This window comes from uncultured Coprobacter sp. (assembly GCF_947855755.1).
GTDB lineage: Bacteria > Bacteroidota > Bacteroidia > Bacteroidales > Coprobacteraceae > Coprobacter.
This window is the reverse complement of sequence record NZ_CANUAR010000014.1, coordinates 1-57,671: the sequence shown is the minus strand read 5'-3', so window position 1 is coordinate 57,671 and position 57,671 is coordinate 1. Positions and strand designations below refer to the sequence as shown.

44 protein-coding genes, 1 tRNA gene and 2 pseudogenes (1 of these 47 running past the window's edge) are annotated in these 57,671 nt (G+C 39.8%); 29 read left to right on the top strand and 18 right to left on the bottom strand.

The features are described from left to right. The 12 genes from Q0093_RS08855 to porQ form a co-directional block, all read right to left on the bottom strand. Positions 1–2,007: the 5' portion of an alpha-galactosidase gene (locus tag Q0093_RS08855; RefSeq protein WP_294178566.1), read on the bottom strand. 150 nt of this gene lie to the left of the window's left edge; only the first 2,007 of its 2,157 coding nucleotides appear in the window; its start codon is at positions 2,005–2,007; its stop codon lies beyond the left edge, outside the window. A gap of 151 nt (positions 2,008–2,158) precedes the next feature. Further along, a complete protein-coding gene (locus Q0093_RS08850; protein WP_297929775.1) occupies positions 2,159–2,722 on the bottom strand; it encodes a DUF4251 domain-containing protein in 564 nt (187 codons plus the stop codon). A gap of 181 nt (positions 2,723–2,903) precedes the next feature. Then, complete coding sequence (thrC, locus tag Q0093_RS08845; protein WP_297929774.1) at positions 2,904–4,208, bottom strand: threonine synthase; 1,305 nt, start codon at positions 4,206–4,208, stop codon at positions 2,904–2,906. 4 nt (positions 4,209–4,212) lie between these two features. Continuing rightward, positions 4,213–5,424 carry a cofactor-independent phosphoglycerate mutase gene (locus Q0093_RS08840; protein WP_297929772.1) on the bottom strand — a complete coding sequence of 404 codons (1,212 nt, stop codon included), beginning with the start codon at positions 5,422–5,424 and terminating at the stop codon, positions 4,213–4,215. 16 nt (positions 5,425–5,440) lie between these two features. Beyond that, on the bottom strand, positions 5,441–7,876 hold the full coding sequence (gene thrA / locus Q0093_RS08835) for a bifunctional aspartate kinase/homoserine dehydrogenase I (RefSeq protein ID WP_297929771.1): 2,436 nt from the start codon (positions 7,874–7,876) through the stop codon (positions 5,441–5,443). A 407-nt stretch (positions 7,877–8,283) separates the two neighbouring features. Then, positions 8,284–10,365 (bottom strand): HDIG domain-containing metalloprotein, encoded by a 2,082-nt coding sequence (locus Q0093_RS08830; RefSeq protein ID WP_297929769.1) that lies wholly within the window; start codon positions 10,363–10,365, stop codon positions 8,284–8,286. A gap of 12 nt (positions 10,366–10,377) precedes the next feature. Beyond that, positions 10,378–12,636 carry a RelA/SpoT family protein gene (locus Q0093_RS08825; RefSeq protein WP_297929767.1) on the bottom strand — a complete coding sequence of 753 codons (2,259 nt, stop codon included), beginning with the start codon at positions 12,634–12,636 and terminating at the stop codon, positions 10,378–10,380. Positions 12,637–12,811: 175 nt separating this feature from the next. Continuing rightward, complete coding sequence (locus Q0093_RS08820) at positions 12,812–15,691, bottom strand: endonuclease (RefSeq protein ID WP_297929764.1); 2,880 nt, start codon at positions 15,689–15,691, stop codon at positions 12,812–12,814. Between the two features lie 210 nt (positions 15,692–15,901). Next, positions 15,902–16,882, bottom strand: a complete 981-nt coding sequence (pfkA, locus tag Q0093_RS08815; protein ID WP_294178549.1) for a 6-phosphofructokinase — start codon at positions 16,880–16,882, stop codon at positions 15,902–15,904. Between the two features lie 247 nt (positions 16,883–17,129). Continuing rightward, positions 17,130–17,993, bottom strand: a complete 864-nt coding sequence (locus Q0093_RS08810) for a 4-hydroxy-3-methylbut-2-enyl diphosphate reductase (RefSeq protein ID WP_294178548.1) — start codon at positions 17,991–17,993, stop codon at positions 17,130–17,132. 8 nt (positions 17,994–18,001) lie between these two features. After that, positions 18,002–18,697 carry a (d)CMP kinase gene (gene cmk / locus Q0093_RS08805; protein WP_297929762.1) on the bottom strand — a complete coding sequence of 232 codons (696 nt, stop codon included), beginning with the start codon at positions 18,695–18,697 and terminating at the stop codon, positions 18,002–18,004. 7 nt (positions 18,698–18,704) lie between these two features. After that, entirely contained in the window at positions 18,705–19,733 is a 1,029-nt protein-coding gene (porQ, locus tag Q0093_RS08800) for a type IX secretion system protein PorQ (protein ID WP_294178545.1), read from the bottom strand. 240 nt (positions 19,734–19,973) lie between these two features. Between porQ and Q0093_RS08795 the strand changes: the two genes are divergently transcribed. The 4 genes from Q0093_RS08795 to Q0093_RS08780 all read left to right on the top strand — a co-directional run bounded on the left by Q0093_RS08795 (position 19,974) and on the right by Q0093_RS08780 (position 23,082). Next, positions 19,974–20,933, top strand: coding sequence for an alpha/beta fold hydrolase (locus tag Q0093_RS08795; RefSeq protein WP_297929759.1), 960 nt, complete (start codon positions 19,974–19,976; stop codon positions 20,931–20,933). Between the two features lie 193 nt (positions 20,934–21,126). Beyond that, on the top strand, positions 21,127–22,101 hold the full coding sequence (locus tag Q0093_RS08790; protein WP_297929757.1) for a polyprenyl synthetase family protein: 975 nt from the start codon (positions 21,127–21,129) through the stop codon (positions 22,099–22,101). 4 nt (positions 22,102–22,105) lie between these two features. Continuing rightward, a complete protein-coding gene (locus tag Q0093_RS08785) occupies positions 22,106–22,870 on the top strand; it encodes a TatD family hydrolase (protein WP_297929755.1) in 765 nt (254 codons plus the stop codon). 124 nt (positions 22,871–22,994) lie between these two features. Next, positions 22,995–23,082: transfer RNA gene (locus tag Q0093_RS08780), tRNA-Ser, on the top strand. Positions 23,083–23,173: 91 nt separating this feature from the next. On the opposite strand, the gene Q0093_RS08775 is transcribed toward Q0093_RS08780, so the two are convergent. Next, the gene (locus Q0093_RS08775) at positions 23,174–23,566 is read right to left on the bottom strand and encodes a VOC family protein (RefSeq protein WP_009318661.1); all 393 of its coding nucleotides are present in this window, start codon (positions 23,564–23,566) and stop codon (positions 23,174–23,176) included. 411 nt (positions 23,567–23,977) lie between these two features. On the opposite strand from Q0093_RS08775, the gene Q0093_RS08770 reads away from it, so the two are divergent. Then, complete coding sequence (locus Q0093_RS08770) at positions 23,978–26,185, top strand: GH92 family glycosyl hydrolase (RefSeq protein WP_297929753.1); 2,208 nt, start codon at positions 23,978–23,980, stop codon at positions 26,183–26,185. Positions 26,186–26,275: 90 nt separating this feature from the next. After that, positions 26,276–26,718, top strand: a pseudogene (locus Q0093_RS08765) (DUF5131 family protein). Between the two features lie 41 nt (positions 26,719–26,759). On the opposite strand, the gene Q0093_RS08760 reads toward Q0093_RS08765, so the two are convergent. Next, positions 26,760–29,168 carry a transglycosylase domain-containing protein gene (locus Q0093_RS08760; RefSeq protein ID WP_294178533.1) on the bottom strand — a complete coding sequence of 803 codons (2,409 nt, stop codon included), beginning with the start codon at positions 29,166–29,168 and terminating at the stop codon, positions 26,760–26,762. A 263-nt stretch (positions 29,169–29,431) separates the two neighbouring features. Here Q0093_RS08760 and Q0093_RS08755 point away from each other — a divergent pair, with 263 nt between their 5' ends. From Q0093_RS08755 to asnB, 17 genes and pseudogenes are all read left to right on the top strand, one after another. Further along, a complete protein-coding gene (locus tag Q0093_RS08755; RefSeq protein WP_294178531.1) occupies positions 29,432–30,532 on the top strand; it encodes a glycosyl hydrolase 108 family protein in 1,101 nt (366 codons plus the stop codon). 1 nt (position 30,533) lies between these two features. Next, positions 30,534–31,046 carry a hypothetical protein gene (locus Q0093_RS08750; RefSeq protein ID WP_297929751.1) on the top strand — a complete coding sequence of 171 codons (513 nt, stop codon included), beginning with the start codon at positions 30,534–30,536 and terminating at the stop codon, positions 31,044–31,046. 35 nt (positions 31,047–31,081) lie between these two features. Then, positions 31,082–31,600: a hypothetical protein gene (locus Q0093_RS08745; RefSeq protein ID WP_297929749.1), complete on the top strand. Its 519-nt coding sequence runs from the start codon at positions 31,082–31,084 to the stop codon at positions 31,598–31,600. A gap of 35 nt (positions 31,601–31,635) precedes the next feature. Continuing rightward, on the top strand, positions 31,636–32,181 hold the full coding sequence (locus Q0093_RS08740) for a hypothetical protein (protein ID WP_297929747.1): 546 nt from the start codon (positions 31,636–31,638) through the stop codon (positions 32,179–32,181). Between the two features lie 94 nt (positions 32,182–32,275). Next, on the top strand, positions 32,276–33,592 hold the full coding sequence (locus Q0093_RS08735) for a SpoIID/LytB domain-containing protein (protein WP_297929745.1): 1,317 nt from the start codon (positions 32,276–32,278) through the stop codon (positions 33,590–33,592). Between the two features lie 91 nt (positions 33,593–33,683). Beyond that, positions 33,684–34,523, top strand: coding sequence for an ATPase (locus Q0093_RS08730; RefSeq protein ID WP_294178679.1), 840 nt, complete (start codon positions 33,684–33,686; stop codon positions 34,521–34,523). A 6-nt stretch (positions 34,524–34,529) separates the two neighbouring features. Then, complete coding sequence (gene murQ, locus Q0093_RS08725) at positions 34,530–35,348, top strand: N-acetylmuramic acid 6-phosphate etherase (protein ID WP_297929743.1); 819 nt, start codon at positions 34,530–34,532, stop codon at positions 35,346–35,348. An 8-nt stretch (positions 35,349–35,356) separates the two neighbouring features. Continuing rightward, a complete protein-coding gene (locus Q0093_RS08720) occupies positions 35,357–36,826 on the top strand; it encodes a glycosyltransferase family A protein (protein ID WP_294178683.1) in 1,470 nt (489 codons plus the stop codon). Continuing rightward, a complete protein-coding gene (locus Q0093_RS08715; RefSeq protein WP_294178685.1) occupies positions 36,823–37,779 on the top strand; it encodes a DUF4922 domain-containing protein in 957 nt (318 codons plus the stop codon). The genes Q0093_RS08720 and Q0093_RS08715 overlap by 4 nt, the downstream gene beginning before the upstream one ends. A gap of 8 nt (positions 37,780–37,787) precedes the next feature. Then, positions 37,788–38,321: pseudogene (locus Q0093_RS14875) on the top strand (MFS transporter); the annotation flags it as partial. Between the two features lie 1,413 nt (positions 38,322–39,734). Continuing rightward, on the top strand, positions 39,735–41,021 hold the full coding sequence (gene murF, locus Q0093_RS08705; RefSeq protein WP_297929738.1) for a UDP-N-acetylmuramoyl-tripeptide--D-alanyl-D-alanine ligase: 1,287 nt from the start codon (positions 39,735–39,737) through the stop codon (positions 41,019–41,021). After that, entirely contained in the window at positions 41,018–41,659 is a 642-nt protein-coding gene (locus Q0093_RS08700) for an HAD family hydrolase (protein WP_297929736.1), read from the top strand. The genes murF and Q0093_RS08700 overlap by 4 nt, the downstream gene beginning before the upstream one ends. Positions 41,660–41,666: 7 nt before the next feature. Continuing rightward, complete coding sequence (locus Q0093_RS08695) at positions 41,667–42,842, top strand: Xaa-Pro peptidase family protein (RefSeq protein ID WP_294178692.1); 1,176 nt, start codon at positions 41,667–41,669, stop codon at positions 42,840–42,842. A 314-nt stretch (positions 42,843–43,156) separates the two neighbouring features. After that, entirely contained in the window at positions 43,157–44,470 is a 1,314-nt protein-coding gene (locus Q0093_RS08690) for a pyridoxal phosphate-dependent aminotransferase (RefSeq protein WP_297929734.1), read from the top strand. A 425-nt stretch (positions 44,471–44,895) separates the two neighbouring features. Continuing rightward, positions 44,896–45,141 carry an acyl carrier protein gene (locus tag Q0093_RS08685; protein ID WP_297929732.1) on the top strand — a complete coding sequence of 82 codons (246 nt, stop codon included), beginning with the start codon at positions 44,896–44,898 and terminating at the stop codon, positions 45,139–45,141. Positions 45,142–45,321: 180 nt separating this feature from the next. Continuing rightward, positions 45,322–46,002, top strand: coding sequence for a glycosyltransferase family 2 protein (locus Q0093_RS08680; protein ID WP_297929730.1), 681 nt, complete (start codon positions 45,322–45,324; stop codon positions 46,000–46,002). Positions 46,003–46,173: 171 nt separating this feature from the next. Then, positions 46,174–47,871 carry an asparagine synthase (glutamine-hydrolyzing) gene (gene asnB / locus Q0093_RS08675; protein ID WP_297929728.1) on the top strand — a complete coding sequence of 566 codons (1,698 nt, stop codon included), beginning with the start codon at positions 46,174–46,176 and terminating at the stop codon, positions 47,869–47,871. A 65-nt stretch (positions 47,872–47,936) separates the two neighbouring features. Here asnB and Q0093_RS08670 read toward each other — a convergent pair whose 3' ends face one another. After that, complete coding sequence (locus Q0093_RS08670) at positions 47,937–48,896, bottom strand: DUF3089 domain-containing protein (RefSeq protein WP_297929726.1); 960 nt, start codon at positions 48,894–48,896, stop codon at positions 47,937–47,939. A gap of 427 nt (positions 48,897–49,323) precedes the next feature. Between Q0093_RS08670 and rfbC the strand changes: the two genes are divergently transcribed. Next, on the top strand, positions 49,324–49,872 hold the full coding sequence (gene rfbC / locus Q0093_RS08665; protein WP_297929724.1) for a dTDP-4-dehydrorhamnose 3,5-epimerase: 549 nt from the start codon (positions 49,324–49,326) through the stop codon (positions 49,870–49,872). A gap of 81 nt (positions 49,873–49,953) precedes the next feature. Here the strand turns inward: rfbC and Q0093_RS08660 are convergent, their stop codons facing one another. Further along, positions 49,954–50,913: an ROK family protein gene (locus Q0093_RS08660; protein WP_297929793.1), complete on the bottom strand. Its 960-nt coding sequence runs from the start codon at positions 50,911–50,913 to the stop codon at positions 49,954–49,956. 301 nt (positions 50,914–51,214) lie between these two features. Between Q0093_RS08660 and Q0093_RS08655 the strand changes: the two genes are divergently transcribed. Continuing rightward, positions 51,215–52,072 carry an enoyl-ACP reductase gene (locus Q0093_RS08655; protein ID WP_009318687.1) on the top strand — a complete coding sequence of 286 codons (858 nt, stop codon included), beginning with the start codon at positions 51,215–51,217 and terminating at the stop codon, positions 52,070–52,072. Positions 52,073–52,149: 77 nt separating this feature from the next. On the opposite strand, the gene Q0093_RS08650 is transcribed toward Q0093_RS08655, so the two are convergent. Next, a complete protein-coding gene (locus tag Q0093_RS08650) occupies positions 52,150–54,522 on the bottom strand; it encodes a TonB-dependent receptor (RefSeq protein WP_297929722.1) in 2,373 nt (790 codons plus the stop codon). A gap of 210 nt (positions 54,523–54,732) precedes the next feature. Here Q0093_RS08650 and Q0093_RS08645 point away from each other — a divergent pair, with 210 nt between their 5' ends. From Q0093_RS08645 to Q0093_RS08630, 4 genes are all read left to right on the top strand, one after another. Further along, positions 54,733–55,284 (top strand): sigma-70 family RNA polymerase sigma factor, encoded by a 552-nt coding sequence (locus Q0093_RS08645; protein WP_294178709.1) that lies wholly within the window; start codon positions 54,733–54,735, stop codon positions 55,282–55,284. 39 nt (positions 55,285–55,323) lie between these two features. After that, positions 55,324–55,674 carry a hypothetical protein gene (locus tag Q0093_RS08640; RefSeq protein ID WP_294178711.1) on the top strand — a complete coding sequence of 117 codons (351 nt, stop codon included), beginning with the start codon at positions 55,324–55,326 and terminating at the stop codon, positions 55,672–55,674. Between the two features lie 30 nt (positions 55,675–55,704). Next, positions 55,705–56,157: a hypothetical protein gene (locus Q0093_RS08635; protein WP_297929720.1), complete on the top strand. Its 453-nt coding sequence runs from the start codon at positions 55,705–55,707 to the stop codon at positions 56,155–56,157. A 281-nt stretch (positions 56,158–56,438) separates the two neighbouring features. Further along, positions 56,439–56,918: an SPOR domain-containing protein gene (locus tag Q0093_RS08630; protein ID WP_294178714.1), complete on the top strand. Its 480-nt coding sequence runs from the start codon at positions 56,439–56,441 to the stop codon at positions 56,916–56,918. A gap of 572 nt (positions 56,919–57,490) precedes the next feature. On the opposite strand, the gene Q0093_RS08625 is transcribed toward Q0093_RS08630, so the two are convergent. Further along, on the bottom strand, positions 57,491–57,671 hold a 181-nt coding region (locus tag Q0093_RS08625), incomplete at its 5' end, for a hypothetical protein (RefSeq protein WP_297929717.1).

Here is a 57,671-nt window from a genome sequence, read left to right as displayed (position 1 = left end):
ACGGTACATTTTATTCGGATCTAATCCTTGCAGGCGTACGGGCAATGTTTTTTCGGCATAGCGGGGATGTATATCGAATGCAAAGATTACGGCGTTATTGTTATCTTTGCTGGCATACATGGTCGAGGTATGATTCCCGTCGTAAGGAGATACCAAGCGATACATGTCTCCATCTAAAATAACGGGTTTTAATCGATTATAGTTCTTTACTGCCGATTGGCAATAGGATTTTTCGTTTTCGTTCATATCCGTTAATTTTATGTCGAAGCCGAGTTTACACATCATAGCGACATCTGTCCGGAATTTTATGCTGCTATTTTTATTCCATGTAGTAACGTGTGCACACATGACTTTGGATGGAAAAATTTGAGAGAATCCCCATTGGATAAATAGCCTTTCTATCGGGTCGGTATTGTCACTTGCCCAAAATTCCGTAAAATATTGTAAGGCTTCGTAATCCGAGCGTCCTCCTCCTCCGGAACAGAGCATCATCGGCAGATCGGGATATTTGTTTTTTATTCGATCCAGTACGTTATAGAGTCCCCGAACATAATCGATATATAAATGAGATTGCTTATCTTTAAGATAAATTGAATAAATGTTGGTAATCGGGCTGTTGCAATCCCATTTGAAGAAAGCAATATCCGGGTATTTGGTCATTAAATTGTCGACTACATTAAAAACATGATCTTGTACTTTCGGATTGCTTAAATCCAATACTAACTGATTACGGAAATAATATTCATCCCGGTTAGGTAAATGGATGACCCAGTCTTTATGTTTTTCATACAATTCGCTTTTGGGATTCACCATTTCCGGCTCGATCCATAAACCGAATTTAATGCCTTTTTTCTTTGCTGTTTCTGTCAAGTATCCGATACCGTTAGGAAGTTTATTTGATGTTTCTTTCCAGTCTCCCAGTCCTTGATGATCGCTGCTACGCGGATATTTGTTCGCAAACCAACCATCGTCGAGCAAAAACATATCTACGCCCAATTCTACGGCATCATCCATTAATTCTACGAGTTTTTCTTCATTGAAATCGAAATATGTAGCTTCCCAATTGTTCAATAAAGTCATGCGGCTTTTATTCCCGTCTTTTACTTGATACTTACGAGCCCAGTCGTGAAAGTTCCGGCTGGCTTGACCTTTACCTGAAAAACTATAGGTGAAATAAAAATCCGGAGTACGGAAAACTTCGTTCGGTTTCAAGCTATATTCTGATGCGTACGGATTGATTCCCGATATGACACGTAATTCATTTTTATTATCTATTTCGAATGTAAAGCGAAAATTTCCGGTCCATCCTAATGTTCCGACTAGTATTTCTCCTTGGTTTTCTTCTGCTTTTCCGTCTAAAGAGAGTTGGAAGAAAGGTGAACAAAACATGTTGGAACGAGACCCTAATTTAGAATCGAGTATTTTTTTTCCGAATTCCAGAGGTTGTTCTTTCATGTGTACTTCACTTGCCCAATCTCCTGAAAATTCAGTCAGGAAATATCGATTCCGATTCAAGTGTAGCATTGAAGATGCATATTTGTGTAGCTCTACCGGTTTCTTTTCTTGATGACTGATCTCTGTGAATGTTTTGATCAGGTTCTCTTTTTGATAGGTTATATAGTGTAGTTTTACCGTGACGGGATATTTATCGTCTTGCAAGGTAATAATTGTTTCATTTACACCCGGTGAAAGTTGTTTTTCGGTGTGGGATATATATTTTAATAGTAAGGACGGATTTCCGTCATTGTGAACTATATGAATTGCCGGCTCGAAGTAGTCTTCCATGCCGTGTGTAAGATAAGCTTCTGTGCCTTGTGGCAAATAGGCAATATCGGACGTATGGAGCAACTTCTTTCCCAAATAACTTTGGTAAAGGCGATTGTTCTCTCCGACTTTGTAAATTAAGTCTATGTCGTCCGTACTGATTTTAATTACTTGTTTGCTTTCGGCTTTTACCATACATGATATGCATAGAAAGCATATCAAAAAAATTACTTTCTCTTTCATCGTATTTTTTAGGAGGTTAAAGTTTATATCATCACAAAAATACTGAAAGAATAGCGTACACTAAGGTGTAAATGTGTCATAAAATAAGAAATTTGGAGCGTATTTCTCATTTTAATTGTTCTGGAAGGAAATTGTTCCGAAGTTTTTACGATTATAAAGTCGTTCCTTTATAAATATAAGCTTTGTTCAAAGGGGATATACTTCCACTCAAATTTAATTGTTTGCTGTTGAAGTTCGGAGAAATGATCGCTGTCGCAGAATTGTTTGTCGGATGTAAAGTCAGTTCGACTCTGGCTGAGATACCTGTTCCGTTCGCATAAAATTCATAACGGGTGAAACCCTTTTTGTCCGTTCTCATTTTAACGGTCGAGATGTGTCCCTCTACGGTAATTCCTCCTAAACCGTTATATCCTATATATGGAGTGTCGAAAGCTATTTGTACAACTACCCGGTTTTTATTTAAGGAAATAAAATTGGTTACGGAACTTACAGAAGTGCTGATTCCGTTATTAAAAATGATTTGGTGGGTATTGAAAACAAAAGAACTGTCTTTTAATGCTGCAAGAGCTTGTGCATGATATTTCATGTCAGTGGAATCAGGAACGTTGTGTTTCGAGATTTTCTTTTGAGATATTTTTTCACTCGAATGCAATTGGGATACCATTCCGATTCCTATTAGAAAGCAAACTATGATTATTATAGTATTATTTTTCATATCGATAGAATTGACGGTTTTTATTAAAAGAACAGGTTTTTATATATGAATGTTTGCTATCCAATAGTTTATTTTATATAGATAATGATTAGAGAGAAAGGTTTAATGACATGATGGAAAAGATAAATAAACAGGTTATCAACAATTTGAAAATAGTATGTTGATAACCTGTTTATTTAAATTATTTTGTATTGAGTAACAATCGTTTAAATGGTATAAATGAGGCGGGTATTTCGATACTTTTTTTCTTCCCGTGCATGAATTTTAAAAGGGTATCCGGGATATTAACAGGGGTGTTGATAACATCTTCTACTGTTTCCAGAAATTTAGCAGGATGTGCCGTTTCCAAGAAAATACCGGTTTCTCCATTTTCTAACTTTTCTGTTAAAGCACGATAGCCGCAAGTTCCATGAGGATCGAGTAAATAATTATATTTTTTATATACTTCACCAAGTGTTTCGCGTATTTGATCATCTGTATAGCTGACTCCGCTTATTTCCTTACGGATAGCTTCATGAGAGTTTTCGTATAGATCCAGTATTCTGGCGAAGTTACTGGGATTACCGACATCCATAGCATTAGCTATGGTCGGTATAGAAGGGCGAGGTTCATATTTACCGGTGTTGAGATATTGCAAAAATATATCGTTTCGGTTATTTGCTGCGATAAACCGCTTAACCGGAAGACCCATTTTTTTTGCAAATAGTCCGGCTGTTATGTTTCCGAAGTTTCCGCTGGGGACACAAAAGACTACATCTTTGTTTTTCCCCATACGGGCTAATTGAGCATAAGCGTAAAAATAATAAAAAGATTGTGGCAAGAAACGGGCAACATTGATAGAATTGGCCGATGTCAATAGCATGGCTTTATTCAGTTCCTTGTCTATAAATGCCGCTTTTACGAGGGCTTGACAATCATCGAAAGTTCCATCGACTTCTAAAGCCGTGATATTCTGTCCGAGTGTCGTAAACTGTTTTTCTTGTATTTCACTAACTTTTCCTTTGGGATACAAGACAAATACTCGTATGCCGGGTACTCCTAAGAATCCGTTTGCTACGGCGCTACCCGTATCTCCGGATGTTGCGACTAAAACATTTACTTCTTTTTCTCCTTTCTTGCGAATGAAATGACCTAATAGGCGTGCCATAAAGCGTCCTCCGACATCTTTAAATGCCAATGTCGGCCCATGAAATAATTCTAAACTGTATATATTGTCATGAACAGGAACAAGAGGAGTGTCGAAACTCAGTGTATCATAAACGATTTCTTTCAATATATCGGCTTCGACATCTTCTCCGAAAAAAGCTTCTGCTACGATAAATGACATTTCTTGAAATGTCATCTCTCCGATATTATGATAAAAAGCATCAGGCAACCTTTTTATAGTTTCTGGCATAAAAAGACCTTTGTCGGAGGCGAGTCCTTTGATTACCGCTTCCTCTAAAGTAACTTTAGAGGCCTGTTTGTTTGTACTGTAATAATACATTTGATCAATCTTTTTTGAATAATTCTTTAATAAATTCATCTTGACTCAGTAGCCCGTAATATCCTTTTTCGACACTGAATTCATCGTAAGTCTGTACATTGTCGGGTTCTTTTCCCGGTTTATAGATTATAAAAGGAACTGGGGCTGCGGTGTGGGTGCGAATGCGACATGGGGTAGGATGGTCTGGCAATAGAGCGATAGTCAAGGGTTCATCCATTTCTTGAGAAACTTCTACCAGTCGCTTTAAAACCCGATGATCTAAGAATTCTACGGTCTTTTTCTTTAGTAAGGCGTTTCCCTCATGGCCGGCTTCGTCACTGGCTTCGATATGCAGATATACAAAATCATTGTCTTTCAGAGCTTCTATGGCAGCTTCGGTTTTTCCCTCATAGTTTGTATCATATAATCCGGTAGCCCCTTCTACGTCAATAGATTTTAATCCGGCGTAAATACCTATGCCTTTGATCAGATCAACTGCTGAAATAACCACTCCATTGCGTAAGCCGTATTGTTGTGTTATAGGTTTCATCTGTGGTTTGTAACCCGGTGACCACGGCCATATACTATTAGCCATATCTTTACCTTCGGCTTTTCTTTTCAAATTTACCGGATGATTGCATAATAGTTTCTGGGATTTGACGATAAGTTCGTTCAGCCGGTCTGCTGTTTTCTGAGCTTCCGGGACAAGAGCTTTTATCATTACTTCGTTTGCCGGAGTTCCGGGAACATCATGCGGGGGTGTACATTTTAATCGTTTGTCTCCGCCTTTTAATTTAAGAAGATGTCGGTACGAAACTCCCGGAAAGAAATTCACATCATTTCCTCCCAGTTCTTTTTGTAAGTAATCGATCAATTCGGCTGCCTCTTCATTGGAAATATGTCCGGCCGAATGATTTTTTATAATTCCGTTTTCTATACAGATCAGGTTACAGCGCATAGCCATCTCTCCCGGTTCGATGTCTACTCCCATACTGGCTGCCTCTAAAGAACCTCTTCCTTCAAAGACTTTATATAAGTCATATCCGAGAACCGACATGTTTGCGATTTCACTTCCCGGTTCGAATCCTTCGGGGACAGTATTTAAGCGGCCGCATCTTCCATGTGAGGCGAGCCAGTCCATAATAGGAGTGTCGGCAGCCTGAAGAGGAGTTTTATTTCCCAATTCAGCGATTGGCTCATCTGCCATTCCATCACCTAATACAATTATATACTTCATAATGACATTTATTTTACTAACGAATATTTGCGATGCTGATGATATCGGCGAATACGCCGGCTGCCGTTACCATAGCTCCTGCTCCATATCCTTTGATAACCATCGGATATTCTTTGTAGCGATCTGTCGTGATTAATATTACATTATTGCTTCCTTCTAATTGATAAAAGGGGTGTTTGCTATCGACTTCCTGTAATCCGACTTCGACTTTACCTCCATCTAAAGTTGCGACAAAACGGTATCTCTTATTTTCTGCTACCAGCTTTTTACGTCGTTCTTCAAATTCTTTGTCAAGCTTGGGAATCTGTTTCCAAAATTCTTCCAGAGAACCTTGAAAATATTCTTCGGGGATGAACAGTTTTTTTACAACATCGCTTTGTTCTACCCGATATCCTGCTTCTCTTGCCAAAATGACAAGCTTTCGTACCACATCCTGTCCGTTTAAGTCGAGTCGGGGATCAGGTTCACTGTAACCTGATTCCTGAGCCAAACGAATCGCTTTACTTAGGGGAATATCTTCGCTTAAAACATTGAAGATAAAATTTAATGTTCCGGAAACGACTGCTTCGATTTTCAGAATTTTATCCCCACTATTGATCAGGTTATTGATTGTGTTGATAATCGGCAATCCTGCTCCGACATTTGTTTCGAACAAAAACTTGACATCCCGTTTTCGTGCTATTCTTTTCAGTTCGGCATAGTTGTCATAAGCTGATGAAGCCGCAATTTTGTTAGCGGCGACGACAGAAACGTTATGATTAAGAAGGTCTTTATAAATTCCAGCGATTTCATTGCTTGCGGTACAATCGACAAAAACCGAGTTGAATATATTCATCTGAATGATACCATCTCGTATAGCTGCCGGACTGGCCGGCAGTGGAGATGCCTTGAGTTCTTCTTCATAGTGGTCGAGAGAAATCCCTTCCCGGCGGAACAGACATTTTTTTGAATTTGCCAATCCTACGATATTCAATCGGAGCGATTTGTCTTTGAGTAGGTTAGGTTGTTGTTTGCGTATTTGTTCTAACAAGTCTTTTCCTACTAATCCTATACCAGTAATAAATACGTTGAGAACCTGTACATTAGACAAGAAAAACGAGTCATGAATTACGTTGAGAGCTTTTCTCAAACTGTTTAATTCTATTACGAAAGAGATATTTGTTTCCGAAGCACCTTGCGCACATGCAATAACATTGATACCGTTGCGTCCTAAAGTATTGAAAAGTTTTCCGGCAATACCCGGAGTGTGTTTCATATTTTCACCTACGATGGCTACTGTAGCCAGATCTTTCTCTGCACTGATTTCACTGATCTCGCCCATTTCGATTTCTTGGGAAAATTCTTCTGTAAGAACTTTTACCGCCAAATCTGCATCTGCATTCTTTACTGCGAAAGAAGTGTTATTCTCAGAGGATGCCTGAGATACGAGGAATACGCTTACTCCCGATTTGGCAAGGGCCTTGAATATACGGTAATTTATACCAATAACACCTACCATTCCAAGTCCGGTAACGGTAATTAAGCAAGTATCGTTGATCGACGATATTCCTTTAATTGCCTTTCCTTCGCCTGATGCAGAATCTTGAGTTATTAATGTTCCCTGAGCTTCCGGGTTGAAAGTGTTTTTAATAACGATAGGTATATTTTTATGGTAAACCGGATAAATGGTCGGGGGATAAATTACTTTTGCCCCGAAATTACATAATTCCATCGCTTCGATAAACGATAGGTGTTCTATAACATAAGTGTTGCTGATGACTCGAGGGTCGGCGGTCATGAACCCGTCGACATCTGTCCATATTTCCAGACGCGATGCTCCCAATGCCGCTGCGAGGATCGCCGCAGTGTAATCCGAACCGCCTCTGCCGAGGTTGGTCACATCATTATTTTTTTTATCAGAAGAGATAAACCCCGGAACTAAGGCGACTTTCGGTAGTTCTTTGAATGTTTTCCTAACCAGTTCGTTTGTTAGATCGAAATCAACTATATTTTTGTTGAACTGGACTTCTGTTTTAATAAATTCTCGTGAATCATAATGTACGGCATCGTTAATCACTCGGCTGACAATCACGGATGATATCCGTTCCCCATAACTGACTATGGTATTTTGGGTTTTAGTAGATAGGTCTTTGATAAGTGATACCCCTCGAAATATATTGCCAAGCTCGTCTAATAATTCGTTTACAATTTGCAGCACTTCTTTTTTACGCTCTTCCGGAACGATTCCGTCGATAACATTATGATGCCTGCAGATAATTTCTTTAAAATGAGTCAGATATTCTGTGTCTCCAGTTCCTGCTAAACGAGCGGTTTCTATTAGTTTATCGGTAATACCTCCTAAAGCGGACACTACTACTATCGCCGGTTCATCACAGGCTTCTACTATTTTCTTTACGTTTTTGATGCTTTCTACGGAACCTACGGATGTTCCTCCGAATTTTAATACTTTCATCAGTTGTAAATATATCTTTTTTATTTTTTGTCCGGCACAATATTTCTTTCCCGGTTTTATACAGGTAAGCGATATCGATTAAAGGGACAAGAACAAATTTATAAATTTATTTTCAGTGGAATCGGTTCATATATCTGTATTTATGAACCCAAAGGATGGATATGACAACTTGAACCCCCTAAGGGGTGGTTGTTGTAATAGTAGTATATATAAAATAATATTGCAGGAACTGTTTCATTATCTCTCTGCTTCAATTTATTTTGACAGTGCAATATTACACAAATTTTCTTTATCTACCTACATATTTTTTATTTTTATTCTATCAAGATAGAAATTTGATATGGAATATGTTTTTGAAATTACAAGTTATTATTTTTACTTCGATCTCTTGGCGAATTGCGATATTGTTATTTAGCTTGATCCGGCTGTCGATGTGGATCTTCTTTTAATTCGGGATAGCTGATGCGTGTATGATACATTGTTTTCAGCTTTTCGATGAATACGTTTTTTATAGTTTCTACATCTCTGAAACTTAAAGGGGTATTTTTGAAAAGGCCGTCAGCTGTCTGGCTGTCTATAATATTGTTTACCAATTTTGAAATAGACTCTTCTGTGTATTCTTTCAAACTGCGGGAAGCCGCTTCGACTGCATCTGCCATCATCAATATTCCTGTTTCTTTGGTAAAAGGATTCGGTCCGGGATAGGTAAACGAGTCTTCGTTGATTTTGAAGTCCGGAAATTCGTTTTTATATGAATTATAAAAATATTTGGCTTTACTTTTTCCGTGATGTGTACTGATAAAGTCTTTGATCGCTTGAGGGAGCATCAATTTATCAGCCATCTTGAGTCCATCTTTTACGTGTTGTATGATAATTTGAGCGCTTTGTTCGTATGAAAGATTTTGATGAGGATTTACTCCAGATTGGTTTTCTGTAAAAAATGCCGGATTTGCGAGTTTCCCTATATCATGATATAGAGCTCCGGTTCTTACCAATTGAGCATTTGCTCCTATTTTGTTCGCTGCTTCGGCCGCTAAGTTTGAAATCTGCATGGAATGTTGGAATGTTCCGGGACAAATTTCAGAAAGTTGCCTGAGTACCGGAGAATTAATGTCGGACAGTTCTACTAAAGTAACGTTAGAAATGAAACCGAATGTCTTTTCGAGCAAATAAATCAGAAGATATGCAAATAACAACAATACGCCATTTATACCGAAATAAAGGAACATGTTCGGATTGAGCTTGCTCCAATCTCCTTCGGTAAGTAATGTATAACCTACATAACTTACACAGTAAGCTATGAATACGAGTATAGCACAACGCACCAGTTGAGATCTTTTTACTAATTCGCTGAGACTGTCTATTGCTGTCATACCCACTATGATTTGCAAGAATATGAATTCTAATGGAAACGGTGCGGCAAATGCGCATAACAGGACAGTGACCAGATGCGCATATAAAGCCGTTCGCGAATCGAGGAATGTAACGACAGTGAGCGGTAACATGGCGAAAGGAACGAGATATATACCTTGTAATCTGGTTTGTGTCATCATGTATGCTGCCAATGTTACACATACGATCATCAGCATCAGGAATCCCAAACTTCTTATATCTTTAAAAATCCGGGAACGGAAAAGAGCTAAAAATAGATAAAAGAAAGTAAACAGACAGGTAATAACGATCGCTTGTCCGATCAGAGTCGTTTCTCTCCTGTCCATGTTGATTTTTTTCTTGAGGGTTACTGTTTCCAATGATTTTAAAATCAGATAGGTATGAGGAGAGACGATCTCGCCCCGGTCAATAATTCTTTCACCGGCTTGTACGATACCGGAGGATGCCGATATCCGTTGTAAAAGTTCATATCTTATTTTTTTTGTCGTAGTACTGTCGAAAACCATGTTCTCGACTAAGTAGGTATTGAGATTGCAGGTGCGTAAAAGGTCTTTGCTTGCCTCATCCGGAAGGCTATTTATAATCTGCTCGTAAGCGGTACGAGGTGAGCGTAACTGACTGACCTGATATTCACGGGCAATATTGTTATTGAGTATGCGGATATTTTCGATGTGTTCTTTTTGCAGTTTGTCATATTCTCCGGATGAGATGATTCCCTGTTTGTATATATTGTCTAAAGCGGTTAGCGTATAGTTATAAAGATGGTGAGGTAATCGGTCTTTCAAGTCATTTTTGTACGCTTGTTGAAATTTTGCTATTTGCTGTTTCCCGATCGATGCGTTTTCGACATAGAAAGGTTGAAATTGGTGTAGAATGCTGTCTTGTTCTTTTTTTATCTGTTCTTGACTTTTGTAAATAGGAAAGTCGAAAGATGCGGTTAGCAGCCCGTATTTCCATGGTTTTCCTTCTTGAAAATGATATCGGAATTTTTCTTCGCGAGGGAAGAAATATATTGTCAGAAAAAGCGCTGCAACAAAGAACAAGATTTGAAATATAAGCGTTTTACCCAAAAATGATTTTACAGTTTCCCGTTTCATATTCTACAATGATTATATGTTTTTAACTCGAACGGCCGACTTGACTTCTTTGATTTTTTTTATATTGTTACATAGTTTCTCTATATCTTGCACGTCATGTACCATGATGCCTAATTTCCCGGTAAACAGTCCGTCGTTACTTTCGATAGACAAGTTTCGGATATTGATTGCCAGATCTTCCGAAATAATTTTAGTAATATGATTAAGAACCCCGACTCCGTCGATTCCTTTAATTTCGATTGTTGCGGGGAAAGATTCATCAATGCGTTCGTCCCATTGTGTAGAAACAAGTCGCGGACCGAAACTGCTTTTTAGCTTCATGGCGATAGGGCAGGAACGTTTGTGTACGATAACCGTTTCGTCTTCATTGACATACCCCAATACGTCGTCTCCGGGAATAGGACAGCAACAAGGGGCGATGGTATAGTTCTTTTCTTTTCCGTTGTCTCGTAAAATATAAGTTGCTTTCCGGTCTATTTTTTTGTCTGGAGTTGCAATCGATTCTGGTTTTACGGAAACGGGTGCAGATTTATTATTCCCCCCGAACGGCATTTTCAAATATTTCATGAATACGTTTTGACTCTTGTTTTTAAAGAGTTTCTTAACCGATTCGTCTAAGATGATATTGTTGCTTCCGAGTTGATAAAACAATTCTTCTTTTTTGTCTATACCGAAGTGGTTCAATATTTTATCGATTATACTTAAGTCGTTTTTGGCTAACCCGTTTTCTTCAAGAAAATTATTGAAAATGTTTTCTCCTTTAGATGCGATTTGTTTTTTGTCTTTTCGTAAAGCTGCTTGTAATCGAGTTTTTGCTTTTGCCGTAGTAATGAAATGTATCCACTCTTCTTTTGGAGTTTGAGTTTTGGACGTCAATATTTCTACCTGATCTCCGCTTTGGAGTTTTTGGGATAGGGGTACTAATTTATGATTGACCTTTGCCGCAATACAATGGTAACCCATATCAGAGTGCAATGTAAATGCAAAATCGAGAGCTGTGGCATCTTTAGGAAGAGTTTTTAATTCCCCCTTGGGGGTGAATACGAAAATTTCCGACGCAAACAAGTTTAGTTTTATCGTGTCCAAAAAATCGAGAGCGTTCGGTTCTGGGTTTTCAAGAATCTCTTTAATCGTTTTTAGCCAGATATCCAGTTCCGATTCTTCATCTGTATTTCCTACCTTATATTTCCAATGTGCAGCGAATCCTCTTTCTGCTATTTCGTCCATTTTTCGGCTTCGTATCTGTACTTCTGTCCAATTTCCGTCAGGACCCATGACTGTGACGTGCAATGCCCGATAGCCATTTGCTTTGGGACGACTTACCCAGTCGCGAATACGTTCCGGATGTACTTTGTAAATATCGGTTATGATGGAATATATGTTCCAACACTCTTTTTTTTCGTCCTCTTCCCGTTCCGGATCGAAAATAATACGTACGGCAAAGAGATCATATACCTCTTCGAATGGGATATTCTTGGTTTGCATTTTATTCCAGATAGAATAGACCGATTTTACACGAGCTTTCATCTCGAATTTTACACCCATTTCGTGCAATTTTTCTGTAATAGGAGCTGAAAAATCTTCGTAAGCAGCTTGGCGTTTTATTTCGCTGTCTGCGATTTTCTGGCTGATCTCTTTATATGCGTCCGGATGTTCATATTTAAAACTGAGATCTTCCAGTTCTGTTTTGATTGCAAATAACCCTAACCGATGTGCGAGCGGTGCGTAAATATAGAGTGTTTCTCCGGCAATTTTATATTGTTTACTGGGTGCCATAGATCCTAATGTCCGCATATTGTGCAAACGGTCTGCCATTTTTATCAAAATGACTCGGATGTCTTCGGACATTGTTAATAACAATTTTCTGAAATTCTCGGCTTGGGCAGAGGCTTGATCGCCGAAAATCCCTCCGGAAATCTTTGTCAGTCCTGCTACGATCATGGCTATTTTTTTCCCGAACAAATTTTCTATATCCTCTACCGTGTATTCTGTGTCTTCTACGACATCGTGAAGGAGGGCCGAACAAATGGAGGTAGAGCCTAATCCTATTTCCTGACATACAATACGTGCTACGGCAATCGGATGCAGGATGTATGGTTCGCCTGAACGTCTTCGAATACCTTGATGAGCATCTTTGGCAAATCGAAACGCCCGTTCGATAATATCCACCTTTTTCCGGTGGTTAGAATGCAGATAGTCTGTCAATAATGCCTGAAATTCCTGCTCTATTAAGTTGTCTTCCTGTATTTCTATATTACTGGACTCGCCCATATTTTTCTAACTCTTTTATCATTAGTGGCAAACTTAAAAAAAATAATCCATATTATTTCTTCTTTGACACAAAATGTCTCTTGTTCATTCGGATATATAAGAACTATCTAAATTTTCCGATAAAAATGTATAGTCCGGACTTTTATTTGAACACGTTTTTAGAGTTTCTGAAAATTTATCGGATAACTTTCATTATCTTATATCCTGACGAAGATTTTATTCCAATGAGATATATCCCTCGTGAAGAGGCAGGAATTTCAATGACGGCAGAGTTTGCCCGAGTTTCGAATATACTCGTTCCGGATGGTGTATATACCGAAACTGTTTCGTTTCCTTGTAAACCTAAAATTCTGAAGCCGCTATTTGTTGAACAAAAAATTAATCCGTTCTGTTCGTTTTTTTCGACAGATTCCGTATTCCCGGATGTCTTGACAGCCACTCGTTCCGATTGTTCCGAGAGTATATCTCCGATTGCTGATCGAACCTGATAATAGTATTCTGTATCTTTTTTCAGGTCTTCGAATTTGCAGCTGAGGTCTGTTACGATTTTATCTTGTACGATGTATTCAGGATTTGTGCCTCCGTATGTTACAGATACGTTATCAAGAGCAAAATTCCCTTTCTCTTTGTGATAAGTAAATCTGAATGCCGTAATATTTTCATCTTTTGTGAATGAGTAACTTGCTGTTTGAGCGCTATTTACAAATTCTATAATATCTATCTCACTCCATATACCATTGCTTTTCTTTTCTATTTTGAATGTCGAACCTACGCCTCCTGAAACGAATTTGTACCAGAAAGAGAGCTCTGTTACAGGAGCAGGATAGTCACAAGTCTGTATGTATTCTTCTTCTCCTTTTTCCGGTTTGAATGCTAATGAATTGGGCTCTTTAGAATTTGTACTGGATTCGTAATGTCCCGATGCGTTTCCCGTCCAGCCTTCGGGCAGGGGTTTCCCGTCTTTTACATTTGTAAATGTCTCAAATATTTCTACTTCTTCATCTCCTATGAGGGTGTACAGATCGATCAGGTAATGTTCAGCACCGGGAACTATATCCCAATTGGCGATAAAAGAGTTTTCTGTTATTTCTGTCGCATCCAGTACTTCCGGCGATTCTAATGGAGAAGTTTTAATACCCATCGTGTTGACAGTCTCAATTTCTCCTTGTGTCGACAGTGCCGTGACACGATAAGTGTAACGGTGGTTAGGCATTAGGCCGGAAACCGGATATTCCGTTTGTTCTCCGACTTCTTTATCTTCGAAAATATACTGAATCTCAGGAGCGAACTGCATTGTGAAAGTGCCGGTGCGGTCGATAACATCTTGACCTAAATTTATCCATTCCGACCAATCGCATACGGTAGTAGGATGAGTCACTTCCGCTTTTCGCATATAAGTAACATTTACTCCCCAAGTTGCGCCTTTTCCCGTATCTACATCTCCGATAACGTCTATTTGGATGCCGCTATGATACAACCCGATTGCGTCATCCCCGTTAAATGACATGAGAGATTTTTCTTGTTCTGCCGGAGCGATCATTTGTGCCCTGTTTATCAGAGCTTCGTTCGTACAGTCTCCTGATACAATCAAAAAGTTTTCGCCATTGGCAAGTATGGGATGCATATCATTTTTTAGAGAAAGTTCAGTTCCGAAACTTCCGCTCCCGTTTGTCTGTTTCCGTAAACTATATTTCGAGAGATCAATATCTTTTCCTGTGCCGTTATAAATTTCGATGGCTTTGTCGTATCCTTTACTTCCTTCGATATAGGATGATATAATCAGGTCTCCGGCTTGTTGGTCCCCTGAATAAAGATCGATTCGGTATCCTGTTGCTTGCGGGTGGCGAATCCATTGCAATGTAGATTGCGTAGAAGTCGTTTCTGTAGCCGAAAGTGCCATAAAATCTTCTGTCGCACCTCGTGATACTTTAACGATTACCGAGTCTGCCAGTCCGCCGTCTTTTATTACTAACGTGTCGATACCCGTTCCTGATGTTCGAGGCATATAACAGATATGAATCGTTTTGCCATTTATAGCTTCATTTGCAGTGACCGATTCTTGAGAAAGACTTAATCCGGCATTTTCTCCTCCGGTTTTCCAATAAAGATTCAATGTTTCAGTTAGATTTTTTCCTTGAATGTCAAGATCGATAGTTTTATTGTCGCCTTGTAGTAGAATACCGAAATCTAATGTTTTATTGTTTCTCGGAGATATTAAAAAAGGTTCTGTTTCATCCGGAAAGGGATAGGGGGTAGATGTTTTATCTCCCCATATATAATCCACTAAATCGGGATAATCTATAAAAGGATTACGATTTCCCTGAATTTTGTAAACAGCTTCTGCTCTCTCTTCTTCCCGATAGCTTTTGAGATCATTTTCATTCCATTCCATCAGTAGTTGCAGTGCCCAAGACTGCCATACAGGCCATGTATTATTTTGCATCATCGGGCTATTCCAAAGAGAGGCATAGTCTTCGTATGCCGTAGCAATGTAGAAATAAGAACGGGCGAAATCCCCTTTATAAATATCTGCAGGTTCGAAGCAGTTGCCTGTATATGTGTTCCCGAAACCGTTTTTCCCCATTTTGCTCAATCCGTTGTCTCTGATAGGAGTACCGGAAACTTCACCTAAAGGGTTGTTGCTTTTCGACATATTCATTGTTGCATCTGCCGGATAAAGATGATATAAATCTTTATAAGCGTTATTCTTAATGCCTCCCCACCAACTATTCGGCAGAGAATGTTCTATATGCATTCCGTCGATACCGTTGAATCCATTGAAATATCGTACTTCATTGGAGTACATGTCGAAAACCGATCCGTCAGGATTTTGATCGGTATAAAAGAACCCTTCCCAAGTTGCACCTTCTCCGCTTCCGTATTTGAGCATAGAAGCCTCTTTTATGATATTGTGCAGAGCCGTTTTCAACTCTGCACCGGTTTTACCATGTGCCTGGTAGTAGTAACCGGCCGGGATCTGGGCATGGATAAGCGATGAGACTGTCAGAAACAGAAAGAGAATGCTGTAACGTAATGAGCAAGTAGTCTTTTTCATAGAAGGCAAGTATAATGTTTTTGTGTAAAATAAACTGCAAGCCGAGAACAGAGACAATGAGTTTACTCAATTGGCTATGCTGAAGTGCAGCGTTTATTCTGAACAATAATTCAAAATAAGAACCGTTTCAAAAATAATCATTTTTTTGAAACGGTTCTTAATAATTATAGAAAAAATGTCGCTATTCTGCTGATTATCGCATGCCGATTTTTAAATTGATAATATGCGTAATGTATTTAGTAGTTCCCGGTTTATAGGTTTGTCATTTTTTATGGCTTTATTGAACGGGACATATTCGATTTGATCATCCCGAACTCCGATCATTACATTACGTTGGTCATCTAAAAGAGCATCGATAGCGGCAGCTCCCATACGACTGGCAAGAATTCGGTCATTGGCTGTCGGAGATCCACCTCGTTGCAAGTGACCTAAAATAGACACGCGGACGTCGTACTGAGGATATTCGTTCTTTACTCGTTCTGCCAAATGCATAGCTCCTCCTGTACTCGGACTTTCTGCAACGAGAACTATACTACTGTTTTTGGATTTTCGGAATCCGTTTTTGATCAGAGCTTCCAATTGATCTACTTCTGTGGCAATTTCAGGAATTATGGCGGCTTCTGCTCCGGATGCAATAGCTCCGTTTAAAGCGAGGAAACCTGCATCACGGCCCATAACCTCTATGAAGAATAATCGTTCGTGGGAAGTTGCGGTGTCTCTTATCTTATCGACGGCCTCCATAATCGTGTTTAGTGCCGTATCATACCCGATTGTCGTATCCGTACCGAACAGGTCATTATCGATTGTTCCCGGAAGCCCGATTATCGGGAAATTATGTTCGGTAGCGAAAATGCGAGCACCCGTTAAAGTTCCGTCGCCTCCGATTGTCACCAAAGCGTCGATACCTTCTTTCTGAATATTGTCAAAAGCCAACTGACGACCTTCCGGTGTTTCGAACTCTTTGCACCTCGCAGTCTTTAATATCGTACCTCCTTGTTGTATGATATTACTTACGTTTTGAGTTTTAAAAGGGACGATCTCTCCGGTAAGCAGACCTTTATATCCCCGATATATGGCTTTAACATCGAATCCGTTATATATGGCGGAACGGGTTACTGCACGAATTGCAGCATTCATTCCCGGAGCATCACCTCCGGAAGTCAGTATTCCAATACATTTTTTCTTTGTCATAACTTATTTTTTAAAGAAATACCTGTTTTTTATAGCCGCAAATGTATGAAAAATAATCTTTAATCTGTATTTCTTTTTTATTAATATCGGGAAATAAGAAATTCTTTAGTACGAAGAAACATTTTTTTGATATTTGCAAATTCTGTAATATATAAATATTTGTTTATCTGATAACTAAATATAGTAGCCTAAAGAAAACGCAAAGATGACCAGATAATGTTTCTTTATAGGAAAACTTAGACAAACTCTAAATATTTTTTTGTATAAAATCATGTACTTCTTCCATGAGCCATTTCGGTGTCGATGTAGCGCCGCATATCCCTATGCTGTTTTTCTCTTTGAACCAACTCGTATCTATCTCCGATATGTCCGAGACTAATTTTGATTCGGGATTGACTTTACAACATTCTTCAAAAAGAACTTTGCCGTTGGAGCTTTTTTTCCCGCAAACGAATAAAATAAGGTCATGCTGTCGGGCAAATTCTCTGATATTCGGAATGCGATTGGCTACTTGTCTGCATATTGTATCGTAATATAAAAGTTTTTGTCCTGAAGTCTGCCTATGAGTGATTTCCTCCACGACTTTCTTAAACCCGTTTACCGATTTGGTCGTTTGAGAATATAGGCTGATCTGTTTGTTGAAATCTATACGACTGAAATCATCTAAACTTTCGATAACGACAGCTTCACCGTGAGTTTGTCCTACCAACCCGTTTACTTCAGCATGTCCTCTCTTCCCATAGATAACGATTTGACCGGTATCGGGGTCGGTTTCTTCGTATGAACGTTTGATTTTCTGTTGCAGTTGTAGAACTACCGGACAGGTCGCATCGATAATTTCTATGTTATTCTCTTTTGCTATTCGGTAAGTTTCCGGGGGTTCGCCATGAGCCCTTAATAACACTTTCACATTTTTCAATCGCTTCAGGTCTTCATGATTTATGGTAATCAGACCTTTAGACTTCAGACGTTCTACTTCGTTGTTGTTGTGTACGATATCTCCGAGACAATAGAGTATTCCCGATTTTTCCAATTCTTCTTCTGCTTTTTGTATGGCGTTTACCACACCAAAACAAAATCCCGATTTGCTATCGATCTCTATTTTTATCATAAGTCGTTCTATTTTTCGATAGCCCGATTATATTGGGCTATCAGCCATGCATCCTGTTCGGCAAGAGTCAATTTTGAATTGTCGAGTAATAAGGCGTCGTCAGCTTTTCGTAATGGACTGACCTCCCTGTTCTGGTCTATATAATCCCTTTTTTTTACATTATCGAGAACTTCCTCAAAAGAAACGTTCGACCCTTTTTTTTGCAGTTCGTCCAATCTGCGTTGCGCTCGGGTTTCGGATGAAGCCGTTACGAATATTTTTAGTTCTGCATCCGGAAATACGGTCGTTCCTATATCCCGGCCATCCATTACGACTCCTTTTTGTTTTCCCAGTGCTTGTTGCTGCGCTACCATAGCTTTACGTACAAAGGGAATGGCGCTTACTTGACTTACTTTGTCGGATACTTGCATCGACCGAATTTCATTTTCTACGTTTTTCCCGTTTAAATATGTTTCGGGTTTCCCTGTCTCCGGGTTGATTTTAAATGTAATCTGTAAGGTGTTTATAACTTTTTGTAGTCCGGCTTCATTTACCGTGTCGTTTTCGAAAAGATTGTTATCTATGCAGTAAAGCGTTATAGCCCTGTACATGGCTCCGCTATCGATATAAACATATCCTATTTTGCGGGCCAGCTCTTTTGCCATCGTGCTTTTCCCACAAGAGGAAAAACCATCTATTGCGATAACTATTTTTGTCGTTTGCATTTCTATTTTAATGTTGTATAAATTGCGATATATTGGTTGTGAGATTAAACATGAAAGTCGTTCCTCCGACATGTTGTTGAGCTAATGAAGCTCCTATGCCGAACATTTTTACCTTGATTCCTGCTCCTACGGTAAAACCGGACAGAAAATTTCGTCCGTAAGTTTGCATGTCGCTCCGGTATTTGTAATTGTAACCTAATGCAATGTATAAATTACGAGAAGGAATATAATCTATTCCGAAAACAAGATGTCTGAACAAATCGGTAGCAAAATTGCCTTTTTCTTTTATTTCATCTTCACCGCTGTTATATTCTCCTGTTGTCGGAGTTGTGTAAGGTAATTTCCATCGGCTCAAATGTTGGGCTGTGATTGAAAATCTAAAAGGAGCATGATCCAAAGTTTTTGAAAGTCCGAGTTGAATATCCCAAGGCATTTTATCCCGGTTTTCGTTATACTTTTTTAATTGTCCGCCCAGATTTTTAAAAGCTATGGAGAGTGAAAGCTGGTTATCGGGATTATAATAGTTGATACCCAAATCGATAGCTAATGCGAGAGAAGTGTATTGTTCATAAGAAGAATAAAGAAATTTTGCCTGTATTCCTCCCCGCAGGCGATCGGTAATATCATGTGCATAAAATCCGCTGATCGACATATCTTTGGGGCTGAATGTTCCTGTGATCACACCGTTTGCTTCGACTTGTTTCATCGATCCGTATCCTGCATACTGGATGGCTGCAGCCCATGCACCCCGTTCTCCTGCGGCTTTAGCGAATGTCGCTCCTGCCAAATTGATTCCGGCGACATATCGCATGTAATTCAGATTAAGCTGAAGATTCATTTCCGGGCCTAAAAGTGCGGGATTGTGCTGGATGACCGAAACATCTTCTTCGATGATCGAGATATTGTTTCCTCCTAAAGCATTGATATGCGAAGATATGGGAAGATTAAGAAAGTCGAAGGCCGACTTTCCTTCTTGCGCTTTAGCCGTAAAATAAAAGATGGACAAAACCAGAACGAATATATGTCGATTCATCATTTGCATGGTGTTACGGGGCTCAAAGATACGTTTTTTTTAGGATTCGGAAAATCTCTTTTTGAAAAGCTACGATACTCTTCGATATTAATAACGGAAAATTCTTGATAGAAGTATATATCCATTTGATTTTAATAGTAGAAAATGTGTCACGACTCTTTTTTTCTCTTATCGGGATATATCTTTTCTAATGAAAAAATGTATTTTTGAGACTTACTTAGGAAACATCAATTTCTGATTATTATGAAACGGATATTTTTTCTCTTCTTCTCTTTGTTTGCTTTATCTTTACATGCTGCTTTGCAGGAAGAGGCTGTGAGTTTGAACACTCCTACGGGGACTATATGTGGGAGACTGATTTTGCCTGATGATAAGGTCTCTTTTTCTGTTGTAGCATTACTCATAGCGGGGTCGGGACCTACGGATATGGACGGTAATACTACCATGGGAAATATAAAGAACAATTCTTTGAAATACCTGGCCGAAGGCTTGGCTGAGAACGGTATTCCTTCTTTGCGTTTCGACAAGCGAGGTGTAGCATCCAGTGCTGCGGCAGGTTTACAGGAATCAGAACTTCGTTTCGAACATTATATTGCCGATGCGAAGGGGTGGATAGATTTCCTTTCTGCTGACAAACGTTTTACGGGAGTTGTTGTTATAGGACACAGTGAAGGTGCGCTCATCGGTTTGATGGCCTGCCGGAATAATCCTAAAGTAAAAGGTTATGTTTCATTAGCAGGAGCTGGGCGTCCGGCCGATGAAATCATAGAGGCGCAAGTAGCGGCACAGATGACTCCTGAGGCCGTACAGAAGCAGGTGGCCGACATTAATGCCTCATTGAAAGAGGGACGTGAAGTGACCGATGTGCCTATTTATTTACAGACCTTGTTTCGACCTTCTGTTCAGCCTTACCTGATTTCTTGGTATCGCTATGATCCGCAAAAGCTGATAGCTTCGTTGGAAATTCCAAAACTCATTGTACAGGGACAAACAGACATCCAGGTATCTGTACAGGATGCTCAACGGCTAAAGCATGCTGATTCTCGTGCCGAGCTCTTGTTAATAGATGGTATGAACCATGTGCTGAAGGTCTGTAACAGCATGAATCCGCAAGAACAAATGAAAGTGTATGCAGATCCTTCGTTGCCATTGGCGGAAGGATTGGTCGATGCTTTGAGCCGCTTTATTCGTAAATTGTCATAACATACTCGATTTATATCTATTCTTTTCTGCTCCTGTTGTATCGGCAGAATGTTGTTTTTCGTCTTATGGTGGCAACGGGGGGGAATTGTTCGAAGAAAGCGTTTTTTGTTTTTTGTCGTGATGTAATCCTTTATTACATTTTCGGCGTTTCATTTTTATTGATAACTTTGTGATTTATAATTAAAAAATCTATATGGAAATCCTTGATAAGTATATAAAGGCTGTAAATAATGGTTTGGCGGCTATTCCGTATCCTTCCGAACCCGATAATCTGTATGCACCGATACGTTATGAACTTTCTTTGGGGGGAAAGCGTATTCGTCCGGTATTGATGTTGATGGCTTGTGAACTGTTCGGAACTGATTATCACCGTGCCATCTCTCCGGCTATAGGGTTGGAGATGTTTCATAATTTCACGTTGTTGCATGACGATGTAATGGATAATGCAGATGTGAGGAGGGGAAAGCCTGCGGTGCATAAAGTTTGGAATGAAAATACGGCCGTATTATCGGGAGATGCCATGCAGATATTGGCTTATATGCAAATGTCCGAAGCTCCGGATTTTTGTAGAAAAGAAGTTCTTGATATTTTTTCAAAAACAGCTTTGGAAATTTGTGAGGGGCAACAATATGATATGGAATTTGAAAGTCGGGATGACGTTTCGGAAGAAGAGTATTTAGAGATGATACGGCTTAAAACTGCCGTTTTGTTAGGCGGAGCGCTTAAAATAGGAGCAGTAATAGCCGAAGCTCATCCCTCTGATGCCGACCGTTTGTATCGGTTCGGTGTAAATATAGGATTGGCATTTCAGTTGAAAGACGATTATCTGGATGTGTATGGAGATCCTGCTGTGTTCGGTAAGAAAATAGGTGGCGATATTCTCAATAATAAAAAAACATATATGTTGATTAACGCATTAAGGTTGGCTGAAGGTAAAGACAAAGACGATCTTCTGTCATGGATTGGTGCAAAGGAATATGACGCGGATGAGAAAATTCGTTGTGTGACGGATATTTATACCCGTGTAGGAATAAAAGAACTGTGCGAAAACAAGATGTGGGAGTATTATAGGAAAGGTATCGAACTGTTAAAGGAGATAAATGTAGAGCCTGAATACATAGAACCCTTGTTGGAACTTTCGGCAACGCTTATGGAGAGAGAAAATTAGGATTATGATAGATACGCATACCCATATATATCTTCAGGAATTTGATGAGGATCGCAGAGCTGTAATCGATAGAGCGGAGAAATCGGGAATTACTCGTATGATTTTACCGAATGTAGATGTAGAGACTGTCGGTGCGTTGCGACAAACGTTGAGCGGTTACTCTTCATTATGTAAAGGTGCTATGGGATTGCACCCGACTTCGATAAATCAAGATTATAAACGGGATTTGTCGTGTATTGAAGCTGAGTTGGACCGGGGAGAATATTGCGCTGTGGGTGAAATCGGTATGGACTTGTATTGGGACAAGACATTTTTAAGGGAACAGATCGATGCCTTTACTTCACAAGTACGTTGGTCTTGCAATAAAAAAATACCTGTGATAATCCATTGTCGGGATGCTTTTGACGAAACTGTTGCGGCATTAAAATCTCTTTCGTCGTTATCGTTGACCGGTGTTTTTCACAGTTTTGGCGGGACTCCCGATCAAGTAAAGATAATTCGGGAATTGGGAGATTTTTATTTCGGTATCAATGGTGTAGTGACTTTTAAAAATGCCCGTCTTGATGAAACGGTAAGGGAGATAGGAATCGACCGGATTTTATTAGAGACAGATGCACCTTATTTAGCTCCTGTACCGTTTCGCGGGAAACGTAACGAACCTTCTTATATCGTAAAAACCGCAGAGAAGATCGCGGAAATATTGGGTCTTTCTAATCAAGAAGTTGAGGAGCGAACTTCCCGGAATGCTGAAATTCTGTTTAAATTGTAGCGGTGAAACAGTTGTTAAAAAACATGAATAGATAAAATGCGGTTTGAATCTTTGTGGCAAATCATCTGTAAAATCAGAGAAAAAAGAGTATCTTTGCACCGCAAATGAAGATTCGCAGAATCTTGGAGTGATGCTCGAGTGGTTGAAGAGGCACGCCTGGAAAGCGTGTATACGCCAAAAGCGTATCGGGGGTTCGAATCCCCCTCCCTCCGCAAATAAAAAAGCAGCTACTATATTTATAGCTGCTTTTTTATTATATTCGGGTATTTCATGTGAGAATCGTGGAGTTGGAGAATAAATATATTATTCTCCCAAAAGCTCGATATAATTACCTTCAGGATCGAGAACGGCGCTTTCATAATATCCGTCGCCCGATGTACGGGGTTCTCCGGCAATGGTGTAGCCGTCTGTTCTCAAGCGTTCCGTAAGACTATCGACATCTTTTTTTGAGCCGATGGTGATAGAGAGATGTGCAAGTCCTTTGATAAAACCCCGTTTCCCGTTTGTTTCTTCTATTCCGGGTTTTGTCATCAGTTCAATACGGGCATTTCCATCTCCGAAAGATAGGAAATAGGAAGTGAAATTTTTTATCGGATTTACATACTTATTTCCGCAGGTTACATCGAAATAGGTAAGATAAAAGTCACGCATCGTCTCGATGTCGTCTGTCCAAATAGCGATATGGTCTATTTTCATCTTTATTGTTTTTATAAGAGCCTGTTTAAATTTTCCAATAAGAAAACATTATCGGGTCATCTTTGTGTTTTCTTCCGGTCTTTTTCCCCGTTTTCGTTCGTCAGATAGCCCGCTATCCTCCTCGTAAAAACAGAAAAACATACTCGGAAGAAATTCTCAAAACTGACCCGAGTGAAATTTAAACAGGCTCTAATATCTGACTCGTAAAATTAGACAAAAAGAATTTTAAATTCATAATGGAGTAAGGGATTTTTAAGTTTTGAGCGTCTTAATATAAAATACTTGTCTTTTCAAGAACGGGAAAACAGACCGGAAGAAAACACAAAGATGACCCGATAATGTTTTCTTATGGGAAAATTTAGACAGATTCGTATTTTTAAGTAAATTTGTGCAAACCTTAAAACACTTTGAATGGTCTTGAAAAATATTCCTTTATCGTTTGTTCTGATACTATTATTCGTGTCGGCATGTAATTCAACCAAGAAAACAGAAAACAATTATGTTCAGTATGTAAATCCTTTGATCGGAACGGATTTTACGGGAAATACTTATCCGGGTGCGCAAGTTCCGTTCGGTATGGTACAACTCAGTCCCGATAACGGGTTGCCGGGTTGGGATCGCATTGCCGGCTATTTTTATCCGGACAGTACGATTGCCGGATTCAGCCACACACATCTTTCCGGAACGGGAGCGGGAGATCTGTATGATATTTCTTTCATGCCTGTGACATTGCCTTATCGGGAAGCTCCGCAGCCGTTAGGAATTTATTCTTCATTTTCTCATGACGATGAATCGGTATCTGCCGGATATTATCAGGTGTTGTTGAAAGATTACGGCATTCATGTGGAGTTGACGGCGACTGAACGGTGCGGAATACAACGCTATACTTTTCCGGAAGCGGAAGCTGCGGTTTTTCTGAATTTGAAAAAAGCGATGAACTGGGATTTTACAACAGATTCGTATATCGAGGTGATCGATTCGGTAACGGTACGGGGATACCGTTTTTCTCGGGGATGGTCTCCCGACCAGCGGGTATATTTCCAAACCCGTTTTTCTAAACCTTTTACTATTTGCCATATCGATACGACAGCCATTTCTACACCGGAGGAAGGGCGGATCGGAACCGCTTATGTCGCCCGATTCGATTTTGGTACGAAAGAAGGTGAACAAATTCTGGTAAATACGGGGATTTCAGGAGTCAGTATGGAAGGGGCGGCCTTGAATCTTAAAGCGGAAGTTCCTGACAATAATTTTGATCGTTATCGTTTACAAGCTGAAAAAAATTGGGATAGGCAATTATCGAAAATCGAGGTAAAAGGAGGTGATCGGGATGATTTGGTGAAATTTTATACGGCTTTGTACCATACGATGATCGCTCCTACTATTTACAGCGATGCGGACGGATCTTATTTCGGTCCGGACAAGAAGATACATAAAGCGGACGGGTGGGTAAATTATTCGACATTCTCGCTGTGGGATACCTACCGTGCCTCTCATCCGCTGTTTACTTATACCGAGCCGGAGAGGACTGACGATATGGTGAAGGCGTTTCTTGCATTTTATGATCAGTACGGGAGTTTACCCCTTTGGAATCTGTATGGTTGCGAAACCGATATGATGATCGGTTACCATGCTGTCCCGGTTATTGTGGATGCTTATTTGAAAGGGATCGGTGATTTTGATGCGGAGAAGGCTTTGCAAGCTTGCGTAAGTTCTGCCGATCGAGACGATTATCGGGGAATCGGGTTATATAAAAAATACGGTTATATTCCGTATGATATGGAAAAAGAGTCACTGTCTAAGACTTTGGAATATGCTTATGACGATTATTGTATCGCCAGAATGGCTGAAAAAATGGGGAAAAAGGAAATTGCGGAAAGGTTTTACAAGCGTTCTCGATCATTCCGGAATTTATATAATCCCGAGACATCTTTTATGCAGCCGCGAGATAGTAAAGGTAAATTTATTTCCGGCTTTGCGGCAAAAGACTATACCGAGCATATTACAGAGAGCAATGCTTGGCAATATTTCTGGTACGTTCCGCAGGATATAGATGGGTTGATCGGTTTATTGGGGAACAAAGACCGTTTTGCGGAAAAGCTCGACAGTATGTTTACTTATGCTCCTGATGCCGATGATCATCTGCCGATTTTCAGTACCGGAATGATCGGGCAGTATGCACACGGAAACGAACCGAGCCATCATGTCGTTTATCTTTATAATAAAGTCGGCAAACCGTGGAAGACTCAGGAATATGCGGCTAAAGTGATGCATGAACTGTATCTGAATACTCCTGCCGGATTGTGCGGGAATGAAGACTGTGGCCAGATGTCGGCTTGGTTTGTGTTCAGTGCCATGGGTTTTTATCCTGTCGATCCGGTAAGCGGTCGATATGAAATCGGAACGCCTCTTTTTCCTGAAGTAAGAATAAATTTGACGAATGGAAAAATCTTTACCGTATTGGCGAAAGGTGTAAGTCGGGAAAATATCTATATACAGTCGGTAAAGATGAACGGAAACCCTTATGATAAGAGTTACATCACTCACGAACAGATCATGAACGGTTCTACCCTTGAGTTTGAAATGGGTAATAAACCCGGTTCGATATGGTATAAATAAGTATTTTTATCCGGAAGTTAAAAATGCCTTGTAATCGATTTGTCGAATCAAAATTCCATACCTTTACCAAGCAAAGAAAAAGGAGGACAAATGGCTTCTTGGAATCCGTGGCATGGTTGTCACAAACTAAGTGAAGGTTGCAGGAATTGTTATGTGTACCGTATAGACGAAAGACACGGGAAAGATAGTTCGGTGATAACACGTACCCGGGATTTCGATCTTCCTGTAAGACGAAAACGGGATAAAAGTTATAAAATAAAACCGGGCACTCTGGTTTACACTTGTTTCAGTTCGGATTTTTTTTGTGGAAGATGCTGACCGGTGGCGTCCTGAGACGTGGCGCATGGGTAGAACAGGTGATCGTAGGAGGAGAATCGGGAAACCGAGCCCGGATATGCAATTATGATTGGGTATTGAATATCCGGAAGCAATGTATTCATGGCAAAGTCCCGATCTTTTTTAAACAGACTGGCGCACGTTTATTGAAAGACGGATATTTGTATCATATCAAGCGTCGGTATCAACACTCTTAGGCTCGAAAGGCAAAAATCGATACCGAATAGTATGCCGAATTTTATTTTTCGGAAACGAGACTATCTTTATCTATATACCTATCTGTACTTACGGCTATGCTGTCTGTTGCCATATCCATAGAGTCCGGCTCTATCGGGGGATAAGGAGTTCGGCACTGATATGACCGGGAGATGGTTTGTTTCGGATTCGGGAAACGTGCCCGATATTTTGACAGGCTGTCATCGGCAAGAACTTTTTCCATAAAATATCCGAATACCGGTAATGCGGTTCTGCTACCTTGTCCGAGTGCTCCCGTACGGAAATGGATACTGCGGTGTTCGCCTCCGACCCAACAACCTCCCACAAGATTCGGTGTTACTCCCACAAACCATGCATCGGAATGATTAGACGAAGTTCCTGTTTTTCCGCCGAAATCGGTATTGTATCGAAAAAGATCATATCCCCAAAGTGCTTGAGAAGTTCCCATCGGCTCGGTAAGCCCGGCCATAAGCATTTGTGTCATAAGGAAAGCTGTTTCATAAGGTAATGCCTGTTTTTGTTCTTGTTTATGGCGATAAATGATTTTCCCGTTTTTATCTTCGATGCGTGTCACCATAACCGGATCGTGTACCATACCGTCATTTATAACAGTTCCGTAAGCGTTTACCAGTTCCAATAACGATACGTCCGAAGCCCCCAGTGAAACGGCCGGTGTTTCGTTCAACGGAGTTTTTATACCCATAGCATGAGCTGTTTTTATAATATTGGGGATTCCGGCTTCCCTGGCTATCTGCACGGCTATCGTATTGATAGAACGGGCAAAAGCAGCTTTCAGAGTCATCGTATCACCCGTGTAAATACCGTTTGCGTTGTGAGGTATCCATTTAGCCGGTTTGCCGTCTTCGAGTACGTCCCATTCTATATATTGGTCGATGCGTTCGTCACAAGGAGAAAGACCTTTATTGAAGCCTTCGCTATATACGAAAAGTTTGAATGTAGATCCGGGTTGGCGCTTTGACAGAACTTTGTCATATTTCCAAGAATCGAAATCGATGTCTCCCACCCATGCTTTTACTTCACCGGTTTGCGGCTCTATCGCAACAAATCCGCAATGCATAAAGCGTTCCATATAACGGATCGAATCCATTGTGCTGAATGTCGTATCTTTACGTCCGAGTCGATAATCGAAAACTTTCAACTTATGAGGTTTATTCAAATAGAGAGTGACAGAATCCGGATCGTTCGGGAACTTCTCTTCCAAAATTTTGTAAGCTGAGGTTTTTCGGGCCAGATTTTCTATGAAATCGGGGATTTCTTTATGATTCCTATCTTGCCAAGGATTTATTTTTCCCCAGTGATTATCAAAATTTCTCTGAACGATACGCATCTGTTTGTTTACGGCCTCTTCGGCATACGCCTGCATGCGAGTATCGATAGTCGTATATATCTTTAACCCATCTGAATAGAGGTCGATGTCATTGTCTTTGCACCATTCTTTCAGAGATTCTGCGACAGCTTCTCTGAAGTAAAGAGCAGATCCGTTATAATTCGACTCCATGTTGTAATGAAGCCGTATGGGAAGTTGTTTTAAAGAGTCGCATTGTGATTTTGTTATTATCTTATGAGCCTGTAAATTGTCAAGTACTACATTTCTGCGTTTCAGGCTGTTTTTAGGATTCACGCGGGGATTATAGGTTGTGGTCGCTTTTAACAGTCCGATAAGTGTAGCGGCCTGTTCATAAGTAATATCTTTAGGTGTCGTATTGAAGTAGGTTTTGCATGCTGTTTTTATACCGTAGGCATTGCTGCCGAAATCGACGGTATTGAAATACATGGTCAGTATCTCCTGCTTGGTATAGAACATCTCTATTTTGATTGCGGTGATCCATTCTTTCGATTTCATAATCAAGAGTTTTACTCCCGGAATATATCCTAAAAGTCCGGTAGAATATTGCGAACGGACTTTAAACATGTTTTTTACCAGTTGTTGAGTGATGGTGCTGGCACCTCGTGCCTTGCCATGTGTCATGTCTTTCACGGCAGCGAAAACTCCTTGTATATCGACTCCGAAATGCTTATAGAAACGTTCGTCTTCGGTCGAGATAAGAGTATTGATGATTATCGGAGAGATCTCTTCATATTTGACGGGTGTACGGTTTTCCCTAAAATATTTTCCGATCAGTTTGCTGTCTGCGCTGTAAATCTCGGATGCAATGTTTTGCTGAGGATGGTTGATGCTTGCAAGTCCGGGAGACTTTCCGAACAACCAAAGAAAATTAATATCTACCAGAAACAGGTAGAAAATGAACAATAAGATAAAGGTCAGTATTATTTGCGCGATTTTCTTATACCACGGAGACTTCCGGTATAATGATTTGTAACGTTTCCATCCTGTAACGAACAGACCTTTGATCTTGCGGAAAACTGATAATCCGCAGGAAACCCGTTTACGAGTATCCATATATTTCATATAAAGTATTCAATGTTTAAATACGGTACAAAATTACGGATAGTTTTAGAGACTGTCTAAATTTTCCAATAAAAAATACGATCGGGTCAGCTTATTTAAAGCGGTTATCTTACAAGAGATAAACTATCTGTACACTCCCCTGAAAAGGTATATGCAAGAAGTATATAAATATTACCTATACGATTTTATAATTATCGCATAAAGAGCACTTTTTTCAGGCTTATTTTTATCGGCGTAATTGTTAATCTATAAAAATCATAATTATGTCAAAACAAAACTTGAACTATGAAGATGGGATACCCGAAGAAGTATTATGGAATCCTGAAACCAACAGTTTTATGAAGCGATCTCTGTTTCCGGGGAAATGGATACCTGCCCGAATCTCGGTTTGGGATGCGGATAATCCCAAGTATCAATATCGACCGGGGCGTGACCGTACCTATCAGGAGGCGATGAAAAGTATCTCCGGCAATTCGACACCGGGAGATCGATCCGAAAGACAAGATTACAGAGACTCTCGGGGAAATTTCAGTTTGAGTATGCTATCGGAAGGCGACCGGACAAAGGATCGTCCGGATACCGGCAATGCCGGTCAAAGTTCTGCCCGGGAAGCCGCACAAGTTCCGCTTTCGCAGGACAATAAAAAAAGCGAGAAATATTATGGTTGGGATGTATTGACAAAATCGCCTTTATTAAGTACATTTGTTGTACCCGATCCGCCCCGTCCCCGTTCCGGACTTGAATATAGTGCGGGAGAAGGTCCCCTCGGTCAGGAGGAGTTGGAACGTAGGCGGGCCGACAAGGAACCGGGCGGTTTTGAGGATCAGGTAGCCAAAGTTCTGGAAAGCGAAGGGGGATATGTCAACAGCCGTTATGATAGAGGCGGAGCGACCAACCACGGTATATCGTCGAGCACGTGGAACGCATTTGCAAAAAAACATATCGGTGTGGAACCGACAGTGGAAAATCTGAAGAAGCTTACACCTGAGGGGGCAAAGAAGATTTACAGAGAGGAGTTTTGGAAGCCTTCGAGAGCGGGAGAGATCGATGATCCGGTTATCCGGCAGCTCTATTTCGATTTTTATATAAATTCCGGTCGAGATGCGGCTGTAAGAAATCTGCAACGGGCAATCAATCAACTGGGTGGTCAGGTAGATGTAGATGGCTTTATCGGCCAGGAAACGATCGAGGCGTTGAACCAGCATCCGAATCCCGGAGAGATTTATGAACAGTATAAAAAGAATAGGATAGATAATTATAATAAAATTGTTAATAGTAAAGAATCTCAAAAAGAGTTTTTTAATGGCTGGATGAACCGAATGAATAAATTCAAGTCGTATGATGAAATGTTAAAACAATATTGATATGAAAAATCTGTTTTATGGTGTATTGGTACTGCACCTGATATTTTTTATTTCTTGTTCGGGGAAGGCTGATTCCCAAGCGGGGAATAGTGCTGCAACTGAGATCTACAAAGATATAGATAGTATAAAAGCTCCTGACTATTATGGACATTGGGGATGGAATAATTCTGGTAAAGCAGCAATTTCAATGACAATATTTTCACATAAGGATAGTGTTGGATATTACTTATATACCTATTATTTTGGAAACCGCATAAGAGTGGGTTATGTAAAATTATTGTCACAGGATGGTCGTAATGCAGTACTTTTGGTAGGGGATGACAAAGCTACCATACCGTGGAGTGCAAAGTTTAATGCGACGATGTTGACCGATACCTCATTCTTTCTGACCCGACAGAAGCCAGAGGATTATTACCTCGAAGATAGTATTATTATGACAAAATACTATTCCGAAGGAGAACTTGAAGAGGGACGTTGGGTAATTGAAGACTACAAGCGAATGCATCGAGATTGATCTTGTTTTATGAAAAATATTAAATTCGCACGATTATGAGAAGTCTGTTTTGTTGTGTTATTTTATTACACCTGATTTTCTGGGTTTCGTGTACGGGGAGTCCCCGTTCTCGGGAGGTAAAAGAGCCGGAATCTTCGGCTGAGTTATTGTACGATTCGAGCCTGACGGATTTCGACTTTGAAGGAAGTTGGCATTGGTTTGCAGATGACGACGAAGCTTCGGTTTCAATGAAGATATTGTCACATAAAGACAGTGTGGGGTATTACTTATATATTTATTATTTCGGAAACCGCATAAGAGTAGGTTATGTAAAATTATTGTCACAGGATGGTCGTAATGCAGTACTTTTGGTAGGGGATGACAAAGCTACCATACCGTGGAGTGCAAAGTTTAATGCGACGATGTTGACCGATACCTCATTCTTTCTGACCCGACAGAAGCCAGAGGATTATTACCTCGAAGATAGTATTATTATGACAAAATACTATTCCGAAGGAGAACTTGAAGAGGGACGTTGGGTAATTGAAGACTACAAGCGAATGCATCGAGATTGATCTTGTTTTATGAAAAATATTAAATTCGCACGATTATGAGAAGTCTGTTTTATGGTGTTATTATATTGCACCTGATTTTATGGGTTTCGTGTACGGGGAGTCCCCGTTCTCGGGAGGTAAAAGAGGCGGAATCTTCGGCTGAGTTATTGAGCGATTCGGACAGTCTGACGACTTTCGATTTTGGGGGGAATTGGGCTTGGAGTTTGAGTCGTAATGAAATTATAGTTTCGATGAAGATACTGACAGATAAGGACAGTATAGGGGATTATGTCTATACCTATTATTTCGGAAATCGGATAGAACAAGGGAAGGTGAAATTATTGTCACAAGAGGGTAGAAATGCGGTATTATTGGTAGAATATAATGATCTTAGATCGTGGAGTGCGAAATTTAATGCGACGATGCTGACCGACACCTCGTTCTTTCTGACCCGTCAGGTTCATGAAGGTTATTACCTCGAAGATAGTATTGTGATGAAAAGAGAATATCCGAAAAGTAATACTGCAGAAATCTGGAGGAGTATGGAAGAATATCAAACGAAAAATGAATCTTTGAAAGAAAAAGGTGTTTATTTGAAGTGATTATGATTGCAAGACCTGTTTTTCATTTGTCGAAAAGCGGCAGATCCCGGAATAAAATCATTTACTTTGTATCTGTTTTCATATTTAAAAACCTATGACAGAACCCCGGATCGAAGTCGGTATTTTACACCGTAAAGAGATCGTTTTCAGATTGAACGGAAAGTTTTCGGTATCTCCTTCCGATATAATAACTGAGGGGGAGCATAAGGTTATATGCTTGTCCGGCAATCGAATATTATGGAATGGTAAGGAATACGATTCATTGATGTTCATTCCGGAGAATGAGAACTGTTCGTTCGATTTGAACAATGTGACTATCGGTGTGGATTTTCATTGGGAGCGGGAAGAAACACAACGATTCTCCGGAATATTGAAACTGATTACCGATGACACGGAGATTGTAGCGATAAACCGTATTGCTTTGGAAAAATATTTGACGAGTGTCATATCATCGGAGATGAGTGCTTCGGCTTCGCTTGAATTGCTTAAGGCTCATGCTGTAATTTCCCGAAGCTGGTTATTGGCCCAACTCCCCCGTTTTAATGGGAAACCGGGAAATAAAAGGGCAAGTAACAAGAGGGAAAACCCTGATGAAATCGTCTGTTGGTATGATAGGGAAGATCATTTTTTATTTGATGTTTGTGCTGACGATCATTGTCAACGTTATCAGGGGATAACCCGTATCGCTACCCCTCGGGTGGTAGAAGCTGTACGATCTACCCGTGGCGAAGTCCTGACAAGTGAAGGCCGGATTTGCGATGCACGATTCTCAAAATGTTGTGGCGGAGTAAGCGAGCTGTTTGAAAATTGTTGGGAAGAGAAGCATCATCCTTACCTTATCCCTGTGTATGATAAGTTTTCGGATGAAAAAATCCCCGACTTGGTCGATGAGAAGAATGCTTCGGGATTTATAGAATCTTCGCCTGAAGCATTTTGTAATACACGAGACCCGAAGATTTTGGAACAAGTGCTGAACGGGTATGATCAGGAGACAACCGATTTTTACCGTTGGTCGGTATCTTACTCCCAGTCGGAACTGGCGAACCTTATCCGGAAACGGTCGGGTATAGATTTCGGTGAAATTGTTTCGCTTGTTCCTTTGGCGAGAGGGGCTTCCGGGCGAATTGTCCGGTTGCGTATTGTAGGGACTAAAGTTTCACGTGTTGTGGGCAAAGAGTTGTTTATTCGGCGTATTTTGTCTGCTTCGCATTTATACAGTTCTGCATTTACGGTGCATCCGGAAAATGTGAAAGACGGTATTCCGCAATCATATACCTTGAAAGGGGCAGGTTGGGGGCATGGAGTCGGTCTTTGTCAGATCGGTGCGGCGGTGATGGGGACAAAGGGGTACTCTTATCGGGAAATATTGTCGCATTATTATCGTAACAGTGCGATTGAAAGAATATATTGACACGGGATATTTCAATATTTTTTTAGAGACGACTTTCATCCGATTCCCGAAAAAATTGATACATTGCAACAATTTCCAGAAAATTGAAAAAATGATACTGATAGCAGATAGCGGTTCTACCAAAACCGATTGGTGTTTGGCAGACGAGACTCAAACGATCGCATTTAAGACAGCGGGAATAAATCCTTTTTTCCAAACGGATGACGAGATCAGGAAAATATTGTCGAGAGAGGTACTCGAACGACTTCCTGTTACCGATATAACCGAAGTTCACTTTTACGGAGCTGGATGTGCTACTCCGGTCCAATGTCAGATGATTTCGGGATTATTACGATATGTGATCGGTTGTGACCAAGTCGAAGTAAACAGCGATTTGTTAGGAGCTGCACGAGCGTTATGCGGACATGAACCGGGCATTGCCTGTATATTGGGGACAGGGTCGAATTCTTGTTATTATGACGGGAAAAATATAGTGCGGCATGTTTCGCCTCTCGGTTTTATCTTAGGAGATGAAGGAAGCGGAGCGGATTTGGGGCGGCGTTTGGTGGCGGATTGCCTGAAAGAGGAACTTTCCCAACCGTTAAGAGAACGTTTTTTTGCCCGTTTCCAACTTTCTCGGGAACAGATTCTGCAGGCTGTTTATAAAGAGCCGTTTCCGAACCGGTTTCTCGCTTCGCTTTCTCCGTTTGTTGCGGAAAATCTTGACGAACCTGAAATACGGCTATTGGCGGTCAATGCATTCACATCTTTTTTTCGTAGAAACGTTTTGTATTATCCTCAAGGAGAAACGGTGCACATGGTAGGTTCTGTGGCATATTATTACCGTTCGGTATTGTTAGAGGTGGCGCGATCTCTTTCTTTGACGGTCGGCAAAATTCTGTCTGTTCCTATTACGGAGCTTGTGAAATATCATTTGAATACAGCAAATTGAATTAAGATGAAATTTGAAAAAATAACCGAAATGCCCTCTTTACATGATCATTTGGAAGAGAAATCGGTACATGAATTACTTGTAGGAATCAACGAAGAGGATAAAAAAGTTGCCGTTGCGGTAGAAAAGGCAATACCTCAGATCGAAAAACTGATAGAATCGATTGTCCCGAAGATGAAACGGGGCGGTCGTATTTTTTATTTAGGGGCCGGTACAAGCGGACGGCTCGGCGTATTGGATGCTTCGGAGATTCCACCCACTTACGGCATGCCGAGTACTTATGTGATCGGACTCATAGCCGGAGGCGATACTGCATTGCGCAATCCGGTAGAAGCTGCAGAAGATAGTGCTGAGAAGGGATGGAAAGAGCTTTGCGACCGCAATGTCGGTCCCCTCGATACGGTAATCGGAATTGCAGCATCCGGTACGACGCCTTATGTGATCGGAGCGTTGCATCACTGTCGGAAAGCCGGAATTCTTACGGCTTCCATTTCTTGTAATCTGGGTTCTCCGGTCTCTCGGGAAGCTGATATTCCTATCGAGATCATCGTAGGACCGGAGTTCGTGACCGGAAGTACACGTATGAAATCGGGTACGGCGCAAAAGTTGGTTTTGAATATGATTTCTACCGCCACAATGATAAAAATGGGACGGGTGAAAGGCAACCGAATGGTGAATATGCAATTGACCAATCAAAAATTGGTAGACCGAGGGACACGCATGATTGTGGAAGAAACGGGCTTGGATTATGATACGGCAAAGGGGCTGCTGTTACTGCACGGATCGGTAAAGAAAGCTGTCGATGAATATATGAAACACCAATAATTATAATTATGGAATCTCCTGTAATATATTGTTTTCTTCCTTTTGATTCTGTCGAGCAAGTATCTTCGACTGTCGCTTCTCTCACAAAGAGCCGTTATCCGTTATCGATAATGTTTTTGTTATCAAAAGACCGGAATGATCCGGGTATCGAAGGGTGCAGGTCTTTGTTTGTCGATGATCTGTACTCTACGGAAACCATACGGCAAATTGCCGAAAATATTCCTGAAGACGGTTATACGATACTTTGTTCGGGATATAGTCCGGTATGTTTCGGGAGTTGTGCAATAGACCGTTTTGTTCGTATTGCGGAAGATACGGGATCGGGACTTTGTTATGCCGATTACTATAAAAACACTGCCGGAAAAGAAGAAAAACATCCGGTAATAGATTATCTGTCCGGTAGTATAAGGGATGATTTCGATTTCGGGACTATTCTGTTTTATCGGAATCGCTCTATTCGGGAGGCTGCCGGACAGATGAAAGAGATATACCGTTATGCGGGATGGTATGACTTGCGTTTACGGGTTTCCCGAAAAAATTTGCCTGTACATATCCCTGAATTTTTATATTCTCAAGACGAATATGATTTCCGTAAATCCGGAGAAAAGCAGTTTGACTATGTCGATCCGCGCAACCGTGCCGTACAGATAGAGATGGAACGAGCTTGTACCGATTATTTAAAAACGATCGGTGCGTGGCTTCCTGCACGAACGCGAACGTTCGATGCATCTGCAATGCAGTTTGACGTGGAGGCTTCGGTCGTTATTCCGGTATATAACCGGGCGAAAACGATTGGGGATGCTGTACGTTCGGCATTGGGACAGGAGACCGATTTCCCTTTCAATGTAATTGTAATAGATAATCATTCGACGGACGGAACAACGGACATTTTAAAAGATCTGAGTTCGGATGGAAAACTGATTCATCTTATCCCCGAAGAAGACAAACTCGGAATAGGCGGGTGTTGGAATGTCGGGATATTTGCATCTCAATGTGGAAAATATGCTGTACAGCTCGATAGCGACGATGTTTATAAAGACAAGCATACGCTGCAAAAAATTATAGACATGTTTCATCGTGAGCAGTGCGCCATGGTGGTAGGTAGCTACATTATGACCGATTTCGATATGCAGGTCATTCCGCCGGGTATTATCGACCATCGGGAGTGGACAGACGAAAATGGACATAATAACGCTTTACGCATTAACGGATTGGGAGCTCCACGTGCTTTTTGTATCGAGTTGCTCCGAAAGGTCACCGTACCGAATACCAGTTACGGCGAGGATTATGCTCTCGGACTGATGTTCTCACGGAATTATAAAATAGGACGCATCTATGAGCCGATATATCTTTGTCGTCGCTGGGAGGGCAATTCGGATGCCGCACTTGCCGTAGAAAGAATAAATGCGAATAATTCGTATAAAGACAAATTGCGTAGTTTCGAAATAGAGGCGCGGAAAAAAATGAATGAAAAATGAGTAAATTTGAGATCGATTCGGACTGTGCAGATCGTCTCATCCGAGAGCAACGCTCTATGTGGGCGTTACTCGATAAGAATTGTCAGGCATTGGAAAGGGTGGAAACTCGGATGGTATTTGTGGAGGGAGTTCCCGTTACATTGCAGTTTAATCCGGAACGAATACGTTCGGCAGCGGCAGTTGTCGACCGGCAATCTATCCAAAAACGGAAATGTTTTCTTTGTAAGGAAAACAGACCGGCGGAGCAAGTCGGGATTATCGTTGCCGGAAAGTATGTCATGCTTGCCAATCCGTATCCTATTTTCCCTAAACATCTGACTTTCCCGTCTGTCATACATACACCGCAGACAATTCGAGGACGACTGAACGATATGCTGGATTTAGCCCGGGCTATCGACCGTTATATCGTCTTTTACAATGGTCCTCGTTGCGGGGCTTCTGCTCCCGATCACATGCATTTTCAGGCAGGTAACAAAGGGTTTGTTCCGTTGGAGTATCTTTGGAACGATATTTATCGTGAACAGGGAAAGACAATATATCGAGACGGAGATATTCTGTTAGGCAGACTCGAACGATGGCCTCAAAGCGTGTTTTTTATAGAATCGGGACAAATGAATGGAATTGTCGAAGCCTTTGATTTGCTCTTGCGATTATTGCCTGTTCTCAATGGAGATACAGAACCGATGATGAATATATTGTGTGTTTATGAAGTTCCGGTGTGGAGGTTATGGATATTACCTCGCCGTGCACATCGTCCGACTCAATATTATGAAGAAGGAAATAAACAGCGGTTGGTCAGTCCGGGAGCTATTGATTTGAGCGGGGTCGTTCCGTTACCTCGTAAGTCCGATTTCGAACGATTTACAAAAGAAGAGATTATAAATATATTTGGACAAGTCTCTTTAACCTTTGAAGAAACGAACCGAATATGCAAGGAATGGCGTAAAATATAAAAGCCGATATGTCACTGAGAAAAATAAATAGACGGTCACCGTGGTACTGGATTCCGACACTTTATTTTGCAGAAGGAATACCTTATGTCGCTGTAATGACTATTGCCGTAATTCTTTATAAGCGCATGGGAATCTCCAATACAGAGATCGCATTATACACCAGCTGGTTGTACTTGCCATGGGTGTTGAAACCATTGTGGAGTCCTTTTGTCGATATTTTGAAAACCCGACGTTGGTGGATCATAGTGATGCAATTGCTGGTCGGTGCCGGACTTGCCGGAGTTGCATTTACGATTCCCGCTTCGTTCTTTTTGCAAGCCACGCTTGCGTTTTTTTGGTTGTTGGCATTCAGCTCGGCTACTCATGATATTGCTGCCGACGGATTTTATATGATTGCACTCACACCCCATGAGCAATCTCTTTATGTCGGCATTCGCAGCACTTTTTACCGCATTGCCATGATTACGGGACAAGGTCTGTTGATTATTCTTGCCGGGTGGCTTGAAATCGTTTCGGGATATTCTCCTGTGGAATTTACAGTGATGAATTCACCTGTTTCGGGAAATGAACGATTCATTACGAGTCAGAAAGATTTTATCCTTTCATCTTCGACCCTTTATATAGCTCCCGGTACAATATCGGCAGACAGTGTACAGAATGTAGTATCGAGAGTAAATAATTATAATCGTGAACAAGGCTTCGTTTCTGCAGAAGGGGGCACGATGTCGCCTAATAAGGATAAGAGCCTTTTAACAGAATCTTGGTGGGAGAATTGTGTTTCACGTCCTTTAGGAAATTTTATACGGAAACATTTCGGTGACGAAGGGAATGCAAAAACGGAAAATTCCGTCATGTCGGGAAATGTCGGAATTATTTCCGTTAAATCGGCGAGAATACCTGAACCGGATAGAGAAATCGTGTTGAACACTCATTTGTGGCGGGGAGATAACAGTTTTCAATTAATTGCAGGAGAAAGGCTGGTTTTTACTCATATAAATGGAGATAAGCCTGCTTATATGGTTATACGGGCAGATGCAATGCTTACCGGAAAAAGTGAGGCTTCGTTCAGGGGATTGTCGGGAAATATCCCGTTTGCATGGTCGATTACCTTTTTTATATTGGCCGGGATATTTCTGCTTTTGTCAGGATATCATAAGTGGGTGCTTCCTTGTCCGACAGGAGACAGACAAGGAAATTTTCGTACGGTACAGGAAGTGTTCCGTGAGTTTTGGAAGACTTTTGTCTCGTTCTTTCGAAAAAAAGGAATCGGGGTCGGTATTCTTTTTATGTTGACTTACCGGTTGGCGGAATCGCAATTGTTGAAGCTTGCTTCTCCTTTTATGCTTGATGCCCGGGATGCCGGAGGATTGGGATTGACAACCGGAGAAGTCGGAATGGTTTACGGAACTGTGGGAGTTATTGCTTTGACTATCGGTGGAATATTGGGTGGAATAGTCGCTTCTCGAAAGGGTTTGCATTTCTGGTTGTGGCCGATGGCTTTGGCTATTTCTCTGCCTAATTTGGTCTATGTCTATTTATCTTATGTGCAACCGGAGAGCCTGTTGTGGATAAATATTGCAGTTGCTGTCGAGCAGTTGGGATATGGATTCGGTTTCACGGCTTATATGTTGTACATGATTTATATTTCGGGAGGAGAACACAAGACTGCTCATTATGCGATCTGTACGGCATTTATGGCTCTCGGGATGATGATTCCCGGAATGGCGGCCGGGTGGATCGAAGAGCTTGTCGGGTATAACCGATTTTTTATATGGGTGATGATTTGTACATTACCGGGATTTGCCGTATTGCCGTTCTTGAAGATAGACCGGACATTCGGGATTAATAAGAAGGCAGAAGAAAAAAGTTGAGACAGAGAGTATAAAGCTTGGCGGACAAGAATTCTATTTTGAAAAAATAGTGTAATTTCGCCGATATAAAAAATTGATATAAAGGTGACGATAGAAGAATTATATTCGATATTTAAAGAACATCGTACGATTACGACAGATAGCCGTAAATGTATCTGTGATTCTATTTTTTTTGCATTAAAGGGTGAGAATTTCGATGGAAATGAGTTTGCTTTACGTGCTTTGTCCGAAGGGTGCGCTTATGCTGTTGTAGATGATCCCGAAGTGGCTACAGACGAACGTATTATTTTGGTGAATAATGTTTTGCAGACTTTACAGGCTTTAGCGAGGTTTCATCGTCGGGTGTTGAATATTCCGGTAATTGCTATTACCGGAACTAACGGTAAGACGACGACTAAGGAGTTGACTGCAGCTTGTTTATCTCAGAAATATAATGTTTTGGCAACGGAAGGAAATTTGAATAACCATATCGGAGTGCCTCTTACTTTATTAAGGCTGACGAAAGCTCATGAAATAGCGGTTATCGAAATGGGTGCAAATCATCCCGGAGAAATTAGAGCATTAGCGAACATTGCCGAACCGAATTTCGGAATCATTACGAATGTAGGGAAAGCTCATTTGCAGGGTTTCGGCTCTTTTGAAGGGGTGATTAGAACAAAATGTGAATTGTATGATTATATTCGTCAACGTGGCGGGCACGTATTTCTACACCATGAGAATATTTTTCTACAGCCGAGAAGCGAAGGTCTTGAGAAAAGTGAATACGGAGAGACTCCGGGATTATTTATTTCCGGAAAATTAACAAACTGTTCGCCATATTTATCATTTGACTTTATAAGGCAGGGGGGGAGTCTGATTAGTGTCAATACACATCTTATAGGAAATTATAATTTGCCGAATGCGCTGGCAGCCTCTGCTATCGCAGCCTATTTTGAAGTCCCTGCTATGGCGATTAAAAAAGCTTTAGAAGAATATGAACCTCAGAACAGGCGTTCACAATTGTTGAAGACGGGAAACAATACATTGATTTTAGATGCTTATAATGCTAATCCTACAAGTATGAATGCTGCATTGGATAATTTTGTTGCAATGGATGTTCCCCATAAAGCGGTTATTCTCGGGGATATGGGAGAACTCGGCATCGACAGTGAAGCTGAACATCGGAAAATTGTCGATAAATTGAAGAATGCCGGATTTGACAAAGTTATTCTTTCCGGCATGGAATTTGTTAAAGTAGCCGAGGGACTGGAGTGTTATCCTACGACAGAAGCCTTAGCGGATTCTCTGAAATCTGATCCGTTAAAAGGGTTTACTATCTTGGTAAAAGGTTCTCGATTTATGCAACTTGAAAAATGTATTGATCTGTTATGATAATGACAAAACCGGATGCACTTGTATTGGATATGGATGGTACCCTTTGGGATGCCGTAGATACTTATACATTGTGTTGGAATAAGGCTTTTGAGGAAATAGGCGATTCTACCGTACTGAAGAGAGAAGAGTTATTAAAACTGATGGGGATTCCTATCGATGAAATTATGCGGGTAATTACTCCCGGAATGACTTCTGAAGATCGCGAAAAGTTTGTAACCCGCGTTCATGAAATAGAGGCCCGGGAGTTACCTGTACGGGGAGGTAAATTATTCGATGGGGTAAAGGCCGGAATTGAAAAGTTGTCAAGGATATACCGGCTTTTTTTATTGAGCAATTGTGAGAAAGGAGAATTGCAGATTTTTGCTAAATTTGCAGAAATAGAAAAGTGGATATCTAGTTCTATTTCATTTGGGGATACCCATTTGCAAAAAGGAGAAAATATGCAGTTGCTTCAACAACGGTTTCAATTAAAGAGTCCCGTGTATATAGGTGATACTGAAGGTGACGGAGTACAAGCACGTTTGGCCGGTTGGCCTTTTGTTTTTGTTCGGTACGGCTTTGGAGCGACCGATCGATTTGATCTGGCATTTGATTCGTTTTCTGAATTGACCGATTATTTTATGAATTTATCGTAAAGAATATATGTACGCAAAAAATTTTACAACCGAGATCGAATTACGGAAAAGTAAAATACAATCCGTAATATGCAGGAGTGGGGCAGATGCTTTTCTTGTGAGTGATAATGCAAATCTGTTTTATACGTCGGGAAGAGTATTTTCAGGATATACATACATTCCGGCGGAAGGTGAGATGATTTATTTTGTTCGCCGTCCGGTGGGATTGTCGAGAGAAAATGTCGTTTATATTCGCAAGCCGGAACAAATTCCGGATGAATTAAGACGCTTGGGCATTGCTCTACCGAAAATTCTGTTGCTTGAAAATGACTCGTTGACTTATAATGAGTCGATACGGCTGAGGAATATTTTTTCTGAAGCAAAAATTGAAAACGGAACTCCTTTGATACGAGGGGTGCGGACTATTAAAACTCCTTATGAAATAGGTTTGATTCGGGAATCTGCAGCGCATCATTCATCTATGTATCGCAAAGCTCCATCTGTCTATAAGCAGGGGATGTCGGATGTAGAATATTCGATAGAACTCGAAAGATTAGCTCGATTACATGGATCTTTAGGGCTGGTACGTATTTTCGGAAAAAGTATGGAAATATATATGGGAAGTGTTCTTGCAGGGGAAAATGCAGATGAACCTTCACCCTACGATTTTGCACTTGGCGGAGCGGGGCTCGATCCTTCGCTTCCGATTAGCAGTAACGGTTCTATCATGAGACCGGGAAATACGGTTATGGTTGATATCGGAGGAAATTTCACCGGATATATGAGTGATATGTCCCGAGTATTTTCGTTGGGAGAAATTCCGGAGAAAGCCAGAGAAGCACACGATGTGTCGTTGGAAATACAGTCGGAAATCGAGAAGATGGCAAAACCGGGTGTTGCGGCGTCAGAGATATATGATCTGGCTTTTGAAATTGCAAAAAAAGCAGGATTTGAGGCTAATTTTATGGGACATCGTCAAAAAGCCGGTTTTATAGGTCACGGAGTCGGAATAGAATTAAATGAAGCTCCTGTGTTTGCTCCGCGTTCAAAAGATATTTTAGCTGAGGGAATGGTTTTTGCGTTGGAGCCTAAATTTGTCATACCTCAAGTCGGTGCTGTCGGCATAGAGAATACTTTTGTTGTTACAGCTTCCGGAATAGAAAAACTGACCCAATGTGAAGAGGAAATTTTGCCATTAGATTAATATCCTGTTTAAATTTTGTTCGGATATTTTTTATTGGAAGATTTAAAGACAGGCTCTTAAAGATCAATGGTCTGTTATAGTAGAATCGGTCGGTAAGCATAAGTTGATCATTTATGTTTACCGACCGATTCTATGAATATGATTGTGCTTCTGAATTGTTATAATTCACTTCGAAAAGTAGTAAACCTTTCATTAAAAGAGAGAAAAAGAAAGTCTATTATTAAATAATTTATATATTTGTTCCTGCACTTTGATTTTTGTCCGATATAAGATAAAATTGTTTGATCTGAGAGAATATCGAAAAATATATAAATATGAAAAATACACCAATTGACTATGATATTGTAAATGAGACTATCGATGAGATGTGTATTCCGGATTTCGGAAAGGCGACTATTCGGGAGGTAGTAGCAATCGCATCGCGTCTTGAAGAAAAAACAGGCCAGGAATTTATTCATATGGAGATGGGAGTTCCGGGATTGCCTCCTGCTGCAGTCGGAGTAGAGGCGGAGATCGAGGCGTTACGTAACGGAGTCGCTTCTATTTATCCGGTTATAGATGGTTTACCCTGTCTGAAAAAAGAAGCTGCACGTTTTGTAAAAGCATTTATCGATATTGATGTCGACCCACAAGGATGCGTTCCGGTAGTAGGTTCTATGCAGGGTACATTCACTTCGTTTCTGGTATCGGGACAGTGTAATCCGGAGAAAGACACAATACTTTTTATAGATCCCGGTTTTCCTGTACAAAAACAGCAAATAGCAGTACTCGGATATAAATATGAAGCTTTCGATGTATATGATTTTCGAGGAGATAAGCTTCAAGAAAAGTTGGAAAGCTATTTGAAAAAAGGAAATATCGCCGCAGTTATTTATTCTAATCCGAATAATCCTTCATGGATATGTCTCAAAGAAGAGGAATTGCAGACGATTGGAAATTTGGCAAATAAATATGATGTAATTGTTTTGGAAGACCTTGCTTATTTTGCAATGGATTTTCGAAAAAATTTGGGAACGCCGTTTCTTCCGCCTTTCCAACCTTCTGTTGCTCGTTATACCGATAATTATTTATTGTTAATATCTGGATCTAAGGCGTTTAGTTATGCCGGACAGCGGATAGGTGTGGTCGTGATTTCCGATAAATTGTATCATCGTGTGTATCCCGGATTGACCGATCGTTATGGTGGAGGGACATTCGGATCGGTATTTATTCATCGGGCTTTGTATGCAATCTCTTCGGGGGTGAGCCATTCGGCACAATATGCTATGGCTGCGATGATGAAGGCCGCTTCAGATCGAAATTTTACATTTCTGGAAGAAGTGAAGGAATATGGGCGTAGGGCAAAGCGGTTAAAGGAAATTTTTCTGCGGCACGGTTTTCATCTGGTATATGATACCGACTTAGGAGAACCTTTGGCTGATGGTTTTTATTTTACGATCGGTTATCCCGGAATGACCGGAGGAGAATTGATGAAGGAGTTGATCTATTATGGTGTAAGTTCTATTTCTCTTATTACGACGGGAAGTCGTCAGGAAGGAATCCGGGCTTGTACTTCTTTTATCAAGGATAACCAATATGATTTGTTGGACGAACGTTTGTCTTTATTTGCTCGTAATCATAGGGTATAAAAATTTTTAGAGGTTGTCTTAGAAACTGTCTCAATTTTATTCGGGTCAGGTTTGAGAGTTTCAATTGAGGATGATAACGATTTATCCAATGAATGAAAATGGGAAAATAAATCGAAGGAAAACGCAAAGAATACCTGATAAATTTCTGCATCGGAAAATTTAAACAGACTCTTATTAATAGGCAATGTTTAGGTACAGAAAATAGAAAGAATATTTATGAGTCTACAAGAGCAATTCATCGAACTGGAAATCGGATGGTGATAAATTATTTTTCATAAAAAAGACGAGTATTTTCGAAAATACTCGTCTTTTTTATGAAAAGAACTTAGACAGATTTTTAGGCAGCTTTTTAAATCAATGGCTTTTTTTGAATTAATCTTTTTTACCTGAACAAAAAAGCTTGTCAACCCGTTTGTTAATAATATATGGGAGGTTATTTTATGGATAAAAAACGTTTTATAAATCATGTTTCTACTTTATTCTTTCGTACTTCATCGGAGGAAATAAGACCGGGAACTCGATTTAAACAATTACAGGAATGGAATATTTTGTTGGCAGTGTCTTTTGTAGAAATGGTAAAAGAAGAATATCAGGTAGAGTTGAATAAAAAAGACTTTTTACATAATGATACGATAGAAGACTTATATCGTTGTGTGTGTAGCAGACAATAAAGAGCTGTTGAGAATTTTATTCTAAATAAAATGATATTCACCACATTTCGAATCATTTAAAATGAAGGAATAGTTGATTATTTCAAGTTTAAAAGGGTGTAAAAAGATTCGGAAGTCGTTTTTGTTGGACGGAACAGACAGTCAAAATTGTTTTCATAAAAATTAAATAGGCTCTAAATAATGAAAAAAGAAGTAAGTTTAGTATTTCGAGGGTTGACATTGCACTCGCCTTTAATATCGGTAGTTTTGGTTACCCGGCAGCACGCAGATACTTTACGGCTTCGACTGGATGGCATATTGAGTCAGTGTACTACTTTTGATACGGAAGTCGTGATAGTAGATAGGGGATCAAGTGATGGAACAGGAGATATTTGTCAGGAATATAAGGCACTATATCCTGATAAGGTGCGGTTTTATACACGTGTTCCGGGGGATTTTCCTGAAAAGAGCCGAATTATACAGTTGAGAGGCGATTTTGGTATTATATGCCGGGATGAAGAGTTCTGGAGTGATATTTTCAAATTACAACGTCAAGGGACTTTTTTGATGACTCATCCTGAATATGATTTGTGTTTTCACAATGTACAGGGTAGTAATGCTGTGTACATGCGTTCCCGTGATTATTCTCCCGGTGAAATTACTTCAGGAAAATTGTTTAGGTATTATTCTCCTTTGTTTCGTTTGTCCGGGCGTCATTCTGCACATCATTTCTCATTGTATGAAAAAATTGGCGGAGATATTTTTACCCGATATTCATTTCGTGGGAAAATACGTTGTCTCGGTAATATTTATTCCGAAATGGTAGATAATACAATCCGGAAGACAAATTTACCTTTTCTTAAAAATAATTTTAGCCGGTAAGATGTGATATGAGCTTTGAACTATTTTCTAAAAAAAATGTTTTTTAGAACGTCTTCGACGAATATTTGTCGTAAAAGATCGGATGAAATTTAACTCCGGTCTTTATAGAAACAATCTTAAACGTTGTCAGATTGAGGTTCGATACGAGAATCGATAAAATAGAATAATAATATGTGCGGAATTGCAGGTGTAGTAGGAGAAGTTCCTAATATGAAGTCGTTACTAAAAAAGATGTCGCAAGTGCAGCTTCATCGAGGTCCGGATAATATGGGTTCATGGATATCTTGGGTAGTAGATTCTGAAATAGGAATGGTTCATAACCGGTTGGCGGTAAAACAGATAAAAGGCATTTCGGAACAGCCTTATATGGATGAGGATACCGGACTTATTCTGGTTTGCGATGGTAATATATATAATCATGTCGAACTGAGAAAAATACTGAGTCGTTATTATACATTTCATTCCGATACGGAGGAAGAGGTGATATTGAAGGCTTATCATCGTTGGGGGAGATTATGTCTCGATCGTTTTAACGGAATTTTTGCTATTGCTATATATGATCGGTCGGCAAAAACTCTTTTTATGGCACGAGATCGATTTGGAGTAAAACCTCTTTACTTTGCTTTGCAGAAAGGAAATTTATATTTTGCGTCCGAGATAAAAGCTTTATTTGCTGCCGGTATTCGCAAACAGATGTCATCTTGTCGCTGGGCCGGATATTTGGTTTATTCTACGTATGGAATGCCTTATGAAACATTTTGGGATGAAGTGTATCAGCTTCCGGCCGGATATTGTTTGTTTTTTAATTCTTCATCTTTAGATGTACGACAGTGGTATGAATTTGATAAGGCCGTACGTTCTGTGGAAATTCCGGATTCGGAGACAGAAGCTGCAGAACATTTTTTATCATTAGCCGAAGAGAGTGTCCGTTATAATTTAGATGCGGCTGTTCCGGTCGGGTTCAATCTGTCTGGAGGAATTGATTCATCATTTTTGTTAGGACTTATACATCGGTTATTTCCTCATGATCCGTTTAAAGTATATTCTTATTATGGCGGAGATAAATTTTCAGATGAAATTTTATGGACAGAAGAAATGCTTTCACATACAGAGTATCATTTAGAACAGGTACAACTTACTCCTGATATAGTGGTGAAAGAAGCTGTAAAAATAGCCCGTGTACAAGATGAACCTTATGACGGATTTTCATCATTGGCTTATGCTCGTTTATTTCGGACTGCTCATCGTCAGGGGACTACTGTCTTGTGTGACGGACTTGGACTTGATGAGGTTTGGGCAAGTTATCCGAGAAAAGGAGATATAGACCAATCTGCAATTTGTTCTTGTTTGAAATCTGATTTTAAAGAATTGGCGCATTTACCTGAATATCCGCATCCTTTTCGGGACGAAGAAGATAATTTGAGATATAGAGATTTGTTTTATGAACGTATTCCTCACATCCTTCGTTTTAATGACCGGGTGAGTATGATGCATTCTACTGAACTTCGGAAGCCGTTTTTAGATCATCGTTTGATTGAGTATGCTTTTGCTTTACCGCATTATATGAAAGAACGTTCTTGTCAGGATAAGTGGATGATTCGTCAGATTGCGTCTCGGTTACTCCCGAAGAATGTGCGTTTAGCACCGAAGGGAAAAGCCGGACGTTCTTCGCGGTTATGGTTATCGAACGAATTGCAAAATTGGGTAGGAGAATCTATTGACGGTCTGAGAGAAAGTGTCGCATCTGACTGGATTGACGGGGAACAACTAAACCAACAATGGAACAGTTTTTTGGAAAAAGGAACAACTGTTCCTCAACATTTATGGAAGTGGATCAATTTGCATATTATGTTGAATAAAGTCGTTTAATACAAACTTTAGATTACAAAGTTCCTCATATAATGTCTGATTGTATCTGGTATTTTCTGTTTGGTTTATGGATATAATTTTCGATAGGCCTTTATACGTTGTTGGATGTTTTTAGCAAGGCATTCGCTGTAAAGCCATGGTTCTGCGCCATGAAAGTCTCCGGTGTTGATGATTCCGAGAATAGGAGTATATTCGCTGCCGCTGTAACCGGAGAGGACAAGAACATTGTGTTTAGGAGATAAGGTGACGGTAATAGTATCGTGAAGAGTTGCCGGAGTAGCATCGGTTTTCCAGTTGACCGGATTTATGCACATGGCGGACGGAACACTTATTATAGACTTTATATATTTTATGTCAGAAACTGAGTTATAACAGATTGTGACACCGAGATCGAGTGAATCTTTTGCAGCTCGAAGGTTCTTACATTCTATCGTGTCTTGAGGAGTGACTTTGTAGCCGAGAACATAGGCGGCAATCATCCGTTTCTTGACATCATCGGGCATTGTTTTTATGAGTTCGACAACCGATTTTCCTCCCTGACTGAACCCGGCTAAGATGAACGGGCGATTATTATTCTTTGTGTTGATGAAATATTGAAATGCTTTTTGGACATCGTTGAATGAAATCGTATGATAACGCCGATTGATAGTGTCTTCGTTGCATGTAGCCCAAGAGTTAAGGGTAATGTGTCGGTAATATGGGGCATAAAAATTATTTTTTTGTCCCATATATTGGGCTATTTTGGAAATTTCGATAGTCATATCGTCTCGATGATCTTTATTATCGACTGCATCGGCATAGTGGCATATTTGTCCGTCATTGGTATACCAGTCAAATTCCCATGTTGAAACTATATAGAATATATCAGCACCGGAATCGTCCGTATCATTGAGGTTCATGTACCACATCTTGCTGTCTGTATAATCCGGTTCAGAAGGGATATAAGCATTTTCGATATCGGAATGACGAGAGTTGCAGGCACTCCATATCACCATTAATAAAATTGTATATATGATTTTATACATAAAGACTCTTTTATACACAGTTTATATTACATCAGATTATGTTTGTCCTATAAAATAGAAGTTCTTGAAAGATTTATTTTATTTTGAAGATACATAAATAATTGTTGACAAAGGTATTATAATTTTTTTATAAGAACAAAGAGTTGATATTTTGATTATTGTTGCATACTTTCCCATAAACATTTTCTCTTTTTCACTTCGGCTTTTTATATAGTTTTGCTTTTATCGCTATCTTTGTGACTAAGACAGGTCTGAATTTTACATGGATCAGGCTTGGGAATTTCTTTTGAGGATATTGGGAAGTTTTTGTGAGGATAATAGCCGGATAAATGAAAACGGGAGAACAGTTCGGAAGATAGCACAAAAATGACCTGACAGGATTTCTTCATTGGAAAATTTAAACGGGTTCTAAGAAAGGAGAAAATTTATGCAATTTACGGAGCAAGAGATACAGGGAGTATTTGTGATCGAGCCTCAAAAATTCGGAGATGCTCGGGGGTATTTTATGGAAACTTATCGGAAAGAAATATTTGATCGTTATGTCGGAGAGATAAATTTCGTACAAGATAATCAATCTCATTCTACGTATGGAGTGTTGAGGGGATTACACTATCAAAAAGGTAACTATTCGCAAGCAAAACTGGTAAGAGTTTTGAGTGGTCGGGTACTTGATGTCGCAGTCGATTTGCGAAAATCCTCTCCTACGTTCGGAAAATACGTAATGGTAGAACTGTCGGAAGAAAATAATAAACAACTGTTTATCCCCCGTGGATTTGCTCACGGTTTTTTGGTATTGAGCGATACTGCAACGTTTGCCTATAAAGTCGATAATGTATATGCGCCCGATCAGGAAGCGACATTAATGTATGATGATCCTTCAGTCGGTATAAAATGGCCGTTGGCAACTGAGAAATTATTGCTTTCTGCTAAAGACTTGAACGGAAAATGTTTGGCTGATGCCGACTGCTTTGAATAGAACAGAGGCTTGTTCGTTTTATGAGAATAAAAAACAGGATGTAAATGCTACATCCTGTTTTTTATTCTGGAAACGTCATTATCATTTAGCTTCCCAGCCTAAAGCGCTTGCTCCTAATACGGCTGCGTCACTTTCTTTCAATTCGGAGAACATGACTTTTACTTTACCTTTGTAGATATTCAAAGTATTACGGTCCATAGCTTCTTTGATCGGTTTCAGAATGAGATCGCCGGCTTTAGCCAAACCTCCGAACAATATGATTGCTTTCGGACTTGAGAATGCAATGAAGTTAGCAAAAGCTTCTCCTAATATTTTGCCTGTGTAATCGAAGATTTCCAAAGCCAGTTTGTCTCCGGTAATAGCAGCGTCATACACGTCTTTGGAGGTAATGTCCTGAATAGGAATTTGTCGCAAGCTGCTTGGTTCGTTGCGGACTTCGAGAAATTCTCTTGCTGTGCGCGCAACACCGGTAGCTGAGGTATAAGCTTCAAGACAGCCCGTACGGCCGCAACCACAGAGTCTTCCGTTGTTCGGACGGACGATTACGTGCCCTAATTCTCCGGCGAATCCGTCATGTCCATATACCAATTGTCCGTTAATAACGATACCGCTACCTACGCCTGTGCCTAAAGTAATCATGATAAAATCTTTCAAACCTCGGGCTGCTCCGTAAGTCATTTCTCCGATAGCTGCCGCATTAGCGTCATTTGTCAAAGAAACCGGAATACCGAAACGATCTGTCAACATTTGGGCTAGGGGAATAACTCCTCTCCAAGGCAGGTTCGGAGCAAATTCGATTGTTCCGTTAAAATAGTTACCGTTCGGAGCACCGACTCCGATTCCCATGATCTTGTCCGTTGCATTGTTTTGTTCCAACAAACGGAGAAGCTCAGTATGAAGTTCGTTAACGTAATCTTCTACCTCATTAAATTTATTTGTTTTAATAGAACCGCTAGCAATAATGGTTCCGCGGGCATCTACGATGCCGAATACGGTGTTGGTTCCACCAATGTCAATACCGACTACATAGGGTTTACTCATGGTCATATTGTGTGTTAAATGTTATATGATTATTCCACAAAGGTAATCGAAACTTTTTATTTTCCTTTTTTTACCGATAAAAATGCGTCAAAAAAGAGTGAAATTTTCTTTATCCTTTGTTGATGTTTCAAAAAAATGATAATCTGATTATAATTATAAAATGATTAAATTGCTATGCAGAGATAGCAATTTTGAGGTTAAAGATTGACAGATCAAAAAAATATAGTATCTTTGCTCCCCGAAAATGGCACAAAAACAGGTAAAATGTGCATTTTCGAAATTCAATTAATGAGAACAAATTATGAGTAATAATTTATTGAAAGGAAAAAGAGGTATCATCTTTGGTGCTTTGAATGAAATGTCTATTGCATGGAAAGTTGCCGAAAGGGCTGTTGAAGAAGGTGCGGTTATTACGTTGACCAATACTCCGGTTGCAGTGCGTATGGGACAAGTTTCTGAATTAGGGGAGAAACTTAATGCCGAGATTATTCCGGCAGATGCTACCAATGTTGAAGATCTCGAAATGGTGTTTGCCAAATCGATGGAAATTTTAGGAGGGAAGATCGATTTTGTTTTACATTCGATCGGTATGTCGCCTAATGTTCGGAAAAAACGTCCTTATGATGATCTTGATTATGATCTTTTGAACAAAACTCTCGATATCTCGGCTATCTCGTTTCATAAAATGATACAGGTGGCTAAAAAGATGGATGCTATTGCAGAAAATGGTTCTATATTAGCATTGAGTTATGTTGCTGCGCAGCGTACGCTTTTCGGTTACAACGATATGGCTGATGCCAAAGCTTTGCTCGAATCGATAGCTCGTAGCTTTGGTTATATTTACGGACGTGAAAAAGGTGTGCGTATCAATACGATTTCTCAATCACCGACTATGACTACTGCCGGGAGCGGTGTGAAAGGGATGGAGTCTCTAATGGATTTTGCTAATCGCATGTCGCCTCTGGGTAATGCAAGTGCGGAAGAATGTGCCGATTATTGTATCGTGATGTTCTCGGATCTTACTCGTAAAGTGACTATGCAAAATTTGTATCATGACGGCGGATTCTCCAGTATGGGAATGAGCTTACGTGCGATGACACAATACAATAAAAGTTTTGATGAATATAGGAATGAGAACGGAGATATTTGTTATGGATAACCCGTAACTCTTTAAAGCGATAACAAAAAAGGAAAAGTGAACGGAACTTTTCCTTTTTTTGTTTATTATGGTGGAAACTAAAATCGTAATGTTATATCGAATCCAAAGGTAAGCGGACGCCCCAATTGCATAAATCCATTGTTCTCTTTCAGGTTTTCTGCATTCATTGTTTCGAAATAAAAAGCTTGATAGCGCTTATTCAAAAGGTTTTTTCCCCATATACTTAGATCGATATTATTTTTTTGGAATGTCAAATCTCCGTTTAATAATCCATAGAAATTTTGTGCTACATCATTAGATTCTGTCCAAAAAGTTTTTCCACGTCCTACATATTCGGCATTGATAAAAATGTAGTCAAGCCAGTTTTTCTTTATTTCTATTGTATAATTACCCGTAAGGGCTAAAGTATGTTTAGGAGCGAACGGAACGTAATTTCCTTTGTTACCGTCTTCATTTGAAATAAATGTCGCATGAGTATATCCGTAAGCTGCAGTAAGTTGAAGATTATTTACAGGTGACAGGCGGACGGAAACTTCAGAGCCTTTGCTGGCAGAATGTCCGGAGTTTTTTGTCGTACGTCCGAATCCATCTACGATAGAAATTTGTTGATTCCGACAGTTTATATAAAATACAGAAAAATCGATACCCAATCTTCTGTCCCATAAATCGGCACGGCCTCCGATCTCATAATTCCAGCTGTGTTCGGGTTTATAACGGATTGAATTATTGACATCGGTTTGATTATTAGTCAGATGACTTAAGTCGGGCAACATCGGTTTAAATTTCTGTGGAACTTTGTTGAGAATCTCTGTAATCATTTTACTTCGGAGTTGCTCCTGAATGATATTAGAGAACATTTGAAAGTTGTACCCTCCCGAGCGGTATCCTCGAGCGACGGAAGCATATATAAAATATCGGGAATTGAATTTATATTTTAATTCAAATTTCGGTAAAAGTTCCCATGTGTTCATTTCGTTCTTTCCGTCAATAGACAAAGGTACGGATACGGGAATCGAAATTGCTCTTCCTCCCATTGACGGGGGAAGAATAATATTGAAGTCCGACATGAACGGTTCATCGATAAATGTATGGTGGTTTATTTTTGTGTGTTCATAATCGAGTCTTAACCCGATTGTTCCGGAAAAGTTCTTTATAAACAGATTGTTGTATGTCATCTGTTTAAAAACGGCAAGTCCGAATGTCGGAGTTTTATATATTCCGTTTATATATAAGTCGGGACTTTGTACTTTTAGTCCTAATTGAACGGGAAGTCCGTTTATATTTTCAAATATCGAGTTTACATTGTCTTCGATCAAGTATTTTAATCCGTCTTCTTTGAAATTGACAGGTCCATCGGTTTGCAGATGAGAATAAAATCCGAAAACACCGGCAACCCATTGCAAATTTTTGTCGGTTGTCGATTTAAAAGTTATTTCCTGGGTAATGGCATTCTGTTTTTGTTTTTGTTGTAAGGTGAAAACAGATAAAGGAGTGAAATCCTGATCCATGTGCATATTATCTTTCAGAAATTGATATCCGGTAATCGAATTCATAATGTACCGATCGTGCACATATTGCAATAAAATGCTGTTGGTCGATAATTTCCGGTCATAGGAAGAGCGGTCGTTATAATTGATCGGATATCGAATATCGTTTTTTTTGTCGAACAGTTGGTAAGGATAACCATCCTGATCGTTATATTCAAAATCGGAAGTAAGATTTATTTTCAGACGGGGATTGATCTTTATATAGATTTGAGCTCGCCCTCCTGCAACCTCTGTCGATCCTGAATTTTTTCCCGTTGCGATATTTTTAAAATATCCATCGTTTTTCCGGTATTTTCCGCTGACGGAGAACGCTACATATTCATTTATTTTATGACTATGGGAGAGTGCCGTATTCCATGTATTATGGTTACCATATCCGGCTTTTATCTTCGTTCCTTGATAATCAAAAGGAGATTTCGTATATATATTGATTAATCCTGCCATAGTATTTCGTCCGTATAAAGTACCTTGCGGACCGCGCAAAATCTCTATTTTTTCAATATCCATGAAATCGAAATCGAACGAACTTTTGTCCAGATACGGAACATTATCGACATTTAATCCTACTGCCGGAGAATTGATTCGTGAACCGATTCCTCGTATATATATCGATGAAATCAGTTTAGAGCCGTAATCCGGAATATACAGATTAGGGGCTATTGACGAAAGACCTTTTAATGACATGATATGCTGTCGTTCCAGTTTTTTTTCTCCGATAATCGATATAGAACCGGGAAATTCAAAGAATCGAGTTTCTGATTTGGGAGATGAGATCACCTCTATTTCATTCAGATTCACGTTTTTGTAAATCGTACTATCCCGGTCGGATTGTTCTTTGTCTGTTCTGGCAAGAACCGGAAGTACCTCGGTTGCGATTAATAAAAGCAGTAGTAATTTTTTCATCCTTTTTACCTTATTTTTTGAACATACAAATTAAAGCCATAATGGTGGAGGAGACAATCACTATATGTAGTGATTTTTAAGAAATAAAAAATTGTCGGATTCTGTATTTTGTGTAATTTTACCGAATCGGAAAGATTTTTTGTTTTTCATCATATTTATAGTAGTTGAAATTGTTTATCCGCCTGTTTGCTAATTTGCCGATCATATATTATGCAACAATACAATGAAGACACCATCGTAGAGCAATTGCAAGATCCTCTCAAATGTAGAGAGGCATTTGCGCAGGTTGTCGCTCATTATAGTGAGCCGTTATATTGGCAGATCCGTAAAATGGTATTTTCTCATGACGATGCTGATGACCTATTGCAAAATACATTTCTTAAAGCATGGAACAGTATTGCCTATTTTCGAGCCGAGGCTCGTTTATCTACATGGTTGTATCGTATAGCGGTCAATGAGACGATTACGTTTTTAAATAAACAACGTCAACAGAATCATATTCCGTTAGAAGGTGAAGATTTATTCTTGCTTGATAAACTGGAAGCCGATGAATGGTTTGATGGAGATAAGTTGCAAAAGCGTCTGCAAGAAGCTGTATTAAGACTTCCTGAGAAACAGCGGCTTGTTTTTAATATGCGTTATTTTGATGATATGAAATACGAAGATATGTCTCATATTCTGGGTACATCGGTAGGCGCATTGAAAGCTTCATATCATCATGCGGTTCGTAAAGTCGAGGAATATTTAACATCAGATGATTAAACCTTATTGTCCGGTTATAGTCTAAAAGACAAAGATATTATGGAAAAAGATAAAGACATATTAAAGCAGGTGGGGCGTGATACGGGCATGAGAGTTCCCGACGGTTATTTTGAAAGCTTTACGTCTCGGATCGTGAGTCAGTTGGAATATTTTGAGGTTGCGGAAACCGAGAAGCCGACTGTATGGCAACGTGTCAGACCATGGTTGTATATGGCAGCGATGTTTGCCGGAATAGCTTTAATGGTGCGTTTGTTTGTTCCGGAAAAAAGATCTTCCTCTGTTGTGGCGGAAACGGAAGTTTCAATAACAAATGAGAATGTAGAAGACTATTTATTTTACAGCAATGTAGATGAATATTCGGTATATGAGTATTTGGCGTTAGGAGAATAAGAAATCTGATACTTATTGTATATAAAAGAGATGAAAAGAATAATTACTGCATTTTTATTTTTCGTTTTGATTTTGCCTGTATGCAAAGCGCAAGGCACTTCTCCGGAAGATCGTTATAAAAGTTTTCAAACTTATAAGAAAGAGTATCTGAAAAAGCAAATCGGTCTTACAGATAAAGAGGCTGCGCATTTTTTCCCGTTGTATGATGAAATGCAGTTGAAAAAATATCGGTTGAATCGCCAAGTGCGCAGCGAGGCGAGGCGTATTGCACATTCGAAAACTCCTGTTTCGGAAAAAGAATATGCAGCATCGGCAGAGGCTCTCTCTTTATTACCGCTTAAAGAAGCTCAGATAGAACGCGAGTATTTTATTCGTTTCAGGGGGATTCTCTCTCCAAGAAAACTTTTTTTGTATCGTCGTGCCGAGAATTCGTTTGCAAAAGCGATGTTACAGTACAGAGATAAAGAGCAGCAAAAAAAATAGCATCTTAAAACCTCTCTGAATTTTCCGATAAATATACTCTGATTTTTGAATCTGTTTTCCTATTTTTTACATCACGTAGCTCGTTATCTTCTTCGTCAGAATAGAAAAATACTTCAAAAATAATTTTCGAAAAATGTCCGTACAAAATTTATACAGACTCTAAAATGTACAGTTTTTTTATAAAGCTGTATATATCTCTGATTTATTTTGTACATTTGTCTTTCAATATAAGCCAAATCGTTCAAAGAAAAGGTATTAAGTAACATATAAATAAAAAAGATATGAAAAAAAACTGGGTGTTAGTTGTGGCCGTAGCTGTAGCCATAGGCTTTGTTTCTTGTAAAGCTAAAGAAAGTTCATATAAAGCGGCATACGAAAAAGCGCAGGAAAAGCCTGTTGCAGAGCAGACTTTGGCTCCGGAACCTGTCGTAACCAAGCCGGCCTCATCTTCAGATACAAGTTCTTCTCCGGTAAGGGTAAGTACAGAAAAAATAACAACGGTAAATGCCGGAGATGCTTCGAAACTGAAAATGTTCAATGTCGTTGTCGGAAGTTTTACTATCAAAACCAATGCTTCTAATTTGCAGGAGTCCTTAGTCGCAGACGGATATAATGCTTTTTTAGCTCAGAATGCAAAAGGTATGTATCGTGTTATAGTCGGCAGTTTCGATGACAGACCTTCTGCTACCGAGTTGCGTGAAAGCGTGAAAGCGAAGTATCCTGATCGTTTCTCGGATGCTTGGTTGCTGATTAACGAATAAAATAATAATATATATCATAAAAAAGCATTTCCGATTTCGGAAATGCTTTTTTATTTTTCGATTATATTCTTTTACTTAATCAAAGACAGGGAATTGTATGTATGTTTCAGCTTTTTGTTTTTCTTACTACTATGAATAAAAAATGAGGAATCGGAGAATTGGGTCAATCAGTTTTTGTTTTCGGGGTATCATCGATCAAAAAATATTGTTTATTTTCATCTGTGTATAACTTGCATGTCTCTGGATCTAACGGGTCATAAATCATTTTGTACTTTTTCCCGGGAATAAATTTATATTTATATGTTTTTTTGTTGTTTTGGTATAAATCTTTCCATCGACTTCATATCGGAATTCGACATATTCCTTTCCGAACCGAAGTATGGTTGCGGCGGTAATCACACCTCTTTCTTTGAGAGCTTTATGGTATCGATATGAGTGGCAAGTTGCTAAGATGAAAATAAATAAAGTAACGGATAACTTGGGGGCAGGTTCTATAAATAATTGTTTAAGCACCTTTTTTATGGGTTCGAATTTTTTTGATTTTTATTCATGTTGTATATATTAAGGCATGTTTACCATTCTTTGTTTTTGTAATTCGAGAAGTATGTTTTTTTGAACAGATCGTTTCCTCCTCCGATACCGAAAGAGAGTACACTTTCAGTTCCGTATTCATATACAGGACTGAATACGGCATTCTTAACCTTGGTCGCCGTAGCTTTTTCCACTTTGTTTCTTGGTGCGTGTCTGGCGGGA

Bases quoted from the DNA above. Each gene is read 5' to 3' on its own strand.
- Q0093_RS08850 (WP_297929775.1), bottom strand. From the start codon at position 2,722: ATGAAAAATAATACTATAATAATCATAGTTTGCTTTCTAATAGGAATC.
- thrC (WP_297929774.1), bottom strand. From the start codon at position 4,208: ATGTATTATTACAGTACAAACAAACAGGCCTCTAAAGTTACTTTAGAG.
- Q0093_RS08840 (WP_297929772.1), bottom strand. From the start codon at position 5,424: ATGAAGTATATAATTGTATTAGGTGATGGAATGGCAGATGAGCCAATC.
- thrA (WP_297929771.1), bottom strand. From the start codon at position 7,876: ATGAAAGTATTAAAATTCGGAGGAACATCCGTAGGTTCCGTAGAAAGC.
- Q0093_RS08830 (WP_297929769.1), bottom strand. From the start codon at position 10,365: ATGAAACGGGAAACTGTAAAATCATTTTTGGGTAAAACGCTTATATTT.
- Q0093_RS08825 (WP_297929767.1), bottom strand. From the start codon at position 12,636: ATGGGCGAGTCCAGTAATATAGAAATACAGGAAGACAACTTAATAGAG.
- Q0093_RS08820 (WP_297929764.1), bottom strand. From the start codon at position 15,691: ATGAAAAAGACTACTTGCTCATTACGTTACAGCATTCTCTTTCTGTTT.
- pfkA (WP_294178549.1), bottom strand. From the start codon at position 16,882: ATGACAAAGAAAAAATGTATTGGAATACTGACTTCCGGAGGTGATGCT.
- Q0093_RS08810 (WP_294178548.1), bottom strand. From the start codon at position 17,993: ATGATAAAAATAGAGATCGATAGCAAATCGGGATTTTGTTTTGGTGTG.
- cmk (WP_297929762.1), bottom strand. From the start codon at position 18,697: ATGCAAACGACAAAAATAGTTATCGCAATAGATGGTTTTTCCTCTTGT.
- porQ (WP_294178545.1), bottom strand. From the start codon at position 19,733: ATGATGAATCGACATATATTCGTTCTGGTTTTGTCCATCTTTTATTTT.
- Q0093_RS08795 (WP_297929759.1), top strand. From the start codon at position 19,974: ATGAAACGGATATTTTTTCTCTTCTTCTCTTTGTTTGCTTTATCTTTA.
- Q0093_RS08790 (WP_297929757.1), top strand. From the start codon at position 21,127: ATGGAAATCCTTGATAAGTATATAAAGGCTGTAAATAATGGTTTGGCG.
- Q0093_RS08785 (WP_297929755.1), top strand. From the start codon at position 22,106: ATGATAGATACGCATACCCATATATATCTTCAGGAATTTGATGAGGAT.
- Q0093_RS08775 (WP_009318661.1), bottom strand. From the start codon at position 23,566: ATGAAAATAGACCATATCGCTATTTGGACAGACGACATCGAGACGATG.
- Q0093_RS08770 (WP_297929753.1), top strand. From the start codon at position 23,978: ATGGTCTTGAAAAATATTCCTTTATCGTTTGTTCTGATACTATTATTC.
- Q0093_RS08760 (WP_294178533.1), bottom strand. From the start codon at position 29,168: ATGAAATATATGGATACTCGTAAACGGGTTTCCTGCGGATTATCAGTT.
- Q0093_RS08755 (WP_294178531.1), top strand. From the start codon at position 29,432: ATGTCAAAACAAAACTTGAACTATGAAGATGGGATACCCGAAGAAGTA.
- Q0093_RS08750 (WP_297929751.1), top strand. From the start codon at position 30,534: ATGAAAAATCTGTTTTATGGTGTATTGGTACTGCACCTGATATTTTTT.
- Q0093_RS08745 (WP_297929749.1), top strand. From the start codon at position 31,082: ATGAGAAGTCTGTTTTGTTGTGTTATTTTATTACACCTGATTTTCTGG.
- Q0093_RS08740 (WP_297929747.1), top strand. From the start codon at position 31,636: ATGAGAAGTCTGTTTTATGGTGTTATTATATTGCACCTGATTTTATGG.
- Q0093_RS08735 (WP_297929745.1), top strand. From the start codon at position 32,276: ATGACAGAACCCCGGATCGAAGTCGGTATTTTACACCGTAAAGAGATC.
- Q0093_RS08730 (WP_294178679.1), top strand. From the start codon at position 33,684: ATGATACTGATAGCAGATAGCGGTTCTACCAAAACCGATTGGTGTTTG.
- murQ (WP_297929743.1), top strand. From the start codon at position 34,530: ATGAAATTTGAAAAAATAACCGAAATGCCCTCTTTACATGATCATTTG.
- Q0093_RS08720 (WP_294178683.1), top strand. From the start codon at position 35,357: ATGGAATCTCCTGTAATATATTGTTTTCTTCCTTTTGATTCTGTCGAG.
- Q0093_RS08715 (WP_294178685.1), top strand. From the start codon at position 36,823: ATGAGTAAATTTGAGATCGATTCGGACTGTGCAGATCGTCTCATCCGA.
- Q0093_RS08700 (WP_297929736.1), top strand. From the start codon at position 41,018: ATGATAATGACAAAACCGGATGCACTTGTATTGGATATGGATGGTACC.
- Q0093_RS08695 (WP_294178692.1), top strand. From the start codon at position 41,667: ATGTACGCAAAAAATTTTACAACCGAGATCGAATTACGGAAAAGTAAA.
- Q0093_RS08690 (WP_297929734.1), top strand. From the start codon at position 43,157: ATGAAAAATACACCAATTGACTATGATATTGTAAATGAGACTATCGAT.
- Q0093_RS08685 (WP_297929732.1), top strand. From the start codon at position 44,896: ATGGGAGGTTATTTTATGGATAAAAAACGTTTTATAAATCATGTTTCT.
- Q0093_RS08680 (WP_297929730.1), top strand. From the start codon at position 45,322: ATGAAAAAAGAAGTAAGTTTAGTATTTCGAGGGTTGACATTGCACTCG.
- asnB (WP_297929728.1), top strand. From the start codon at position 46,174: ATGTGCGGAATTGCAGGTGTAGTAGGAGAAGTTCCTAATATGAAGTCG.
- Q0093_RS08670 (WP_297929726.1), bottom strand. From the start codon at position 48,896: ATGTATAAAATCATATATACAATTTTATTAATGGTGATATGGAGTGCC.
- rfbC (WP_297929724.1), top strand. From the start codon at position 49,324: ATGCAATTTACGGAGCAAGAGATACAGGGAGTATTTGTGATCGAGCCT.
- Q0093_RS08660 (WP_297929793.1), bottom strand. From the start codon at position 50,913: ATGAGTAAACCCTATGTAGTCGGTATTGACATTGGTGGAACCAACACC.
- Q0093_RS08655 (WP_009318687.1), top strand. From the start codon at position 51,215: ATGAGTAATAATTTATTGAAAGGAAAAAGAGGTATCATCTTTGGTGCT.
- Q0093_RS08650 (WP_297929722.1), bottom strand. From the start codon at position 54,522: ATGAAAAAATTACTACTGCTTTTATTAATCGCAACCGAGGTACTTCCG.
- Q0093_RS08645 (WP_294178709.1), top strand. From the start codon at position 54,733: ATGCAACAATACAATGAAGACACCATCGTAGAGCAATTGCAAGATCCT.
- Q0093_RS08640 (WP_294178711.1), top strand. From the start codon at position 55,324: ATGGAAAAAGATAAAGACATATTAAAGCAGGTGGGGCGTGATACGGGC.
- Q0093_RS08635 (WP_297929720.1), top strand. From the start codon at position 55,705: ATGAAAAGAATAATTACTGCATTTTTATTTTTCGTTTTGATTTTGCCT.
- Q0093_RS08630 (WP_294178714.1), top strand. From the start codon at position 56,439: ATGAAAAAAAACTGGGTGTTAGTTGTGGCCGTAGCTGTAGCCATAGGC.